We start from the raw sequence: 56710 nt of genomic DNA on the forward strand, positions 1-56710 counted from the left end.
ATGAAAAGTTGGTGCATCGCGCCAATCAGTATGCAAAACGCGCCATAATCACGGCATGATCACCCTCTCTGCCCATTTCCTGCACGGGATGCTGCACGCCATCCGCACCCGGCATGGCGACGGCGTCGCGGCGCAAGCGCTCGCCAGCGCCGCCATTCCGCCATCGCTGCTCGACCAGCCCGACGCGCGGCTCACGCGCCAGCAATACGTCGGGCTGTACCGGACGATCGCGGCGACGCTCGACGACGAGATGCTGGGCCTGTGGTCGCGGCCGATCCGGGGCGGCACGCTGAAATACCTGATGCTCAGCCTCCTGGATGCGCCGACGGTGCTGGTCGCGCTGAATCGCCTCGTGCGCTTCTGGAACCTGCTGCTGGACGATTACCGGCTGCAGATCTCGACGAAGAACGACCTGGTGCGCCTGGCGCTGGTGGAGCGGGCGCCGGGGACGCCCGTCACGCCGCTGGCCCACGAGTTGATGATGAAGCTGATCCACGGGATCGCATCGTGGCTGCTCGGCCGGGAGCTCGGCCTGCACCGCGTCGAATTCCGCTTCTCTCACCCGCGCCACGCGGAAGACCATGCGTTCCTGTTCCCCGGCGAGGTCCGCTTCGACGCGGACGTGACGGGCATTTATTTTTCATACGCCGATTGCGCCGAACAGTTCAGGCGCGAAAAGCACGAGCTGTGGGCGTTCCTGAAACGCGCGCCGGAAGACTGGACGTTCAGCGCGGGCCAGCGCGGCACCCTGATGGCCAGGACGCGCGCGTATCTCGAGGAGCACATCGCGCAGCCGGTGACGATCCAGGATCTGGCGCAGGCCCTGCACGTCTCCGTGCGCACGCTCAACCGGCGCTTCGCGGAAGAGGGCACGCGCTTCCAGCTGGTGAAGGACGGCCTGCGGCGCGACATCGCCGTCCACCGGCTGGCGAATTCGAACACGGGCGTGGCGGCGCTGGCGTTCGACCTGGGTTTCGCGGACGCCACCGGTTTTTGCCGCGCCTTCAAGCAGTGGACGGGCAGCAGTCCGACCGATTATCGCAAGGGAAGCCGTCAGGGCGAGTGAGGCGTCCAGCCGCCCAGCACCCATGCCGGATCGCGGTAGTGCGCGATCGTGTCCGCGTCGCGATCCTTGTCGAGCTGGCGCGATGCCGGATGCCGCTTGCCGACATCCACCGGCCTGCCGTCCGCAGCGCGGCTGTTGAATTCCCGGAACCGTACGTGCGCCGCATCGCCGTCGACGGGGCCCCAGCCTTCCGGCGCGATGCCGATCAGGGTCGCATCCAGCAGCACCGCTTCCGCATACGGATAGTTGCGGCCCTTGTTGTCGGGCAGGCGCGCCAGGACAGTCTCGCCGCCGGTCGCACGGAACGTGCAGCGGTCGAACACGTTGCCGTGATTCGCCTGCGTATTCCGGATCCACATGAACGCGCCGCGCGATGCGATCTCGCAGTGGCGGAAGTACGCCGGACCGCGGCCGAGGATCGTGTCGCCGGTGCCCGTCAGGCGGATGTTCTCGAAGTACGCGCTGCCGTTCGTCTGCAGCGCGTCGCCCGCACCTTCGATCGTGACGTTCTTCACGATCGTGCGCTCGCCGTTGAGCAGCAGACCTTCCGCCTGGCCGTTCGCCGTCGTCGCGATGGTCAGATTTTCCAGCACCATGCCGTGCACGTGGTCGAGCGCGAACGCCGCGCGCCGCGACGGGAAGCTGCCCGGCAACTCGTTCGTGCCGACGTTCGGCGGATGCGGATTGAACACCTCGTTGTTCGCGTAATGGATGCGCACGCCGTCGCGGCTCTCGCCTTGTATGGTGACGTCGTGCTTGTTGCGGGCGTAGACGATTTCCTCGTAGTCGCCGTTCCGCACGAAGATCGTGACGCGGCCGGCGTGCCGGTCCGGTACCCAGTCGAGCGCGCCCTGCACGGTGTCGAAATCGCCGCTGCCGTCCGCCGCCACGGTCACGCGGCGCGCATCCGCGGCCGGCGCATGGGCCTTCGTCGCGAAGCGCCAGTCGTTGACGCCCTTGAAGCTGCCGTCGGCGACCGTCAGCACGCCCGGGTCGATCCGCACGTAATACGATTTCCCGTAGCGGAGCAGGTCGTGGTGCGGGTAAATCGTGGCCGCGTTGCCGTGCACGATCACGGGGTGGAAATGAAAACCGTCCGTGAAGCCGCCGATGATCGTCAGCTGGTAGTGGCCGGCGGCAGGCTGGACGCCCGGTGCGGACGGCGTGCCCGGCGTCGTATCCGCATTGGTGCGGCGCGGCCCGCCGTGGTCGTACGGCGTGGCGAGGTAGGGCGGATACGGACCGGGCGCGCGTTCGGTGGGACCCGCGGGGATGCTCAGGTCCAGTTCGTCCACGAGCTTGTCGTCGGCCGCGTCGTAGATGCGGATCCTGCCGGCGTGGCCGATCGCCGGCGGGCTGGCGAAGCGAAGCACCAGGTGGGTGTCCGGATTGACGCCGGTGGCGCCGTTCGGTGGCAACGGGGTGGCGGCACCGGCCGGGGTGCAGAGGGCGAGGACGGCGAGGAACGCGAGCTTCATGGTCTCCGTGGTGGGCAGCCTGTCGTCGGTCCATTGTAGTGCGGCTGGACCAATGTTGCAATCGGTCCAGCCGCACTGTCCCCGTCAGGCGAAATCCGCATCCAGCACGATCCGGTAGCTCGCCTTGCCCGCGCGCAGATGATCCATCGCGTCGTTCACGCGGCTCATCGGGAAGTGCTCGACCTTCGGCGCCACATGGTGGTGGGTCGCGAAGCGCAGCATCGTGTCGATCTGGGCGCGGCTGCCCGTCGGCGAAGCGGAGATCGCGCGCTGGCCCATGATCAGGCTCATGACCTGCACCGGCACGGGCTGCAGCACGGCGCCGAGGAAGTGCAGGCGGCCGCCGGGCGCGAGCAGGGCGATGACGGCATCCCAGTCGAGCGGCGCATTGGCCGTGATGAAGACGAAATCGAAACTGCCGGCCAGCCGCCGCATGTCGGCGTCGGAGCGGCTCGATGCCGTGTGGTGGGCGCCGAAGCTCAGCGCTTCCTGCACCTTGCCGGGCGAGGACGTGAATGCCGTCACGTCGCAGCCCCAGGCCCTGGTGAACATCAGCGCCATGTGACCCAGGCCCCCGATGCCGAATACCGCCACGCGCGCTGTCGGCGGCACGTGCAGTTGCAGCAGCGGCGCGAACACGGTGATGCCGCCGCACAGCAGCGGGCCGGCGTTCTGCGCCGCCAGTGCGCCGGGAATCGGAATGCTCCAGATCCAGTGGGCGCGCACGCGGTCGGCAAAGGCGCCGTGGTGGCCGACGATGGTCGCCTGCACGCTGGCGCACAAATGAAAATCGCCGCGGATGCAGGCCGCGCAGTGCTGGCAGCTGCGCACGTTCCAGCCCACGCCCACGCGCTGGCCGATGGTGAGGCCCTTGGTCGCGGCGATGGCGCCGAGCGCGGCCACGCGGCCGATGGCTTCGTGGCCGGGCACGAACGGGTACGCCGTGATGCCCCATTCGTTGTCCAGCATGGAGAGGTCGGAATGGCAGACGCCGCAATGGTCGATCTCGACTTCCACGTCTTCCGGTCCCAGCGGGCCCGGGTCATACGCGAACGGTGCCAAAGGGCCGCCGGCGGACTGGGCGGCCCATGCGCGAATATTGCTCATGCCAGTTCTCCCGTCTTGTGGACGAAAAATACTAGCACCGGGCGCGCGCCGGGCGCGCGCCGTTCAATCTTCGACGAACACGACGGCCGTGCGCGGCGGGATCGAGAACGCGCCCGTCGCGCCGTCGAACGTCGCCTGCGTGGCGCGCTTGTCCGCCACGTGTTCGGACAGGAACACGGGATGCAGGTGCAGGCGCTTGCCGGCGGCCTCCGCGTCCGTGACCGTGTGCCCGACCTTGTCCACGTTGATGAAGTAGGCGATGCCGGCGAACCCCGCGCCGGCCAGGCCGCGGCCGTCCAGGTGCGCGGCGACCACCGTCGGCACCTGGCTGCTTCCCGTGTTGAAGAAGCGCAGGCGCTGGCGGATGGCGGCCGCCGTCGGCAGGCGGAACAGCGTGGAGCTGGCGCGGATGGCGAGCAGGTCGCGGAACGCGTCGCGCGCGAACGCGATGTCGGCGGGGGCGGGCTTGATGGCGGCATCTGCCAGCAGGGGCTGCAGCAGCGGCCAGTCGCGGCCGTTGTCGTCCGCGGGCGGCAGGCCCGTACCGAAGTGATTGTCGCGGTACGTCCAGTCGATGCGGTTGAACCAGTCTCCCGAATTGAAGCTGTTGCGGTCCAGCGACTTCGAACGCAGCACGTCGATGCCCGCGTGGTAGTACGCGACGCCCTGCGCGAACGCGTCCACGGCCATGCCCAGCACCTGCACGCGCGCCCGATCCTGGGCCGTGGTGGACGGCGGCAGCTTGAACACGTCGATGTCGAACAGCGTCTGGTTGTCGTGGTTCTCGACGTAGTTCACGACCTCGCCCGGCTCGCTCGCATAGCCGGCCGGCTGGCCGTTGTAGTCGATGGATTCGAGCGGCACGGTCTTGTCGTCGGACGTGTGCAACCGATACGAGCGGATCGAGCCCGCGAGCCCCGCGCGCACGAGGTCCGCGGCTTTCAACAGGTCGGCGGCGGGGCGCGCGCCCGCATGTGCGTTCGGATCGTAGACGAGGCCATTGATCCAGCCCTGGCGGCTGAACATCGCCTCGCCCGAATCGCCCGCGGAACCGCCGCGCACGGCGTCGCGCAGGCGGTCGTTGAAGGTGCCGATGCCGCTGCCGTTCAGCGACAGTTGCGACGCCTGCACGAAGCGGGCGCCGTCCGCCACTTCGCCGAAGTTCCAGCCTTCGCCGATCAGCTGGACGTTGCGGCCAGCCACCGCATTCACTTTTCTCTGCAGGTCTTCCATCACGGCGCGCGGCTGGTGGCCCATCAGGTCGAAGCGGAACGAATCGATCTTGTATTCCTTCGCCCACAGCGCGACGGAATCGATCATCAGCTTGCCCATCATGCGGTGTTCCGTCGCCGTATTGTCGCAGCACGTCGAACGCTCGATCGCGCCGCTCGCGTCCAGGCGGTGGTAGTAGCCCGGCACGACGCGGTCGAGGACGGACTTCTCGTTCTGTCCCGCGATGAACGTGTGGTTGTAGACGACGTCCATGCCGACGCGCAGGCCCGTCCTGTGCAGGCTTTGCACCATCTGGCGGAACTCGACGATGCGGCGCGCACCGTCGGCCGGATCGGTGGCGTAGCTGCCTTCCGGCGCGTTGTAGTGGAACGGGTCGTAGCCCCAGTTGAAGCAGTCCGTCTCCGCCGTGCGTCTTACCAAAGCCTGCTGCGTGTCGCCGTCCGGCGTGCCGGTGGGTTGCGGCACGGCGCATGCCGTCTCGGGCACGCTGCCGATGTCGTACACGGGCAGCAGGTGGATGTCCGTCAGGCCGCTGCGCGCCAGTGCCGCGAGATGCTTCATGCCGTCCGAACCGGTATCGGTGAAAGCGAGGTATTTGCCGCGCTGCGCGGCCGGCACGCTGGCGTCGTCGCGCGAAAAGTCGCGCACGTGCAGTTCGTAGACGACCATGTCGGTCTGGTGCTTGACCGTCTGCGGCGCGGGTGTCGTATCCCAGCCCGCCGGCTTCAGGCGCGGCGCGTCGAGGCGTGCGATGTAGCTGCGCTTCGAATCCGTCGTCAGGCCGATCGAATACGGATCGGTGACGAGGTTGCGCACGATGCCCGCATCGACCGGCACGTCGACCGCGTACTTGTAGTACTTGCCGGTCAAATCGCCCGGCAGTGCGGCGTGCCACGCGCCCGTGCGGCGGTCGAAGTCCATCTGGTAGACCGCGCGCACGCCGCCCGTGCCGCCGCCGTAGACGCAGACGGCCGCCTGCTGCGCGGTCGGTGCCCACACCGTGAAGCGCGTGCGGCCGCTGCCCACGTCCACGCCCAGCGGCGGCAGGTCGGCGGCGGCCGCGTACAAATCGTCCAGCGCGCCGGCGACCTGGACGCGCGTGGCGTCCAGCACACGGCCCGCCGCATCCTCGCGCACGAGCACGAGCTGGCCGCGGTGCAGGTCGGGCAGCCTGGCCGCATCGGCGTCGCCCACGCGCAGCACCGGGCCCGGGGCCAGGTAGGTAAAACCTGGCGGCACGGGGCCGGAGAACAGGTCGAGACGGATCGCGCCGTCCGCACCGGTCACCTGTTCGCCCTTCGGCGCCGCGATCGTGCCGCGCGCCGCGTGATACAGCTTGACGCTGCCGGCGGGCGCGCTGCCCGGCCACTGGATCGTCCTGCCGTCGAGCCAGACGGCGCGCGCGTCGTAGTGCGCGGCGGCCGGATGCAGGACGGTCGCGAAGGTTTTGCTGTCGCAGGCGTCCGGGCCGATGGCGGCGTGGGCGCCGGTGGCGGCCAGGCAGGAGAGCAGGGCGCCGGCGGCGCGGAGAGTCGTTCGGGTCATGGTCGGTGGTGTTCTGTTGACGCGACAGGTTAACACTTATTGATGTAGTTTGACTACCGATCGGAACGGCTCTGTTTTGTATGAAAAATCGTAAGTCAATGATTTAAATGGATATTTACGGTTTTATGCGATTTTCGCGCCGATTGTCATTGCGGATTTCATCCTGTATATTGCGTAAAAATCACTGGAGAGACACCGCATGACCACTTCCTCGCACGACAAGAATCCGTGGTGGCGCGAAGCCATCATCTACCAGGTCTACCCGCGCAGCTATCTCGACACGAATGGCGACGGGGTGGGCGACCTGCCGGGCATTACCGCCAAGCTGGATTACATCGCCAGCCTGGGCGTGGACATCGTCTGGCTGTCGCCGTTCTTCAAGTCGCCGATGAAGGATTTCGGCTACGACATCGCGGACTACTGCGACGTCGACCCGCTGTTCGGCACCCTGGCCGATTTCGACGCGCTCGTCGCGAAGGCGCACAGCCTGGGCCTGAAGATCATGATCGACCAGGTGATGGCGCACACGGCCGAGAACCATCCGTGGTTCGTGGAGAGCCGCTCGAGCCGCGACAATCCGAAGGCCGACTGGTACGTGTGGTCCGATCCTCTCCCGGACGGCAACCCGCCCAACAACTGGCTGTCCGTGTTCGGCGGCTCGGCGTGGCAGTGGGACAGCCGCCGCAAGCAGTACTACATGCACAACTTCCTCGTGAACCAGCCGCAGGTGAATTTTCATCATCCGGCCGTGCAGCAGGCGCACCTGGATTCGCTGCGTTTCTGGCTCGAGCGCGGCGTCGACGGCGTGCGCATGGACGCCTGCAACTTCCACTTCCACGACCGCTCGCTCCAGAGCAATCCGCCGGCCCTCGTGCGCGACACGTCGACCGTCACGGACGTGAACCCGTACGGCATGCAGGCCCACATCCACGACAAGACCCAGCCCGAGAACATCGCGTTCCTGCAAAGGCTGCGCAAGCTGCTGGACGAATACGGCGCCGTCGCGATCGGCGAAGTGGGCGCGGACGATTCGCTGGCCGTCATGGCCGACTACACGTCGGGCGGCGACAAGCTGCACATGGCCTACAGCTTCAACCTGCTCACGCCCCAGTTCTCCAGCCGCCACATCCGCCGCCAGGTCGAGGAATTCAATGCGCGCGTGAAGGACGGCTGGGCCTCGTGGTCGGTCGGTAACCACGACAGCATTCGCGTCGCCACGCGCTGGTCCGCCGGCGAATGGACGCCGGCCTTGTCCAAGCTCGTGCTGGCATTGCAGCTGTCGCTGAAAGGCACGCCGTGCCTGTACCAGGGCGACGAGCTGGCGCTGCCGGAAGCGGACGTTCCCTATGAGCTGCTGCAGGACCCGTACGGCATCACGTTCTGGCCGGAGTTCAAGGGCCGCGACGGCTGCCGCACGCCGATGCCCTGGACGCGCGCAACGCCGAACGCCGGCTTCACCACCGGCAAACCGTGGCTGCCGGTGCCGCCGGAGCACGTGTGCCTGGCCGAGGAAGGCCAGGACAAGGACCCGCAATCGACGCTGAACTTCGCGCGCAACATCATCCAATGGCGCCGCGGCCTGCCGCAACTGACGCGCGGCGACATCGCGTTCTTCGACGTGCCGGAACAGGCGCTGGCGCTGCGTCGCGACGAGGCAGGCTTCCCGTCGGTGCTGGCCGTATTCAACGTGACCAATGCGCCGCTGACGTTCGACTGGCCCGAAGCGGCGGGTGCGAAGAAGCTCGAAGGCCACGGCCTGTCCGGCGACGTGAACGGCACGACCGTCACGCTGCCCCCGTACGGCGGCTGGTTCGGTACAATCGCATAATGGAAGAGCAATCAGACAATACGCGCACCGCGTTCGCCGACGGCCCGCGCCTGTTGGCCGACATCGGCGCGACGCATGCGCGCTTCGCGCTGCAGACCGCGCCCGGCACCTATCGCTCGGTGCGCGTGCTGAAGTGCGACGACTACTCGGGCATCGTCCCGCTGCTGCGCTTTTACCTCGCCGAACACGCGGACACGCGCCTGCACCACGGCGCGCTCGCGCTCGCGAACCCCGTCGACGGCGACTATGTGCGCATGACGAACCGCCCGTGGGAATTCTCCACGGACGCCGTGCGCCGCGAGCTTGGGCTGGACACCCTATTGATCGTGAACGACTTCACGGCGCTGGCGATGGCGATCCCGGGCCTGAAGGCATCGGACCTGATGCAGGTGGGCCCCGGCAAACCCGTGCCGGGCGCCGTGCTGGGCGTGCTCGGACCGGGCACGGGCCTGGGCGTCTCCGGCGGCATCCCGACCGTCGACGGCTTCGTCACGCTCGGCAGCGAAGGCGGCCACGTCAACTTCGCACCGAGCGACGAGCGCGAGTTCGCGATCCTGCAGACCGCGTGGCGCGAATGGAGCCACGTGTCGAACGAGCGCCTGATCTCCGGCCCCGGCATGGAGATCATCCATCGCGCGCTCGCCGAGCGTAACCAAGTGGATGCGCCCGCGCGCACGTCCGCCGAGATCATCACCGGTGCGCTCGACGACCACGATGCGTTGTGCCTGGAAGTGCTCGAATGCTTCTGCGGCATGCTGGGCGGCGCGGCGGCGAACCTGGCGGTGACGCTGGGTGCGTTCGGCGGCATCTTCATCGGCGGCGGCATCGTGCCGCGCCTGGGCGAGTGGTTCAGGACGTCGCCGTTCCGCACGCGCTTCGAAGCGAAGGGCCGTTTTTCCAGCTACCTGTCCGACATCCCGACGTACGTGATCTCGACGCCGCACGTGGCGTTCGACGGTGTCGCGAACATCCTGTCGGAACACCTGCGCGGCCGCAGCGGCGGCAACACGCTGATGGACCGCATCCACAAGCTGCGCCCGGAACTGACGCCGGCCGAGCAGCGCGTGGCGGCCCTCGTGCTGGAACAGCCGCGCCTCGTGCTGAACGAACCGATCGCCGGCATCGCGAAGCTGGCGGACGTGAGCCAGCCGACGGTGATCCGCTTCTGCCGCTCGCTCGGCTTCCTCGGCCTCGCCGATTTCAAGCTGAAGTTCGCGAGCAGCCTGACGGGATCGATCCCCGTGCGCCACAGCCAGGTGCGCGGCAGCGACAGCACGCACGACCTGTCGGCGAAGGTCATCGACAACACGATCTCGGCGATCCTGCAGTTCCGCGACCAGCTGGACGTGCGCGCCATCGACCGCGCGATCGAACTGGTGAGCCGCGCGAAACGGGTGGAGTTCTACGCGATGGGGAATTCGCGCGTGGTGGCGCTGGACGGCCAGCACAAATTCTTCCGCTTCCGCATCCCGACGGCGCTGTACGGCGACTCGCATTTGTTCAAGCTGGCGGCCGAGCTGCTGGGACCGGGCGACGTCGTCGTCGCGATCTCGAACTCGGGCCGCCTGCCGGACCTGCTGTCGGCCGTGGATGCGGCGCGCGCGGCCGGTGCCGACGTCATCGCGATCTGCAACAGCCAGTCGCCGCTCGCGCGCCGCGCGGACGTGCTGCTGGCCGTGGATCACGCGGAGGACAGCACGCACTTCCTCGCGATGATTTCGCGGATCCTGCAGCTGCTCCTCATCGACATCATGGCCGTTGGCATCTCCGTCGACGTGCATCATGCGCGGGCGCTGCCGCCGGCGGCGGTGGAGGGGGAGGGCGAGGGCCGCAGGGCGCTCATTTCGCACCTCGACAGCTAGCTGTGAAACCGTCGTTCCCGCGCAGGCGGGAACCCAATTTGCACGCATCGCGATAACGCATGCAGAACTTGGGCCCCCGCCTGCGCGGGGGCGACGGTCTTAAGGCTATCTGCGCGCTTCGATCTTCGGCAAAAACGCCGCCAGAATCCCCAGCAACGGCAGGAACGACGCCAGCCGATACACCGTCTCGATCCCGGACACGTCCGCGAGATGCCCCATGGCCGCGGCACCGATGCCGCTGACGCCGAACATCAATCCGAAGAAGATCCCCGCGATCATGCCGACCTTGCCCGGCACGAGCTCCTGCGCGAACACGACGATCGCGGAGAACGCGGACGACATCACCAGCCCGATCACCACGGACAGCACGCCGGTCCAGAACAGGTCCGCATACGGCAGCGCCAGCGTGAACGGCGCGGCACCGAGGATCGACACCCAGATCACGCGCTTGCGGCCGATGCGGTCGCCGATCGGCCCGCCCGCGAACGTGCCTGCCGCCACGGCCGCGAGGAACACGAACAGGTACAGCTGCGCGGTGCCGACGGGGACGTGGAATTTCTCGATCAGGTAGAACGTGTAATAGCTCGACAGGCTCGCCATGTAGACGTATTTCGAGAACACGAGCATGGCCAGCACGGCCAGCGCGCGGATGACGGTCGCACGCGGCAGCGCCGGCCCTGCGTGCGCGGCGGCCTTGCGCGTGATCGTCTTCAGGTGGCTGCCATACCAGCGCGAGACGCCCACGAGAACGATCACCGCGACGAGGATGAACAGCATGAACCACGCGATGCGGCCCTGGCCGCGGCCCACGATGATGGCGGCCGCCAGCAGCGGGCCGAATGCGGAGCCGAGGTTGCCGCCGACCTGGAACAGCGACTGCGCGAAGCCGAAGCGTCCGCCGGACGCGAGCCGCGCCACGCGCGACGCTTCCGGGTGGAAGGTGGACGAGCCGATGCCGATCATGCCCGCGGCCAGCAGCAACATCGGAAACGTGCCGGCGACGGCCAGCAGTGCGACGCCGGCCAGCGTCACGCACATCCCGGCCGGCAGCAGGAACGGGATCGGGCGCTTGTCGGTGTACAGGCCGATCCACGGCTGCAGCAGCGACGCGGTGCACTGGAACGTCAGCGTGATCAGGCCGACCTGCGTGAAGCTGAGCGCGAACTGTTCTTTCAATAGCGGGTAGATCGACGGCAGCACGGCCTGCACGCAATCGTTCAGCAGGTGCACGAAGGCGACGGAAAACAGGATCTGGAGCACGGTCCCGGGCGCGGCGCTGGCCGGCCCGGTCGCCGTGACGGAAGGCGAAGTGGGCATGGTCATGGTGGTTTTTCCGATGAATGGCGGTCCAGTGTAATATCGGTAATTCAAGCGCATATTCCATTTTTCGTCGCGTAAGTGACATATGACGATCGCCCCGTCTCCCCGCTACCGCCAGAAATTCCGCAAGCTGCCGCGCAGCGTGACGGCCGTGCCGTCCGAAGTGCAGCACGGCGAACTGGTCGAAGCCCACAGCCACCCGTGGGTGCAGCTGCTGTACGCCAGCGAAGGCGTGATGCGGGTGCGCACGGCGCTGGGCGTGTGGATCATCCCGCCGCGCCGCGCACTCCTCATCGCGCCCGGCATCGTGCACGAGCTGACGATGCTCAGCCGCGTCAATATGCGGACGCTGTACATCGAGAAGGCGGCGGCGGGCCGTCTCGTTGACGGGTGCAAGGTGCTGGAAGTGAGTCCGCTGCTGCGCGAGCTGATCCTGGCGCTGTCGGCGGAGCCCGTCGACTATCCGCCCGGCGGGCGCGGCGAGGCGCTGGCGCGGCTGATCCTGTCGGAACTGGAGGCCATGGAGACGGTGCCGATCGCCGTCCCGTGGCCGCGCGACCGCCGGTTGCAGGCCCTGTGCACGGACATCATGGCGCATCCCGCCAGCCAGCGCCGGCTCGACGACTATGCGCTCGACGCGGGCGCCAGCGCGCGCACGCTGATCCGGCTGTTTCCCCGCGAGACGGGTCTGCACTACCGCCAGTGGGTGCAGCAGGTGCACCTGGCGCACGCATTCGAGATGCTGGCGCGCGGCGAGAGCGTGGGCCGGATCGCGGAGGCACTGGGCTATGCGAGCCCGAGCGCGTTCACGAGCATGTTCCGCAAGCTGCTCGGCAAGACGCCGCAGCATTACCTGGCGGAGTGGCGGGCGCGGGTGTGAAGCGATGAAGGGGAGGCGCCGCCGACCGGGGGAGGAGTGGCGCCACCGTCCGCGCGAACGGGCGGTGGCGCTGCACGGTCAGCGGCAGCGTCCACGATAGACGCGTCGAATGGGGGCTGGTTTGTGGCCGATCAACGCGACTTCAGTTCGACGTTGCGGATATTGCGCCGCCATTCGGCCAGCGATTGCACGGAATCATTGTCCAGGTCTTCGACGAGGATGTCGTCACCCTCGTACGACACGAGGAAGCTGGCGCGGCGGTGCACGTTCTGCTTGCGGTCTTCCACGAAGCTCAGCTGGTAATACTTTTTGCCTTCGATGACGCGCGGGTTCGGATCGTCCTCGATGACGGCACCGTGCGCCGCGCCGTGCGAACGCTTTTCGATCTGCTCCGACCACGTCTTGAGTTCCGGCAGCGCCATCAGCGCGGCGATCGCCTGGTCGCGCGTGCGCGTGGGCACGGCCGGCGCCTGGACGGTGGCCGGCTTCGGCGGCGGCGCCGGTTTTTCGCCCTTGCAGGCGGCCAGCGCGGCCAGGGCGAAGAGGGTGGCGCTCAGCAGGCGGACGGGGCGTGCGGACATGTTGGCAAGTTGGAAGGGAAAGAACCAGTCTAAACCAACTGGTGTTGCCCAGCAACTTAACGGCTGGAGGGAGCCAGCGCGACCCGCGTGAACCGGACGTTGCGCGCTCGCTCCGTACTGATCGTGAACCCGGTGCAGCCATCGGTGCCGCACTGGTATTTGAGCGTGCCGAACCCGGTTTCATAGTCGCGTTCGCCGTTGAAACCGAGCGTGACCGTGCCGCCCGGATAGGTCAGCACGAGGTCGCCGTCCTTGCCGGCGATCGAATACAGGACGTGCAGCTCGTCGCTGTAGAAATCGCCTTCGACTCGCTTCAATTCCGCTGCGGAAGGCATCGGACGTGTGGTGCAGGTGGCGGGAATATCCTGCTCGCCCCAGTGCAGGATGCCGCCCGCGACGATGCCGTCCGGGCCGGGTGGATCGAAGCTGAAGCGGGAGGCCGTCACCCTGGCGAAGAAATCGCGCTCGCCATAGGGAAACGCGGGCATTTTCGGGAATCCCATGCCGAGCGCCATCAGCCGGCCGTTCTCCTTGGTGAAGGTGATCCCCGATTGCGGCGACGTCGCGTAAAAGCCGACCAGCGCATCCAGCCGCGCAGGGTCGAGCCGGATTTCCTTGAACGTCTTCGCGGGTGCCATGGGCTCGGCCGGCGCCGCGCCGGGTACGCGGTCCAGGAACATGTCGGCGACCTTGCGCACGGTGTGATAAGTATCGATGTCGGCGGTATTGGCGAACACCATCACCGACAGATGCTGGTCGGGGAAACGCCACAGCTGGTTGCCATAGCCGCCGGCCCCGCCGCTGTGTTCGACCAGCCGCAAGCCACGGTAGGGATAGACAAGCAGACCCGATGCGTACGCGATCGGCTTGCCGTCATTGAGCACGCCGGTTGCCTGCATCTGCCTGACCACGTCCATGCCGCCGACGCGGCCGTCGTAGAAATTGCGGTCCCACAGGGCCAGGTCGCCCAGCGTCGTCAACACGCCGCCGTCGCCGGCCATCGAGATGTTGACCGGCGCGAGCCGGAAGCCGTCGCTGTCGGCGGGCACGTACGACAGGACACGGCCGGGCACGAGGGTGCGGTAGTCCTGCTGGAACAGCGTGTGCGTCATGCCGAGCGGGACGAAGATGCGTTCGCGTGCAAATTCGGGAAACGGCTTGCCGGCCACGTGCTCCACGATCCGCGCGAGCAGCACGTAGCCGGTGTTCGAGTAGTCCCATTCCTGGCCGGGTTCGAAGTTGAGCGTGCGCTGGCGCCTGATCAATGCCAGCGCCTTGTCCTCGTCGATGACGTCGCCCGGGCGCAGGCCCGCCATGGCCATCAGGTCGAAGTAGTCGCGCAATCCGCTCGTGTGGTGCAGCAGGTTGCGGATCGTGATCTTCCTGCCGAAGTCCGGCACGTCGGGCAGGTACATATGGACGTCGTCGTCGAGCGACAGCTTGCCGTCCTTTGCCAGCAGGTGGATGGCGAACGCGGTGAACTGCTTGGACATCGACCCGATGAAGAACTCGGCGGACGGCGACATCGGCACGCCGCGCTCGATGTCGGCCATCCCGTAGCGCTTCGTCAGCACCACCTTGCCGTCGCGGATCACCGCGACGAGGGCGCCCGGCATGCCCGGCCGGTTCCACGGGGCGAACAGCGCGTCGATCTGACGTTCCGGCGACGGTGCGGGGCCGGCGATGCCGGCCAGCGGCAGGGCGGCCAGGAAGGCCGCAAGCAGTGCAAATCGTTTCACGTGTCGTTCCTCCTTGCCAATGTGGTGAGGAAGTATGGCAGAAGCTGAACAAAAATAGACGAGAATGGCAATTATTTTTTCCTATTGTTGGAATTCATAATTGCTACTTATTGGAAGTAAAAATTGCGTATCATTGGAATTGGTTCGCGCGGCGACGACACCGCGGCCCGCATCGTCGTCCGCCACGACGCCCTCGTGAAATACGGCGACACCAACCTGCTCGATGCGCGCGGCGCTCGAGTGGGTGCGTTCGAGGGCGGCGGCATACTGGAGACGAAGTTCAATGCCTCCGGCGGCTACACGGACAACGGCAGCGACCGCGATGCGGGCGGCAATCCGGCCGTCGGTTTGCTCCGCCGCGACATCGCGTCGACGGGCCACGACCGCGACGTCGGCACGGCCGGCAAGGCGACCTTGCCGCTGTGGCAAGGCCACGCGCTGGCCGTCGGCCGGGACGCCGGCCGCGCGCACCGCGTCGACGGCGCCGGCTTCGGCAGCGCGCGGTCATCGATGCGGCGTATGAACGCGAATGGGCGGCGGGCGCGCGGTTCTCGGTGAGCGCAGCGCAGCGCCGCATCGACGACACCACGCGCAACCTGGTCCGCTTCGATGCGGCCGCAGGCCGTTGGGTGTCGCAGCCGGAAAACGTCGGCGGCGCGACGACGCCCACGCTGCAGTTCGAAACGCATTTCCCGGTGCGGACGCTGGAACTGCGCGGCGGCGTCGCGCGCAACTGGTCGCACGCGGATGCGGTGCCGGGCCCGGACAACCGGCTCGACCAGCAGGTGCCGCTGTCCGCCAACCTAGTCGCCGACTGGCGGCGCGACCGGTTCTCGGCCGGCGCCAACTTCGGGTTCCGCCAGGCGGCCTTGTCCGCGTGTCGACGATCCAGACGGTCTATCTGCATGCGCGGCGCGACCTCGACGTCGATGCGGCCTGGAAGCCGCGCGCGGGATCGGCACCGCGCGTGCCGGCCGTGAACGTGCCGGGTTCGGACTTCGTCGACGACAGCCGCTACGCGACCATAGCCGGCGTGCTGCGCAACCGTATCGTCAACGTACGCCGCCCGAGTGTACGGGCGGCGTTCGAGACCCCGTTCCGAGCCGTCAGCCGCCGACCCGCAGCCCGTGTTCGTCGCACCAGCGGCGCAGCGCGGTCTGCGTTTCCTCGGTGCGGAAGCGCTGCCACGACTCGGTGGCGCCGCGCTCGTCGAGCAGGCGCTCGAAGCCGTCGGTGTCCTCGGCGCGGACGAGGTCGCGGATCGTCGCCTGGTCGCCCGCGAGGTGCGTGGCGGCGAAGCGGAACACGAGCTGGTCGCCGATGCCGAGCGTGCTCGCGGGCGGCACGGCCACGTAGTCGCTAATTTCGGTGCTCCTGCCTGCGCCCGCGTCGGCCGGCATTGGCGCTTCCTCGTCCATGTAGTCGTCGTTGAGCAAATGGATCATGCCCGTCGCGCGCGCGACGAGGGCCGTGGCGCGGCCTTCGCCATCGTCGACGACGAGGGCCGCGTGTTCGAGTTCGTCCAGGTTGACTGCCGCCATGGTGCCTCCGCTTGAAGTCGATGCCGCCAGTATGCAGCGGCTGCGGTTCAAGGCTCGCACGGTTAGTCCGGACAAAAGAAAAGCCCGCAGGGCGCGAACCCTGCGGGCTTCCGGTGCGACGGAGTACGGCGCGGGTACGGCGAATTACATCATGCCGTCCATGCCCATGCCGCCCATGCCGCCCATGCCACCCATGCCGCCGGCGGCCGGCTTGTCTTCGGCGACTTCCGAGACCATGCAGTCGGTGGTCAGCATCAGGCCGGCGATCGACGCTGCGTTCTGCAGTGCCGAGCGGGTGACCTTGGCCGGGTCCAGCACGCCCATTTCGACCATGTCGCCATAGGTGCCGTTCGACGCGTTGTAGCCGTAGTTGCCCTGGCCGTTGATGACGGCGGCGACGACGACCGACGGCTCTTCACCGGCGTTCTGGACGATCATGCGCAGCGGCTCTTCCATCGCGCGCAGGACGATCTTGATACCGGCTTCCTGGTCCGGGTTGTCACCCTTGACGTTCAGCGCGGCGCGGGCACGCAGCAGGGCCACGCCGCCGCCCGGGACGATGCCTTCTTCGACGGCAGCGCGGGTGGCGTGCAGCGCGTCTTCCACGCGTGCTTTCTTCTCTTTCATTTCGACTTCGGTCGCGGCACCGACGCGGATCACGGCAACACCGCCGGCCAGCTTGGCCACGCGCTCCTGCAGCTTCTCACGGTCGTAGTCCGAGGTCGCTTCTTCGATCTGGATGCGGATCTGCTTGACGCGCGCTTCGATCGCTTCGGCGGCACCGGCGCCATCGATGATGATGGTGTTTTCCTTGCCGACTTCGATACGCTTGGCCTGGCCCAGTTCGTTCAGCGAGACCTTTTCCAGGGTCAGGCCGACTTCTTCGGCGATCACCTGGCCACCGGTCAGGATGGCGATGTCTTCCAGCATGGCCTTGCGACGGTCGCCGAAGCCCGGGGCTTTCACTGCGACGGTCTTCAGGATGCCGCGGATGTTGTTGACGACCAGGGTCGCCAGCGCTTCGCCTTCGATGTCTTCGGCGACGATGACCAGCGGACGGCCAGCCTTGGCGACTTGCTCCAGCACCGGCAGCAGATCACGGATGTTCGAGATCTTCTTGTCGCACAGCAGGACGAACGGGTTCTCGTGAACGGCAACCTGCTTGTCCGGGTTGTTGATGAAGTACGGCGACAGGTAGCCGCGGTCGAACTGCATGCCTTCGACGATGTCCAGCTCGTCGTTCAGCGACTTGCCGTCTTCGACGGTGATGACGCCTTCCTTGCCGACTTTTTCCATCGCCTCGGCGATGCGCTCGCCGACGGACGAATCCGAGTTGGCCGAGATGGTACCGACTTGCGCGATCTCTTTCGAGGTCGTGGTCGGCTTGGCGATCTTCTTCAGTTCTTCGACGGTAGCGGTGACGGCCTTGTCGATGCCGCGCTTCAGGTCCATCGGGTTCATGCCGGCGGCAACGAACTTCATGCCTTCGCGGACGATGGCTTGTGCCAGCACGGTCGCGGTGGTGGTGCCGTCACCGGCGTTGTCGCTGGTCTTCGAAGCGACTTCCTTGACCATCTGCGCGCCCATGTTCATGAGCTTGTCTTTCAGTTCGATCTCTTTGGCGACCGAGACACCGTCCTTGGTGACGGTCGGGGCGCCGAACGAACGTTCCAGCACGACGTTGCGGCCTTTCGGGCCCAGGGTGACTTTGACTGCGTTGGCCAGGATATTGACACCCTCGACCATCTTGGCGCGTGCTACGTCGCCGAACACTACATCTTTAGCTGCCATGTTTTATTTCTCCAGATTCAGGAAGTTATTGGACGAATTACTGGGCCACGACGGCCATGATGTCTTCTTCGCGCATGACCAGCAGCTCTTCGCCGTTGACCTTGACGGCCTGGCCCGAGTACTTGCCGAACAGGACGCGGTCGCCGACTTTCACTTCCAGCGGACGGACGTTGCCGTTCTCCTGCACTTTGCCGTTACCGACGGCCAGCACTTCACCTTGGTCCGGCTTCTCGGCCGCCGCATCGGGGATGATCAGGCCGGATGCAGTCTTGGTTTCCTGGTCGAGACGCTTCACGATCACGCGATCGTGCAATGGGCGAAGGTTCATGCAAAACTCCTTTTAGTTGGTTTGACGAGCTATCCAGGGACCGCAGCCAGCCATCCTCGGGATCGACTCACTGCGGCGTAGAAAGGTTTGTTAGCACTCTCTACTAACGAGTGCTAATTATAGGGACGATAATTTGGCATTTCAAGCCACTGTGTTCGAGTTTTAATCGACTTTTTTGCGGTTTCGCAACCGATTCGGACGCATCGGGACAATGCGGGAGGCGCGCCGCCGGATGCGCGACCTGGCGGCGGTTGATGAACGCATAAGCATATGAGGGTAACATCGAACGCCCGCGACAGGGCGCACGATCGCACGGGAGCGCGCGCCTGTTGACGAAAAATTCAAGACGATCCTATAGTTACGGATGATTTCCGAATTCCAAGACCTCTCCGATAAGATCGACCGGCTCGCCCAGTTGACCCAGGCGCTGCGCAGCGAGAACTACCTGCTGCGCCAGGCGAACGCCTTGCTCAGCGCAGAAAACGTCGACTTCAAGAACCGGCTGATCGCGGCCCAGCAGCGCGTCGAAGCGCTGCTGGCGCACCTCGAACCCGCTCCCGAAACGACGACCGACGACGCCGAGGCCCCGCAATGATCCAACTGGACGTGACCATCATGGGCTTGCCGTATCGCCTGGCGTGCCGCGACGGCGAGGAGAAGACGCTGCGCGAAGCCGTGGCCTATCTCGACGGCAAAATGTGCGCATTGCGCGACTCGGGCAAGGTCAAGGGCACGGACCGCATCGCCGTGATGGCGGCGCTGTCGGTGGCCGCCGAATTCCTGTCCGTGAAAGCGCCGCAGGGACCCTTGGCGGACCTGACGATCCTGGAAGTCAAGCAGAAACTCGAGGCGATGCACACGGTGTTGGATGCCGCACTCTCGGCCGACCAAAACCTGGCCTGAGCCTAAAAACGTTTGACATGCCCGGCCATCGTAGTAAACTGCCGTCTACCCTGCGGTGTTCGAGATTTGCCATATATTCCTTGAACCATTCTTTCGCATAGGTTGTGGAACATGTTTGGTGGGCGCGATCGTCGCTAGTTCGACGAACCCGAAATTGAACTGACTACGACCACCTTGAGCCATCAGGTTCGGGATGCCGGCAAAAACGGCACAGGCGGGGATATATTCCGAAGCGGTTGCGTACGATAAGTTCGCAGCCGCTTTTTCATTTGTGCTGACGAATGGGGACCCGCGCATGCGCTACTGGTTGATGAAATCCGAACCCGATGAAGTGAGTTTCGCCGACGTCCTCGCAGCGCCCGGCAAGACGGTCGCCTGGTTCGGCGTGCGCAACTACCAGGCCCGCAATTTCATGCGCGACCAGATGGAGGTCGGCGACGGTGTCCTGTTCTATCACTCCAGCTGCGCGGTGCCGGGCGTGGCGGGTATCGCGAAGGTGGCCGGCGGTGCGTATCCGGATGCGTCGCAGTTCGACCCTTCCAGCCACTATTTCGATCCGAAGGCGACGCGGGAGCAGCCACGCTGGATTTCCGTCGACGTGACCGCGGTGGCGGAAGGACGTTATCTGCCGCTGACCGAGATGCGTGGCGTGCCGGCGCTGGAAGACATGGTGCTGCTGCAGAAGGGCAGCAGGTTGTCCATTTCGCCGGTGACGAAAGCGCAGTGGGACAAGGTGCTGGCGTTGATGGGCGTGTCGATCCCGGCCACGTAATTCAAACCGTCGCCCCTGCGAAGGCAGGGGCCCAATTTGTACGCGTTATCGACATGCGTAAAACTTGGTCCCCGCCTGCGCGGGGACGACGTTCAGGCGTGCACGGCCCGTTTGTTTGAACCCGAATACGCCCACCCCAGCATGATCAGTCCCGCCACGATCATCGGCAGCGACAACACCTGCCCCGACGTGATCGGCAACCCCATCACATGCGTCTCCCAATCGGGCACGCGGAAATACTCGGTGAAGAAACGCGCGCAGCCATACAGCAGCGTGTACAGCGCACCGACGGCGAGGCGCGGCCGCGGCTTGCGTGCGAACAGCCACATGATCACGAAGACGAGGATGCCGTCGACGAGCATCTGGTACAGCGGCGACGGATGGCGCAGCCCTTCCACGCCCGGCCACAGCATCGCCCACGGCAGGTTCGGATCGGCCAGGCGGCCCGGCAGCTCCGCGTTGATGAAATTGCCGAGACGGCCGCACGCATAGCCGATGGGGACCATCGGCGCGATGAAGTCGTACACGTCGAGCAGGTTGCGGCCGCGCTTCCTGGCCCACAGCGCCATCGCGATCAGCACGCCGAGGAAGCCGCCGTGGTACGACATGCCGCCGTGCCACGTCATGAAGATCTCGGCCGGGTGCGAGAAATAATAGTCCGGGCGGTAGAACAGCACTTCGCCGAGGCGCCCGCCGATCACCACGCCCAGCATCCCGTAGAACAGCATGTCGTCGAGGTCGGTGTTGGTCCAGCCCTGCGCCTGCACGTGGGCCTGCGTCTTGATGCGGACGCGGCCGAGCAGGATGAACAGGGCGAAGGCGACCACATACATGATCCCGTACCAGTGGATGTCGACGGGGCCGATGCTGAAGGCGACCGGGTTCGGTTGCGGGTGAACGAGCATAATTAAATTGTCCTCAGTAGTTCCAGGAAGCCCTTGAGCACCGGCGAAGGATTATCGCGGCGCCATGCGATGCCGGTCTCGACCAGCGGGGTCGCGTCGGCGAGGGCACGGTATTCTACGCCTGGCCGCATCAGGTTCGACACGGATTGTGGCACAAGTGCCAACCCCATGCCGGCCGAGACGAGACTGACGATGGTCTGCATCTGGATCGCCTGCTGGCCGATGGCCGGCGTGATGCCGGCTTCACGGAAGCAGGACAGGATCGCGTCGTGCAGCGCGGGCGAGATCTCGCGCGGGAAAATAATCAATGGCAGCGCGGGCAGGTTGCGCAGCGCGACCGGCCCCTTCTTGCGCAGCAGGCCCGCGGGCGCGCACAGGATCAGCGGCTCGTCCAGCACCTTCATGTAATCGAGCCCGGCGCGCGCGCGGTCGGGCAGCGGGGGGATCAGGAGGCCGGCGTCGATGCGGCCGCGCAGCAGTTCGTCCACCTGCACGTCCGACGTCGCTTCCTGCAGCGACAGCTGCACGCCCGGATAGCGTTCGCTGTAGCGGCGCAGGAAAGGCGGCAGCACGCTGTAGTCGGCCGACGTGATGAACGCGAGCGCCAGCCGTCCCGCTTCGCCGCTGGCCGCGCGCCGCGCCAGTTCGGGCAGCAGGGCCGCCTCGAGCAGGATGCGGCGGGCTTCGGGCAGCAGGGCGCTGCCGGCCGGCGTCAGCGCGACCGTGCGGCGGTTGCGCAGGAACAGCGCCGTGCCGAGGCCGTCTTCCAGCGCGGCGATCGCCTGCGACAGCGGCGGCTGCGTCATGTGCAGGCGCGCGGCGGCGCGGCCGAAGTGCAGTTCCTCGGCCACGGTGACGAAGTAGCGCAGCTGGCGCGTTTCGATGTTCATCGTATGGGTGGCGTGTCTGTGATTCGCGCAGCATATCAGAAGCACGCGTGACCGCCCATTTGACGCGAACCGGTCCGCGCGGCATGCTGGGAAAATCGTCCCATCAGGAGCCGACCATGCCTTATAACCGCCGTTCCCGCCACGTCACCGAAGGCGTCGCCCGCAGCCCGAACCGTTCGATGTATTACGCGATGGGCTACCGCGAGGAGGATTTCGACAAGCCGATGATCGGCGTCGCCAACGGTCATTCCACGATCACGCCCTGCAATTCCGGCCTGCAGAAACTGGCCGACGTGGCCATCGCCACCATCCGCGACGCGGGCGCCAATCCGCAGGTGTTCGGCACGCCCACCATCTCCGACGGCATGTCGATGGGGACGGAAGGCATGAAGTTCTCGCTGATCTCGCGCGAGGTGATCGCCGACTGCATCGAGACGTGCGTCAACGGCCAGTGGATGGATGGCGTCGTCGTGATCGGCGGCTGCGACAAGAACATGCCGGGCGGGATGATCGCGCTGGCGCGCACGAACGTCCCCGGCATCTACGTCTACGGCGGGACGATCAGGCCGGGGCACTGGAAGGGCAAGGACCTGACGATCGTGTCGGCTTTCGAAGCCGTCGGCGAATTCACGGCGGGGCGCATGAGCCAGGAGGATTTCGACGGCATCGAGCGCAACGCCTGCCCGTCGTCCGGGTCGTGCGGCGGCATGTACACGGCGAACACGATGTCGTCGTCGTTCGAGGCGCTCGGGATGTCGCTGCTGTACTCGTCGACGATGGCCAATCCGGACGACGAGAAGGTGGGATCGGCGGCGGAGTCCGCGCGCGTGCTCGTGGAAGCCGTCAAGCGCGACCTGAAGCCGCGCGACATCATCACGCGGGAATCGATCGAGAACGCGGTGGCGGTGATCATGGCGACGGGCGGTTCGACGAACGCCGTGCTGCACTACCTCGCCATCGCCCACGCGGCCGAGGTGGAATGGACGATCGACGATTTCGAGAGAGTGCGCCGCCAGGTGCCCGTGATCTGCAACCTGAAGCCGTCGGGCGAATACGTCGCGACGGACCTGCACCGGGCGGGCGGTATACCGCAGGTGATGAAGCTGCTGCTGGACGCGGGCCTGCTGCACGGCGACTGCATCACCATCACGGGCCGCACGCTGGCGGAGGAACTGGCGAACGTGCCGTCCGTGCCGCCGCAAGGCCAGGACGTCATCCGTCCGCTGGACCGGGCGCTGTACAGCGAAGGCCACCTGGCGATCCTGAAGGGGAATTTGTCGCCGGAGGGCTGCGTGGCCAAGATCACGGGCCTGAAGAACCCCGTGATCACGGGGCCGGCGCGCGTGTTCGACGACGAGTACAGCGCGATGGACACGATCCTCGCGAACCGGATCAACCCGGGCGACGTGCTCGTGCTGCGCTACCTGGGCCCGCGCGGCGGCCCCGGCATGCCGGAGATGCTGGCGCCGACCGCGGCGCTGATCGGCAAGGGGCTCGGTGAATCCGTCGGGCTGATCACGGACGGTCGCTTTTCCGGCGGGACGTGGGGCATGGTCGTGGGCCACGTGACGCCGGAAGCGTTCGAGGGCGGCACGATCGCGCTCGTGCAGGAAGGAGATTCGATCACGATCGACGCGCACCGGCAGCTGATCCAGCTGAACGTGCCGGACGACGAGATCGCCCGCCGGCGCGCGGCGTGGGTGCGGCCGGCGCCGCGTTATACGCGTGGGGTGCTGGCCAAGTTCGCGGCGCTTGCGGAGCCGGCGAGCAAGGGGGCGGTGACCTGCTGAGCATCCGAAGTCGGACGCGTTGAGCCGTCGTCCCCGCGAAGGCGGGGATCCAATTTTTCATGAGCTGGCGATACGCGTGCAACTTGGGCCCCCGCCTTCGCGGGGCGACGTTGACATGTTCATACGCTCGGAGAACATGCCCTATACGCCACATGACATGTTCGCCAACAACCCCGCGTGCTAAGCTCCCGGGCGCACTACTTGCGTTTGTCGAAGCTCTGCTTCACGCGTTCCTTGCGCCGCTTTTCGTCGAGGTCGTGGGCCTTGCGCTTGTCGAGGCCCAGCATCTTTTCGATGAATTCGAACCAGATGAAGCCGGCGACCATCAGGCCGACGATCCACCACCAGGACAGTTCGGCGAAGCGCCAGACCTCGAAATAGCGCAGGACGACGAGGACGAGGATCAGCAGGATCAGGGGCATGACGGAATTCCTTTCGAGCGGCCATGTTACAACAGTGCTGCTGATCAGCAACAGAATACTGCCATCTGGTCAACGACAATCTGTATCATCCGTTACTAAACATGTCCCCGCCGCTATGCGCTGGGAAACACGATAGAATTCGAATTATAGAAATGCCCCCAACTGGAGAGAGTCGATGAAACGTACCATGATGTTGTTTGCTGCAGTCTCTGCCCTGGCTTCGACCGGCGCCTTCGCGCAAGACGCGGCCGCCCTGGCGAAGGCCAAGAATTGCATGGCTTGCCACTCCGTGCAAACCAAGCTGGTCGGCCCGGCCTACAAGGACGTCGCCGCCAAATACGCGGGCCAGAAAGATGCCGAAGGCAAACTGGTTGCGAAGGTCATGAAGGGTGGTTCGGGTGTCTGGGGTCCGGTCCCGATGCCGGCCAACCCGCAAGTCAGCGAAGCGGAAGCCCACACGCTGGTCAAGTGGGTCCTGGCGCAGAAATAATCCCGCGATCCGACGCTCAATAAAAAAAAGCGCGCCATGCATGTGCAGGCGCGCTTTTTTTATCGTGCTCAGCGGATCACGTCGAGTTTCGTGCGCTTGCCGCCCTTGTAGGTGAACAGGGTCAGCGCGCCATCCTTGATGTCGCCGTTCGCATCGAACTGGATCGTCCCGGTCACGCCTTCGTACTTGATGTTCTTGAGGACGGGCAGGTACTTGGCGGGATCGGCCGATTTCGCGTTCTGCATCGCCGTCGCCATCACCATCACGGAATCGTAGACGTATGGCGCGTACAGCTGCACGTCCATGTTGAACTTCTTCTTGTAACGGGCGCGGAAGTCTTCCATGACTTTTTCCTGCGGACCTTTCACGCCGCCCGCTTCCGCGCAATAGACCCTGCCTTCGCCGAGACCGTCGCCGGCCAGGCGGCCCAGCGCGTCCGTGCACATGCCGTCGCCGCCCATGAAGACGGCCGTGATGCCGAGCGCCTTCATCTGCTTGAGCATCGGGCCCGCGACGGAGTCCATGCCGCCGAAGAAGATCAGGTCCGGCTTCTTCGCCTTGATCGACGTGAGGATCGCCGTGTAGTCGGTGGCCGTGGCGCTCGTGAATTCGCGGCCGACAACCTTGATGCCCGGCTTTTTCAGGCCCTTCGCGAATTCGTCCGCGACGCCCTGGCCGTACGTCGTGCGGTCGTCGATGATCGCGATGTTCTTCGCGTGCAGCGTGTCGATCGCGTACTTGCTCAGCGTGCTGCCCAGCTTGGCGTCGCTGGCGACGACGCGGAATGCGCCGGGGAAATGCTGGCGCGTGTAGACGGGGGCCGTCGTGGCGGGCGAGATCTGCACGATGCCGGCGTCGTTGTAGATCTTCGACGCGGGCACGGTGGTGCCGGAATTCAGGTGGCCGATCACGCCGTTGACTTTCGCATCGACGAGCTTCTGCGCCACCGCCGTGCCCTGCTTGGGATCGGCGCCGTCGTCTTCGGAGATCAGTTGCAGCGTGACCTTCTGGCCGTTCAGCGTGACGCCCTTCGCGTTGAGCTCGTCGATCGCCATGCGCGCGGCGTTCTCGTTGTCCTTGCCGAGGTGGGCGCTGGGGCCGGAGATCGGCGCCACATGGCCGATCTTGACGACTTGCTGCGCGCTCGCCGTGCCCGCGAAGGCGAGGGCGATGGCTAAGGGGATGAGTTTCGTTGTGACCTGCATGTTCTCTCCAGGAAGGATGTTATGTCCGCAGGTCGAAGTTACCCTAATTTATGGTTTGCGCAAAGCGTTCCAATCGGGAGAGCGATGACGCTCAATCGCGCGAGCGCAGGTGCGTGAGTTCCTGCGCGACGGCGCGCGCGACGACCTGTTCGACCGTCACCTGCAGCCCGTCGCGCAATTCCGTCGCGAGCCGCGTCACCACGTGGTCCAGCACGGGCGCCATGCTGCTGCGGACCTGGTCTTCCAGTACCAGTTCGACGCGGTCCTGCAACCGGTCGAGCACGCGCGCGACGAGGCGTTCCTCGAGGGCGCGCCAGGCGTCGTCGTCGAGCTCGCGCGGCGCGGGCTGCCCGGGTTCGGGCTGGGCTTCGGCCGTGGGTGCCGGCGCGGTCTCGGCCACGACCTCGGTGAGGACGGGGATGCTTTCGTCGTTGAAGGGAATATCGCTCATGATTGTCCCGCCACGAAGTGGGTCAACGGATAGGACTGCTTCTTGTAGGCGACATAGCGCGCGCGGCCGGCGGCGGCGTCTTCCTCGTCCGTCGAGATGATCTCGAACACGCGCGCGAACTGCTCGAAGCCGGCCGGCGTGCGGCGCGTCAGGTTTACGAGCATGTCGCGATGCGGCAGCTCGACCCGTTCGTCGGCCGTGACGATGACCGGCGTCTCCGGCGCGAGGGGATCGCCCGCCATCACGTGCGGGATGAAGTCGGTGCCGGACAGCGTCCACAGCGCCTCGTTCAGGGCTTCCGCCTGCGCCGGGCTGTCGGCCAGCAGGACGAGCTTCGCGCGCGCCGCGTACGCCTTGCGCGCGAGGCGGCAGACGTAGCTGAGCTTGTCGGGGATGTTGGTGTGGAAGTCGATCCGGGTCATGTTAGCTCGGAGTATAAACCACCGTCGCCCCCGCGCAGGCGGGGGGCCAATTTTGCGCAGCCGGCGGCACGTGCAGACTTGGGTTCCCGCCTGCGCGGGAACGACGTGCTCGTGCTAACGATGAAATGAACAATGTCGGCATTGTGCTCAGAACTGGAAATCCGGTGGCGCTTTCTTCGGCTGCGGCTGCTGGCGCGGCTGCTGCCGCTCCGCCTGCGCGGCTGCTTCGTCCGGCGCCGGTGGCGCCGGCAAGCGCGGCGGCGGCACCGGGGCGGCGGCCTCGCTGGCGCCGGTCCGGTAGCCCGGCGGCAGCATTGTCTTGCGTGGATAAGACGCGGCATCGAGCGCTTCGTTCCACGTGCCGGCCGCGAAGCCCGTCAGCGGGCGGTTGCCCACGACGAGCAGCGGCAGCTCGTCCTTGCCGCCGGCGCGGTGCAGCTGCTCGCGGTCTTCCGCCGTGTTCACGGTCTTTTCCGCGAACGGGATGCCGCGCGCGCGCAGCAGGGCGCGGCCCTGGTCGCAGGCGTCGCAGCGGGCCGTCGTGTACAAGGTCACGGGGTGCAGCTTCGCGGCGCGCGCCAGTTCGTACGGCAGCGACGGCGTCGCTTCCGGCCGGTTGTCGGGGCGCAGCACCTGCGCCGTCCCCTTGGCCGGCGGCGTGTCGCTGTAATGCACGACGCCGGCCGCATCCTTCCACTTGTACGTCTGGCCGTGCGCGGCGGCAGCGGCAACGACGAGTGCGAATGCGGCGACGGCGCGCATATTGCTCAGGCCTGCATCCCGTTATGGCGCAGCAGCGCGTCGATCGTCGGTTCGCGGCCGCGGAAGGCCTTGAACGATTCGAGCGCCGGGCGCGAGCCGCCCACGGCCAGGATCTCGCGGTGGAAGCGCTTGCCCGTCTCGTCGAGCAGCGAACCGCCGCCCGCTTCGACGGCCTCCTCGAACGCGGCATACGCGTCCGCCGACAGCACCTCGGCCCACTTGTAGCTGTAATAGCCGGCCGCGTAACCGCCCGCGAAGATGTGGCCGAACGAATGCTGGAAGCGGTTGAACGACGGCGGGATCAGCACGGCGAACTTCGTGCGCACCTCGTCGACCAGTTCCTGCACCGTCTTCTGGCTGGTCGGGTCGAAGTCGTAGTGCAGGTGCATGTCGATCAGCGAGAACTCGACCTGGCGCAGCGTCTGCATGCCGGACTGGAAGTTCTTCGCCGCGAGCATCTTGTCGTACAGCGCGCGAGGCAGCGGCTCGCCCGTTTTCACGTGCGCCGTCATGCCTTGCAGGACGTCCCACTCCCAGCAGAAGTTTTCCATGAACTGCGACGGCAGCTCGACGGCATCCCATTCCACGCCCGAGATGCCGGACACCGACAGCTCGTCGACTTCCGTCAGCATGTGGTGCAGGCCGTGGCCGAATTCGTGGAACAGCGTGGTGACTTCGTCGTGCGTGAACAGCGACGGCTGGAGCTTGCCGTCGACTTCCGCCGGCGGCGTGAAGTTGCAGGTCAGGTAGGCGATCGGCGTCTGCACGATGCCGCCCGTCGTCAGGCGGCGGCCGCGCGCGTCGTCCATCCACGCGCCCTGGCCTTTGCCCGGACGCGCGTACAGGTCGAGGTAGAACTGGCCGATGAGTTGACCGTTCTTCTCGATGCGGAAGAAACGCACGTCCGGATGCCAGACCGGCGCGTCGTCCGGAGAAATCGTCACGTCGAACAGTGTCGAGATCAGGCCGAACAGGCCGGCGACGACCTTAGCCTCAGGGAAGTATTCCTTCACTTCCTGCGCGGAGAACGCGTAGCGCTTCTCGCGCAGCTTTTCCGACGCATACGCCACGTCCCACGCCTGCATGTCGGCAATGCCCAGTTCGTCCCTGGCGAACGCGCGCAGCTCGGCCAGGTCCTTCTCGGCGTACGGACGGGCGCGGCGGGCGAGGTCTTCCAGGAACTCGATCACGTGTTCCGGCGTCTCGGCCATCTTCGGTTCGAGCGAGACATGCGCGAAGCTCTGGAAGTCGAGCAGCTTCGCCTCCTCGTCGCGCAGTTTCAGCAGCTGGGCGATATTGCCCGTGTTGTCCCATTTTTCCAGCTCGGAGAACACGGCGCCCATCTCGGAGGCCTTGGTGGCGTTGGCGCGGTAGATCTGTTCGCGCAGCTCGCGCTTGTCGGCGAATTGCAGGATCGGGAAATAGGACGGGAAGTGCAGGCTGAATTGCCAGCCCGTCTTGCCGTCGCGCTCCGCCGCGGCGCGTGCGGCCGCCTTGACGTCGTCCGGCAGGCCGGACAGGTCCGCTTCGTCGGCGACGAGCAGTTTGTAGTCGTTGGTCGCGTCCAGCACGTTTTCCGAGAAGCGCGTGGACAGCTTCGCCTGCTCTTCCTGGATCTCGGCGAAGCGTTCCTTCTGCTTTTCGGGCAGCTCGGCGCCGCCCAGGCGGAAGTCGCGCAGGGCGTTCTCGACGATGCGCTTGCGGGCCGGCGCGAGGTTCGCGAAGTCCGCGCTCGCGCGCAGCTGCTTGTATTTGTCGAACAGCGCTTCGTTCTGGCCCAGCTCCGTCCAGAACTCGGTGATCTTCGGCTGGTTCTCGTTGTAGGTGGCACGCAGCTCGGGCGTGTCCATCACGTGGTTCAGGTGGTTGACCACGCCCCAGGCACGGCCCAGGCGTTCCGTCGCTTCCTCGAGGGGGACGACGAAGTTGTCCCAGGTGACGCTGTCGGCCGGCGCTTCGGCCTGGCTCACGGCGGTGCGCGCCTCGGCGATCAGCTGTTCGATCGCCGGCGTCACGTGCTCGGGACGGATCAGGTCGAACCGGGGCAGCCCGGAAAAGTCGAGGAGGGGATTGGTCGTTTCGGTCGTCATAGTCAGAGTCCTTTATTCAATCTCACCGCCATCTTACCCGGGCCGGCCATTGACAGGCGTTATGCGCGCTCGGCCACGCGCTCGGCCGACTCCAGCGTATTCATGAGCAGCATGGTGATGGTCATCGGACCCACGCCACCCGGCACCGGCGTGATGTGGCCGGCGACTTCCTTGACGCTGTCGAAGTCGACGTCGCCGCACAGCTTGCCTTCGTCGTTGCGGTTGATGCCCACGTCGATGACGATGGCGCCCGGCTTGACCATGTCGCCCGTCAGCGTGTTGCGGCGGCCGACGGCGGCCACGACGACGTCCGCCTGGCGGGTGTGGTAGCCCAGGTCCGGCGTACCGCTATGGCAGATGGTGACGGTGGCATTCTGTTGCAAGAGCAGCAGCGCCATCGGCTTGCCGACCGTGTTGCTGCGGCCGATCACGACGGCATGCTTGCCGCGCAGGTTCACGCCGGTCGTCTCGATCAGCTTCATGCAGCCGTACGGGGTGCACGGGCGGAAGCCTTCCAGGCCGGCCATCAGTTCGCCGGCGGACAGCACCGAGTAGCCGTCCACGTCCTTGCTGGTGGCGATGGCTTCGATGACTTTCGATGCGTCGATGTGCTTCGGCAGCGGCATCTGCACGAGGATGCCGTGGATGGCCGGATCCGCGTTCAGCGCGGCGATACGGTCGAGCAGGGCCTGCTCGGAGAAATCGGCCTCGTACTTTTCCAGCACGGAGTGGAAGCCCACGTCGCCGCAGGCCTTGACCTTGTTGCGCACGTAGACGTGGCTGGCCGGATCGTCGCCGACGATGATCACGGCCAGGCCGGGCTGGTGGCCGGCAGCGGTGAGGGCGGCGGTGCGGGCGGCGATGTCGGCGCGCAGTTGTTGGGAAAGTTTGACTCCATCGATCAATTGGGCGGTCATGGCGGGGGGCTCGTGTGCTGGACAAAAACGAAATTATAAGCGCCCAGGAGGGTATCGCGCGCCGCCCGGAGGCGTTCGTTGTCATATTTATCGACGTGCTTGTGCCGGCATGGGCACGTCATTCCCGCGAAAGCGGGAATCCATGCTGATGATCGGAACTCGAATACGTCGCAGGAATGAACCGTTGTCGACTTCGATGCCTCGGCATGGGTCCCCGCTTCCGCGGGGACGACGGTATGTTTATGCCAATCACATGGCATTCATCTCACATTATGAAATCGAATATCATATTTTGAAAATTGCGTGTTCCACTGGTAGAATCGACAGGCTTTATTCAAGGGATAGTCTTTTCGCCACCAAACGTCCGTGACGAAATCAGGATCGGGTGGGGCACCACACTCAAGGAGACGTAGCAATGTCAGCTCAACTCGACCAGTTGACGGCACAAGCCGCCAACGACCCGGATACGCTCGAGACCAAGGAATGGCTCGACGCGCTTGAAGCGGTCATCGAATTCGAAGGTACCGATCGCGCGCACTATCTGCTGGAGCGCCTGGTCGACCTGGCGCGCCGCCGCGGCGCCCACGTTCCGTTCTCGAGCAACACCGCCTACGTGAACACGATTCCGACCCACCTGGAAGCGCACTGCCCCGGCAACCTGGAATACGAAGAGCGCCTGCGCTCGTGGATGCGCTGGAACGCGATGGCGATGGTCGTCAAGGCCAACCGCTTCGACGGCGACCTCGGTGGCCACATCTCGTCGTTCGCCTCGCTGGCGAACATGCTGGGCATCGGCTTCAACCATTTCTGGCACGCCCCGACCGAAGACCACGGCGGCGACCTGCTGTACATCCAGGGCCACTCGTCGCCCGGCATCTATGCCCGCGCCTTCCTCGAAGGCCGCCTCTCCGAAGAGCAGCTGCTGAACTTCCGCCAGGAAGTCGACGGCAAGGGCCTGTCGTCCTACCCGCACCCGAAACTGATGCCGGACTTCTGGCAGTTCCCGACCGTGTCGATGGGCCTGGGCCCGATCATGGCGATCTACCAGGCGCGCTTCCTGAAGTACCTGGAAGCCCGCGGCATCGCCAAGACCGACAACCGCAAGGTCTGGGTCTTCTGCGGCGACGGCGAGATGGACGAGCCGGAATCGATGGGCGCGATCGGCATGGCCGCGCGCGAAAAGCTGGACAACCTGGTCATGGTCATCAACTGCAACCTGCAGCGCCTGGACGGCCCGGTGCGCGGCAACGGCAAGATCATCCAGGAAATGGAAGCCGATTTCCGCGGCGCCGGCTGGAACGTCGTCAAGGTCATCTGGGGCCCGGGCTGGGACGCCCTGCTGGCCAAGGACAAGGACGGCATCCTGCAGCGCGTGATGATGGAAACCGTCGACGGCGAATACCAGAACTACAAGTCAAAGGATGGCGCGTACGTGCGCAAGCACTTCTTCGGCAAGCACCCCGAGCTGCTGAAGATGGTCGCGAACATGACCGACGACGACATCTGGCGCCTGACCCGCGGCGGCCACGATCCGCACAAGATCTACGCGGCCTTCAAGAACGCCCAGGAAAACAAGGGCACCCCGACCGTGCTGCTCGTGAAGACCGTCAAGGGCTTCGGCATGGGCAAGTCGGGCGAGGCGCGCAACACCGCGCACCAGACCAAGAAACTGGACGACGAAGCCATCCGCGAAATGCGCGACCGCTTCGCCATCCCGATCCCGGACGACAAGCTGGCCGAGATTCCGTTCTTCAAGCCGTCCGACGACGCGCCTGAAATGAAATACCTGCACGAGCGCCGCAAGGCCCTCGGCGGCTACCTGCCGCAGCGCCGCCAGCAGGCCGACGAGAAGCTGCCGGTCCCGCCGCTGTCGACCTTCAAGGCCGTCACCGACCCGACCGCCGCCGGCCGCGAGATCTCGACGACGCAAGCCTATGTGCGTACGCTGACCACGCTGCTGAAGGACCAGAACCTGGGCCAGCGCATCGTCCCGATCCTGGTCGACGAATCGCGTACGTTCGGCATGGAAGGCCTGTTCCGCCAGATCGGTATCTTCAACCAGGAAGGCCAGCTGTACGAACCGGTCGACAAGGACCAGGTGATGTACTACCGCGAAGACAAGGCGGGCCAGATCCTGCAAGAGGGTATCAACGAAGCGGGCGGCATGTGCTCGTGGATCGCCGCGGCGACGTCGTACTCGACGAACAACCGCGTGATGATCCCGTTCTACACGTACTACTCGATGTTCGGCCTGCAGCGCGTCGGTGACCTGGCCTGGCTGGCCGGCGACATCCGCGCCCGCGGCTTCCTGATGGCGGGTACCGCCGGCCGCACGACGCTGAACGGCGAAGGCCTGCAGCACGAAGATGGCCACAGCCATATCTTCGCGGCGACCATCCCGACCTGCGTCCCGTACGACCCGACCTATGCGCACGAAGTGGCGGTGATCATCCAGAACGGCCTGCACCGCATGGTGGAGAAGCAGGAGGATGTGTTCTATTACATCACCATCATGAACGAGAACTACGAGCAGCCGGGCCTGAAGCCGGGTACGGAAGAGGGCATCATCAAGGGTATGTACCTGCTGCAGGAAGGCGATAAAAACGCCAAGCAGCGCGTGCAGCTGATGGGCTCCGGCACGATCCTGCGCGAGTCCGTGTTCGCCGCCGAGCTGCTGAAGAACGACTGGGGTGTCGCCGCCGACGTGTGGTCGTGCCCGTCGCTGACGCTGCTGGCCCGCGACGGCCAGGACGCCGACCGCTGGAACCTTACGCACCCGCTTGATGCGCCGCGCGTGCCGTACGTGACCCAGCTGCTGCAGGGTTCCGAAGGCCCGATCGTCGCGACGACCGACTACATGCGCCTGTTCGCCGAGCAGATCCGCGCCTACGTCCCGAGCGGCCGCACGTACAAGGTCCTGGGCACCGACGGCTTCGGCCGCTCGGACACCCGCGCCAAGCTGCGTGAGTTCTTCGAGGTGAACCGTTACTACATCACGGTCGCCGCGCTGAAGTCGCTGGCGGAAGAAGGCAAGATCGACGCGAAGGTGGTGGCGGACGCGATCGCCAAGTACGGCATCGATCCGAACAAGCCGAATCCTGTGACCCAGTAATGCTCGAATAGCCGTCGTTCCCGCGCAGGCGGGAACCCATACTGAGGTAGCGAAGTCGCTCGTGTATGCTTCTTCGTGCAACTCGGCATGGATCCCCGCGTGCGCGGGGATGACGGTTGTCTCGGCCAACGATAAGAATACGGAGCTAACACACTATGAGCATTGTGGAAGTCAAAGTCCCCGACATCGGTGACTTCAAGGAAGTCGAAATCATCGAGCTGATGGTCAAGCCGGGCGACACGATCAAGGTCGACCAGTCGCTGATCACGGTGGAATCGGACAAGGCCAGCATGGAGATCCCGTCGAGCCATGCGGGCGTCGTCAAGGAGATGAAGGTCAAGGTCGGCGACAAGGTCGGCGAAGGCTCGCTCGTGCTGCTGCTCGAGGAAGCTGCCGGCGGCGCCGAAGCCGCTCCGGCCCCGGCACCTGCTGCCGCCGCACCGGCACCGGCTCCGGCCGCAGCGCCAGCGCCGGCACCTGCTGCCGCACCTGCACCGGCTCCCGCCGCAGCGCCGGCACCTGCATCGACCGCCGCCGCCGCGCCGGCCGCGAGCTTCGCCTCGGCCCACGCCTCGCCGTCCGTGCGCAAGTTCGCGCGCGAACTGGGCGTCGACCTGAACAAGGTGAAGGGTTCCGGTCCGAAGGGCCGCATCACCCAGCAGGACGTGCAGGGCTTCGTCAAGTCGGCGCTGGCCGCCGGCCCGACCGCGGCACCGGCAGGTGCGGGCGGTGGCGCAGGCCTGAACCTGCTGCCGTGGCCGTCGCTGGACTTCTCCAAGTTCGGCGAGACCGAAGCGCAGCCGCTGTCGCGCATCAAGAAGATCTCCGGCCCGAACCTGCACCGCAACTGGGTCATGATCCCGCACGTGACGCAGTTCGAAGAAGCCGACGTCACCGACCTGGAAGACCTGCGCGTCGAATCGAATGCCGCGTATGCGAAAGCCAAGTCGCCGGTCAAGCTGACCATGCTGGCGTTCGTGATCAAGGCCTCCGTTGCCGCGCTGAAGAAGTTCCCGAACTTTAACGCGTCGCTGGACGAAGCAAACGGCCAGCTGATCCTCAAGAAGTACTACAACATCGGCTTCGCGGCCGACACGCCGAACGGCCTGGTCGTCCCGGTCATCAAGGACGCCGACAAGAAGTCCGTGTCGCAGATCGCCACCGAAATGGGCGAGCTGTCCGCACAGGCGCGCGAAGGCAAGCTGTCGCCTGCCAACATGCAGGGCGCGACCTTCACGATCTCGTCGCTGGGTGGCCTGGGCGGTACCGCGTTCACCCCGATCATCAACGCGCCGGAAGTCGCGATCCTGGGCCTGTCCAAGTCTTCGATGAAGCCGGTGTGGGACGGTAAAGCTTTCCAGCCGCGCCTGATGCTGCCGCTGTCGCTGTCGTTCGATCACCGCGTGATCGACGGTGCCGCCGGCGCCCGCTTCACGACCTACCTGGCCGATGTCCTGGCCGACCTGCGCAAGACGCTGCTGTAAGGAGAGCCCATGAGCACCGTTGAAGTCAAAGTCCCGAATATCGGCGATTTCAAGGAAGTCGAAATCATCGAACTGATGGTCAAGCCCGGCGACACCATCAAGGTTGACCAGTCGCTGGTCACTGTCGAATCGGACAAGGCCAGCATGGAGATCCCGTCGACCCACGCCGGCGTCGTGCAGGAACTGAAGGTCAAGGTCGGCGACAAGGTGAGCGAAGGCTCGCTGCTGCTGACCGTCGACGACGCAGGCGCGGGCGCTGCCGCTGCACCTGCGGCCGCCGCTGCACCGGCTGCAGCCGAGCAGGCACCGGCCAACAAGCCGGCCGATTCATACGCACCGGCCCACCCGACCCCGTCGGCACCGGCCGCACCCATCCCGAACGCGGCCAGCTACAGCGGCCCGGTCGACGTCGAATGCGAGATGATGGTGCTGGGCGCCGGCCCCGGCGGCTACTCGGCCGCCTTCCGCTCGGCCGACCTGGGCATGAACACCGTCCTCGTCGAGAAGTACGCGACGCTGGGCGGCGTGTGCCTGAACGTGGGCTGCATCCCGTCCAAGGCGCTGCTGCACGTGGCGCACATCATGGACGAGACGGCGCACATGGCCGATCTCGGCGTGTCGTTCGCCAAGCCGGACGTCGACATCGACAAGCTGCGCGCGTACAAGGACAAGGTCATCAAGACGATGACGGGCGGCCTGGCCGGCATGGCCAAGGCGCGCAAGGTCAACGTCGTGCAGGGCGTCGGACAATTCCTGAGCCCGAACCACATCGAAGTGACCGGACCCGATGGCGCCAAGAAGGTCGTCGCGTTCCAGAAGGCGATCATCGCGGCCGGTTCGGCCGTCGTGAAGCTGCCGTTCGTGCCGGAAGATCCGCGCATCGTCGACTCCACCGGCGCGCTGGAACTGCGCCAGGTGCCGAAGCGCATGCTCGTCATCGGCGGCGGCATCATCGGCCTCGAAATGGCGACCGTGTACTCGACGCTGGGTGCGCGCATCGACGTCGTCGAGATGATGGATGGCCTGATGCAGGGCGCGGACCGCGAGGCCGTCAAGGTCTGGCAGAAGTTCAACGCGTCGCGCTTCGACAACATCATGTTGAAGACCAAGACCGTCGGCGTGGAAGCGCTGCCGGAAGGGATCAAGGTCACGTTCGAAGCCGCCGAGGCAGGCCAGCCGGCACCGGAAGCGCAGGTCTACGACCTCGTGCTGGTGGCCGTGGGCCGCAGCCCGAACGGCAAGAAGATCGGCGCGGAAGCAGCGGGCGTGTCGGTCACCGACCGCGGCTTCATCCCGGTCGACGGCCAGATGCGCACGAATGTCCCGCACATCTTCGCCATCGGCGACCTGGTGGGCCAGCCGATGCTGGCGCACAAGGCCGTGCATGAAGCCCACGTCGCCGCGGAAGCCGCGCATGGCGAGAAGGCCTATTTCGATGCGAAGGTGATCCCGTCGGTCGCGTACACCGATCCGGAAGTGGCATGGGTCGGCCTGACCGAAGACGAAGCGAAAGCCAAGGGCATCAAGGTCGAGAAGGGCCACTTCCCGTGGGCCGCATCGGGCCGCGCCGTCGCCAACGGCCGCTCGGAAGGCTTCACGAAGCTGCTGTTCGACGCCGAGACCCACCGCATCATCGGCGGCACGATCGTCGGCACGAGCGCCGGCGACATGATCGGCGAAGTCGCGCTGGCCATCGAGATGGGCGCGGACGGCGTGGACATCGGCAAGACGATCCACCCGCACCCGACCCTCGGCGAGTCGATCGGCATGGCGGCGGAAGCCTACGAAGGCGTCTGCACCGACCTGCCGCCGCCGCGCAAGCGCTGATCCAGGCGCCGCACGTCGTAACAAGCCGGGACCATGTGTCCCGGTTTTTTTATTCCTGGAGCCGGCGTTGCAGCATGTCCTTCGCCACCGCAAGCGCGTTGTCCGGCGTCGCCGCGACATCCGGTGCGACGCCCACGCCTTCCCAGTTGGTATGGGTAATGGGACTGATGGTGCGTGCATTGGGTATCGCAGCAAAAAAATGGTCCGCAAGGCGGAAGGGACGTGTGGGGTGGGCACCGCCCCAGGTCCGCTCGCCGATCACGGTGGCGCGTTTCAGTGCCTGCATCGTGTACGCGAAGTCTTCGCCGGCCGACATCGTGCCGGGACCAGCCAGGATCAGGACCGGCTTCTTGCCGCCATAGCGCTTGCCGCCCAGCTGATCGACCGACCAATGCTGCGTGGCGACGCCGGTATCGCGCTCCCAGATGTCGTTGAGCCGCGTACGCCCATCGACGAAATAGCTGACCAGCAAAGCCACCCCGTCTGGCGTGCCGCCGTGGTTGTTGCGCAGGTCGACGATGAGGCCATCGGTGTCGGCGAGCTTGTCCATCGCTGCCGCATATTTTGCGGCCACCAGGAACGGCGGCGGGAAGCCGGAAATTTCCAGATAGCCGATCCTGGGGTTCAGGTGATCGACTTTTTCCACGCCAAGGCTGGACGCGAGGATACGCTGGCGCACCTCAGGGGGCGCGATGCGTTCCCACTCGGCCAGCGACGTGGGGCGCGGTCCGACTTCACGGTCGGGCGGCACCAGACCGGGGTCGAATCCCACGAACAAGTGCTTGTCATGAAGGACGTCGGCAAGGTCGGCCGTGAGCTGTTTTGCCAGTTGTTCGCCATCCGTGATCCCATCGTACTTGCCGTCGCGCTGGCGCTGGCGCAGGACCGTCCCGACTTGCCTGGCCTTGTCGGGAAAGACGTAGTGATCGTTCAGCTTTGCCACGAGCGCATCGATCGCTTGCACGCGCATCGCGCTGTCGACGGCAACCTTGGGCGGCGGCTCGGGCGTGGCGGCGCAGGCGCCGAACGTGGCGAGCAGCAGCAAGCACGGTACGACGATCCACTTCTTTTTCATTTTTGTCCTTTGGCAGTGAGTTGGAGTCGATGACTTCACGGCATGAGCAGTGAAGTGAAATCAGAGTAGCACAAAAATTGCTAGTTCATAGCAATGTATTTTGCTAATTGATTGATATGCATGTGGGGTGCCCGTGGGCCGCTCGTCGGCACGCAAGCGCTGATTGAGGCGTGACGAGGCTGTAGAGGAAACCGGGACCATGTGTCCCGGCTTTTTTATCGATGATTGCGGTACCTTCGATTTCTCAGGTAGCCGGCAGAAGCAGGAAAGAAGGGTTGACGGACAGTGCGACGGATCAGTGGCAGGAACCCATGCACGACGTCATCGTCTGCTGATACGCCTGATCGTATGCAGCCTGAATCTGTGGAACCTTGCCGTTCATGCAGTTGTTAACGTCCTGGCCGTAATAATGGGCAGTGCAGTATGCCAACGCATCCTTTTCCGCCAGCTTTGCCGCGTTATACCCTGCCTGGCCCGCAGCATTCTGGCAAACGGTGTTGCAGTCCGTGGCCTGGGCCGGGATTGCAATTGCCGCGAATGCCGTGACTGCAGCGGCGATATATTTTTTAGAGTGAGTCGACAAAAAATTCATTTAGAAAAGCCTCCAAGAATTTTCGAAATGGCGATGGCGGGTTTGCCATCGGTGAGTAAATCGCCGCAGGACATGCAATATGCATCGGGCCGCGACCCGGCTATGAAAAAAACCTGTTCGGCATTTGCATAGTCGAAAACAAATTGTATTTCGTAAGTTTTTTAAAAACGTCATACAATTTCACAATTGAGAATGAATTTTTAGTATGTTCGCCTTCGGATTTTGTCAAACGACGGAAGGAGAAAGTCCATAAAGGTGACGGCCCAATTTTTACGAATTTTTTGCAAGCGATCCATTAGACTGGCCCTGTTACCAGGTTTTGAAGAGGATATGCAATGCTTGTAACATTCAAATCGAAAGCGGCTGCCGATGTCTTGATGCTCGACCGTCACGCGCAAAAGGCGCTCGCACCGTTCGGCAAGTGCACGGCCATCGGCTATTTTTCTGTCGGCGAGCTGGACAACGTGATCGGCGTACTGGAAGCGACGACGGTGGAAGGCAAGCACCATGCGGCGACACTCGCCTTGGCGCAGGACATCGAATTGCATCACGCCGCCTAGGGCGTGAATCATTTTCCGCAAGTGCAGGAAGCGGTCGATTTCTCGGCGCATTTGTTTCCGCTGCTGGAAATGATGCGGGCAGCGCGGCGCACGGACAGCGTCGTCACCTGGAATAGTTGATGTATCGGTATTGCGTCCTGGCCCGGCGACGTCGCGTACTCCCGACGTCGACCGGGCACGGTGGCCTGCGTCTTACGGCCTTGCCGCGTACAGCCCGAATTCGCCAAGATCCGTAAAGCCGGTGTCGCCGTTATTGGACGTGATATTGAGCCGGTACCAGCGATACGCGCCCGGACTCGCGACCGTATAGCTGTTCTGCTGGAAGCGGTTGGCGAACGCCTGGCCGGCTTGCGTGTCGAGCGTCGTCCAGGTGACGCCGTCGTTCGAGCCCAGGAACTGCCAGTCCTTCGGATCGCGCCCGATCTTGTCGAAGGAGCTGACGACCGTGTAGCGCTGGACGGTCTCCGCGTGGCCGAGGTCGTACTGCAGCCAGCCCATCACGCCCGAGTAGAACCATTCCGTCCCCGAGTTCCGGTCGAAGGCGTTGCCGGCATTGGCCGCGTTGTTCCTGCTGTCGTTGGGCGTGCCGCCGGTGGCCACGTTTACCAGTGGATGTACCGGCGTGGCGCTGTCCTCGGGAGAATTCGCGCTCGTGCCGGCCGCGTTCGTCGCCGTGATGGCGTAGTAGTAGGTCGTGCCGTTGGCCACCGACGTGTCGATGTAGCTGCCACCCGCGACGTTGGCCGCGATGGTCGTGTAGGGGCCGCCGCTGGACGTGGCGCGCAGCACCGCGTAGCCGGTGGCGCCGAACGACTGCTGCCAGCGCAGCGGGACGGCGCCGTCGCCCGGCTCGGCCAGCAGCGTCGCGGGCGCGGCGGGGATGGCGGCCGGCGCGCCACCGTCGCCGCCCGTGATTTGCACGTTGCTGAAGGTGGAGGTATTCAGCGTGCCGTTGGCGACCGAGGCGACCACCAGGCCGGCATAGATCGTGTCGGGCAGCGGGCCGTCGATGCGGCCGACGTCGGTGGCGGCCCAGTTGGTACCGTCGGGCGACACGTAGCCGGTGATCATGTTGCCGATGCGCTCGAGCTTCACCCAGTATGAGGCGGTGGAGCTCGCAATGGGGAGCACCTTGTTTCCGTAGTTATTGCCGCCGTAGACAGCGAGATTCTGCATGTTCTGTTCGGCCTGGATCCGGTTGGTGACGGCCATCCAGGCGCGCGGGGCGCCCTGCGCAAGGCTCGTGCGCATCATGACGCCTGCTTTCGCGGACGGACTGGTGTTCTGGAGCGACTCCACTTTCGCGATGATGGCGCCGTCGCCGGTGAGAGCTCGGTAGGCGAAGTGACAGCTGTCGCTCGTGCCCCAGATCTCGGCACCTCCGCCTTTCACGGTCCATGTGCCGTCGGCGTACGTGGCCGAGCCGGCCGGGGCGGCACCCCCGATGTCCGCATCGGCAAAGCCCGAGGTGATCGAGCTGGTGGCGGCAATGGACAACGCCGGCGGGGGCGTCGCCGTCGACGTGTCGACATCCTTCAGGAACACGAAGCTGCCGCTGTCCACCGGCATCCACTGGCGCCGCTGCGCGATGAACGGTGCCTGCATGCCCTTGCGGTTGACGTAGGCGTTGTAAATCTGGTTGAGCACGATGTTCCCGCCTCCCCAGCCGTTCCACCCGCGGTTCGTGTTGTCGGCGGTGTAGTAGGCGTCGGTGGTGCCGAACGGGAGGAAGGGCGTGGGCTCGAGCTCGTTCACCCGCGCGAAATATTCGCCCGCCGCCAGCAGGCGGTTGTCGAAATCGGCATAGACATCGATGCCTTGCTTCCACAGCGCCTCGGCGAGCATGACCAGCGATTTCAGTTGACCATGAGCGTGCCCCTGGTCGCGCAGGGAGTCGCCGAGCATGCCGATGTCGTTGGAACTGCGCAGGCCGATGTGGGCGAGCGTGCGGGTCTGGGCGACGACCCGGTTCAGCAACGCGGTGTCGTCGTTGAAGATGGCCATCAGTCCGAGCGCGTTCAGGGCCAGCGCGCCCTTGTTGGCGGCGCCGAACATGTTCTCGCCATACGGGTTCGATGCCGGAATCAGGACATTGGCGAAATAGGCTTTCACGGTGGCCGTGTCGGCGTCCGTCCAGTCCGGCCAGGTGCCGCGCAGGATGTCCGCGCCGCCCACGAACATGTAGGCGTAGTCACCCAGGTCGAGCATCGATTCGCGGCCCGCGAACCCGGTCTGGACGGTGGCCCACTGCATCAGGATGTCGTGCGCCTTCTTCGCATAATCCTTGTTGCCGGTGAAATACCACATCCGCGACAGGTTCCAGATCGCGACCATGTCGTTGCGCCATGGCCAGAGATTCACGTCGGGGGCGCGGCTCACGGTCGCGTACGGACCCGCCATGACGTAGGTGAGCCTGGCCCTGCCGTCGTTCGCCAGCTGGTCGTAGGCGGACTTCCACGGCTGCCTGCCTTGATCGACGTAGGACTTGAGCGTCATGAGATCGGAAAGCGTCAGCGGGGTACCGGGATGCGTGAATCCGGCGCAGTGACCGGAGAGTACGACAGAGCTCAGCAAGGTTGTGGCGGCGAGGCGGTGCAATATTGGTAATGTCATGGTGGGTTCCTTTGGCGGCACGGCAATGTCACATTAACTTAATATTTCTGTGAAATTAATTTAACATTAATAGAGTCTATGGCACATTGTTTCTGTGCGTCAATAGTGCAATTGCCCAGACGGCTTTATGAAAATGCAGTGCGATGTCGATGCCCCGGATCGTCGTTCATGCCTCTGGATTCGTGGTTCATCCCGACATGCTGTCCGCCGCGGCCCGACTGCTCTAGACTGTCATCGTTGCATTTAATTAACGACCGGGAGGCAGGATGTTGCGCAGACTCGTGCAGTGGCATCGGGAGTGGGAGGAAGAGTTGCATGGTGTGCTCGTCAACCCGGCCCATGCGGCCGTGGCACAGTCGGGGATCCGGCGCCAGGTGGCCGCCAAGCTGGCCGCGCTGACGCCGATCGAGCGCCGCCAGCTGTGCGAATTCAGCGAAGCCCACCGCGGCCCGCGCGGCTACTGGTTGCTGGCGAAGCTGCTGATGCTGTTCAGCCTGGCCGGAGTCGCGTGGCATGTCCTCGCGCCCGACCTGGGCTGGGCCGCCTCGATCGTCATTGCCAACGTCGTCGGGGTCACGCTGCTGGTCGCCACGCTCGATGCCTGGTTCAACTACCGGAAGATCGTCCGGGACTGGCGCAAATTCCTGCGCCAGATGGTCTGGTTCTGGGGCGTCATGGTGGTCGTCGATGCCGCGTTCAAGGTGTTGGTGAATGGCGTGCCGGCGCGCGTCGTGTTGACCGCGTTGCCGAGCCACCTGGGACGGGTGCTGGCCGTCGCGCTGCTGATCTGGGTGCCGCAGCTGGCCGTCAGCCTGCTGCGCTACCGCCAGTACCAGATGCTCGCCGAGCAGCTGCAGCGCGAGGCTGAAAACGATCGCCTGGCGCGCGAACTGGCCGAATCGCAGCTGCGCCTGCTGCGCGCCCAGATCGAGCCGCACTTCCTGTTCAACACGTTGGGCGCCGTGCAGCAGCTGGCCCGGCACGGCGACCCGCGCGCGGCCGAGCTGACCGGCGACCTGATCGACTTCCTGCGCTCCAGCATGCGCGACATCCGCAGCGAACAGGTCGGCCTGGCCGCCGAATTCGGCCTGGTCGAGTCGTATCTGAAGGTGATGCAAGTACGGCTTGGCGCTCGCCTGCGTTTCGAGTTGTGCCTGCCGCGCGCGCTCGAGCAGGTGCGGATACCCAGCATGATCGTCCTCACACTGGTCGAGAACGCGATCAAGCATGGCATCGAGCCGGCGCTGCGCGGCGGCGGGATCGCCGTCTCGGCCGAGGTGCTCGGCGGCGTGGTGCGCATCCGCGTCCAGGATGGCGGCGTGGGCATGAGCAGCCTGTCCGCCGCCGGGGAGGGCGGCACCGGCCTGGACAACCTGCGCCATCGCCTGCGCCTGACTTACGGCGCCGGCGCCGGCCTGGCGCTGCGCGATGGCGATCCGGGCCTGATCGCCGACGTCACGATTCCCTATCCTCAGCCATGAGCGCAGCCATGACTACACGTCCCACGATACTCGTCGCCGAAGACGAGCCCCTGATGCGCGAACGCCTGCTGGAACTGCTGGCGCAATCGTGGCCCGAGGCGCACGTGGTACTGGTGGCCGAAAACGGCAACGACGCCTGGGACGGCTTCCTGGAGCACGAGCCGGACGCCGCCTTTCTCGACATCCGCATGCCCGGCCTGTCCGGTCTCGATGTCGCCGAGCGCATCGGCACCCTGGCGCACGTGGTATTCGTCACCGCCTACGACCAGTACGCCGTCGATGCGTTCGACGCCGGCGCGGTCGACTATCTGCTCAAGCCGGTGCAGCCCGACCGGCTTGACAAGGCGGTCGCGCGCCTGCGCGACAAACTGGGACAGCGTCCCGCCGCCGCGGGGGCGGACATGGGCGACCTGCTGCGCCATCTGAAGGCCGCGCTGCCCGGCGTGCGCCAGGAGCGTATCCGCTGGATCAAGGCCAGCGTCGGCCGCCAGGTGCGCCTGATCGACGTCGACGAGGTGCTGTTCTTCCAGTCCGACACCCGCTACACGCGCATCGTCCTGCGCGACTACGAAGCCCTGGTGCGCACGCCGCTGAAGGATCTCATCAGCGACCTCGATCCGGACCGCTTCTGGCAGATCCACCGCGCCACGGTGGTGAACGTGAGCGCGGTCGCCTCCGCGGAACGCCTCGACGCCGAACGCATGCAGGTGCTGATCAAGGGCTGCAGCGAGAAACTGCCGGTGAGCCGGACGTTCGTGCATCTGTTCAGGGAATGAGGTCTCAATCTAGCGGCCGCGCCGTCCGGCGTCATCCCACAGCCTCTCCATCGACAAATACGTGTACGACGCCGTCCACCCGATGAGCAGCATACCGTTCAGCGCCTGTATCCCCGCCAGCAGGCGCAGGTCACCGTGCGGCAGGACGTCGCCGTAACCCAGTGTCGTGTAGGTCTCGGCGGAGAAGTACAGGCAGCGCGTGAACGGCAGCGGGCCGGGGTCGCCCATGTGGCCGATGCCGAAGCGGGTCGCAAGCAGGTAGTAGGCGAGGCCGTACAGCAGGATTTCGATGAAGTGCGCGCCGAACGCGCCGACGATCACGAACACGAGCCGCATGCGGGGCGGGATGCGCAATGCGGGCAGCGCGGCCGTCATCAGGCGCAGCACCTCGTAGTGGATCACGGTCGTGGCGATCAGCAGGAACGCGCAGGCGGCGATGGCGATGCCCATGCTCGGACTTTCCGGGACGATGTTCGATGCAGGGGAGCATAGCAAAGCCCGGCGGTGCGCGCTCGCGGCGCGCTTTCGCGCTACGCGATGAAAAAACCGGGACTGCGCGTCCCGGCCTTTTTTACGCCCAGCCCCTGCCGCGTCTCAAGGCTTCGCGGCAAACAGCCCGAGCTCCGAGAGCGCCGTCGAGGCGGTATCGCCATTATTGGCCGTGATGTTGATGCGGTACCAGCGATACGCGCCTCCGCCCGCGACCGCGTAGCTTTTCGGCTGGAGACGGTTGGCGAACACCTGGTTGCTTTGCGCGTCGAGCGTCGTCCACGTGGTGCCGTCGTTGGAGCCCTGGAACTGCCAGTCCTTCGGATCGCGCGGGGCCACGTCGCTGGCGCTGATGACCGTGTAGCGCAGGACGGTCTCCGTGTGGCCCAGGTCGTATTTCAGCCACCCGGTCGGGGCCCCGTAGAGCCATTTCGTCGCCGAGTTCCTGTCGAAGGCCAGTCCGGCGTTGGCCGCGTTGCTGGCGCCGTCGGTGGCACTGCCGCCGGTGGCCACGTTCGTCAGCGGATGCACCGGCGTGACGCTGTCCTCGGGAGAATTCGCGCTCGTGCCGGCGGTGTTGGCCGCGGTGACGGTGTAGTAGTAGGTCATGCCGTTGCTCACCGAATTATCCGTGTAGCTGCCGTCCGTGACGCCCGATGCGATGGTCGTGTAGGGACCACCGCTGAACGTGGCGCGTTTGACCGTGTAGCTGGTGGCACCGAAGGACTGCTGCCAGCGCAGCGGAACGGCCCCGTCGCCCGGCTCGGCCAGCAGCGTGGCGGGCGCGGCCGGGATGACGCCCGGCGCGCCACCGTTGCCGCCCGTGACCTGGACGTTGCTGAAGGTGGAGGTGTTCAGCGTGCCGTTGGCATGCGAGACGACCGCCAGGCCGGCATAGATCGTGGCGGGCAGCGTGCCGTCGATACGGCCGACGTCGGTCGCGGCCCAGTTGGTCCCGTCGGGAGACACGTAGCCAGTGATCATGTTACCGATGCGCTCGAGCTTCACCCAGTAAGAGGGCACGGTGTTCGCGATGGGCAGGGCCTTGTTGCCATAGTTCGTGCCGCCGTAGACAGCAAGGTTCGGCATGTTCTGTTCGACCTTGACCTGGTTCGTCACGAGCATCGTGGCGCGCGCCGCTCCCTGGGCCAGGCCGGTGCGCATCATCACGCCCGCCTTGGCGTACGGGCTGGTGTTCTGGATCGTCTCGACTTTCGCGATGATCGCGCCGTCGCCGGTGAGGGCCTTGTAGGCGAAGTGACCGCCATCGGCCGTGCCCCAGCTGTCGGCGCCTGCGCCCTTCACGGTCCATGTGCCGTTGGCGTACGACGACGTGCCGGCCGGGGTGCTGTTTCCGATATCGATATCATTCAAGCCCGAAGTGATCGAGACGGTCGCGGGAATGGCGAGCGCCGGGGCGGGCGCGGCCGTCGAGGTGTCGACCTCCTTCATGAACATGAAGCTGGTGCTGTCCACCGGCATCCAGAGGCGCCGCTGCGCGATGTAGGGGGCCGGCCTGCCCTTGCGGACAGCGTAGGCGCCATGGATCACATTGAGCGCGATGTTCCCGCCGCCCCATCCGCGGTTGGTGTTGTCGGCGATGTAGTAGGCGTCGGTGGTGCCGAACGGGAGGAACGGCGTCGGCGCGAGTTCGTTCACCCGTGCAAAATATTCGCCTGCCGCCAGCAGGCGCTCGTCGAGATCGGCATAGACGTCGATGCCCTGTTTCCACAGCGCTTCGGCGAGCATGGACAGCGACAACAGCTGGCCATGGGCGTGGCCCTGGTCGCGCAGGGAATCGCCGAGCATGCCGATGTCGTTGGAACTGCGCAGGCCGATGTGGGCGAGGGTGCGCGTCTGGGCAACGACCTGGTCCAGCAACGCGGTGTCGTCATTGAAGATGGCCATCAATCCGAGCGCATTCAGCGCCAGCGCGCCCTTGTTGGCGGCGCCGAACATGTTTTCGCCGTAAGGGTTCGATGCCGGAATCAGGACATTGGCGAAATATGCCTTGACCGTGGCCGTGTCGCTGGCAGTCCAACCCGACCAGGTGCCGCGCAGGATGTCCGCGCCGCCCACGAACCGGTAAGCGTAGTCGCCCAGGTCGAGCATCGACTCGCTGCCCGAGAACGCCGTCTGGTTGGTCGCCCACGCGATCAGGATATCGTGCGCTTTCTTTGCGTAGGCGTCGTTGCCGGTGAAATACCACATCCGCGACAGATTCCAGACGGCGATCATGTCGTTACGCCATGGCCAGAGATTCATGTCGGGGCTGCGGCTCACGGTCGCGAATGGACCCGCCATGACGTAGGTGGACTGCGATTTGCCATCGGCCTTCAATTGGTCATAGCCGGACTTCCATGGCTGCCTGCCCTGGTCGACGTAGGACTTGAGCGTCGCGAGATCGGACACGGTGAGCGGCGTGCCCGGATGCGTGAATCCGGTGGCCTGTGCCGTGCCGTGACCCGGCAGCGTGGCGGTGCTTGCCAGGAACAGTGTCGCGAGGATGTGTCGGATGCGCATAGAACGATTTTTCATCGGTACCCCTCCAAGAGTGAACATCAATGACCAGCGACACCTCAGCCTCACGACATCGGGCGCCGGGACTGTCACGTTCAAGGGCGTACCGGGCGTCCCCGTCGCCTTGCCCGTGATCTCGCAAGATGCGAGATATGGCTTGTTATAGTTACTGTGTATATCAAGATATATAGGTTAACGATAACATAAGCAGGCTTGAAATTCGTCCTGTTGAACGCGCGCGGTACGACACCGTCAAGCTTTTCACTGTTTAATATCGGTTTGGCCCGCAGGCGGGCAGACACTCGAACAAAGGAACACGCATGAGCATCGCATTCATCGGCCTGGGCAGCATGGGCCACCACATGGCTGCCAACCTGTTGAAGTCCGGCCAGCCCGTCCACGTCTGGAACCGCAGCCCGGAGCCCGTGCAGGCGCTGGCGGCGCTCGGCGCGAAGCCGGCCGCGACGCTCGCCGAGTGCGGCATCGCCGACGTCGTCTTCACCATGCTCGCGGACGACGACGCGACGCGCGCCGTGCTGCTGGACGGCGGCGTGCTGGCCGCGATGGCGCCCGGCAGCATCCACGTCAACATGGCCACCGTCTCCGTCGCGTTCGCGCGCGAGATGGCGGCGCTGCACGTCGAGCGCGGCGTGGGCTATGTCGCCGCGCCCGTGCTGGGCCGCGTGGACGTCGCGGCAGCGGGCAAGCTGAACATCCTCGCCGGCGGCAGCAACGAATTGATCGCGCGCGTGCAGCCCCTGTTCGACCTGATGGGACAAAAGACGTGGCGCTTCGGCAGCGAGCCGGAACAGGCGAATGCGATCAAGCTCGCGTGCAACCTGATGCTCGCCTGCGCGATCGAAGCGACGGGCGAGGGCGCCGCGCTGGCGCGTACCCACGGCGTGCCGGCCGCGAATTTCATCGACCTCGTCACAAGCACGCTGTTCGCCGGCTCGCCCGTCTACAAAGGCTATGGCGGGATGATCGCCGAGGAGCGCTATTCTCCGGCCGGCTTCAAACTGTCGCTGGGCCTGAAGGACGTGCGCCTCGCGGTGGAGGCGGGGCAGGGCAAGGGCTTGCCGCTGGCATTCGGCGAGACGTTGAAGTCGACCTTGCAGGATGCCGTCGCGCAGGGCGATGCCGATCTCGATCTGGCGGCGCTGGGCAAGCACGCGGCGCGGCGCGGCGGATTGAACTGATCACGGAACGACAAACGGCAGCACCAGCACCAGGATGACGATGACGGGCAGGACCAGTGCCCGGCGCGTGCGCCGCTCCGGGTAAGCCCGCGCCAGCAGCCACGACCACACGATGCCCAGCCCGGCGACGATGAACGAGCCGAGGTACACGACCATGCCGAGGCCCACCATGCCGATCGGATCGATGATCGGGACGCGGGGCGGCTGGCCGGGCACGGTCGTGATCAGGAAGGCGGCGACCCAGGCGATGTACAGGGCCAGCGGCAGGATGCCTCCACCCATCAGGAAGTTCGCGGAAACCGATTGGCGGCGTGGCGTCATGGCTGGCCGGTCGTGTTGCGTCGTATTGACGTTAAGTAATAAATAAACAACAAAGATTACTTTTTGTAATGACAAAATTCTTTTTGGAATGATATATTGATCTAAGTTAAACAAATTAAGGAAACCTGCGATGAACGCGCGCTACCGACTCGCCCTTGCCCTGCTTGCCAGCTTCGCCCTCGATGCCAACGCCAGCGTCATTACCGTACAGGTGGCGACCACATCGCCCGCGTCACAGGCAAACGCGGCTGCATACAAGCTGGCCGTGGATGCCGCCATCGCCGATCCTGCCGCGTACAAGGGCAGCAAGTCCGTCGCAGTGTACGACAACCTGGCGGTCAAGGATTACTTCGGCGGGATCAGCAATTACGCCTTCGAGTCCACGATCGATTTCGGCGTCACCGCGGCGCAGGCCGGCACGTGGAACTTCCGCACCGGCGTCGATTTCGGCTTCGGCGGCGCCCTGTTCGTCGACGGCGTTGCCCTCGGCTACAACACGCACGACATGTGGTGGGCCAACAGCTACGGCGCGGCGAACGGCAGCCTGCAGGGCGCGCTCGATCTTGCGGCCGGCAACCACGTCCTGAAGATCTACGGCATCGAAGGCTGCTGCGACGGCGCCATGCAGGCCCAGTTCAAGGCCGCGAATGCCGCCGCCTACGCCACGTTCGCCAGCACCGACCAGCTGAACGCCGTGCCGGAACCGGTCAGTATCGCGACGTTCGGCCTGGGTGCCGGCGCGCTGGCCCTCATCCGCCGCCGCCGCAAGTCCGCGTAACCGCAGCGCAGCATGCGATCACGTTGTTAATAAGAATATCCGGGCGTAACATCGGCGCTTTCCTACCGACCTGTCCGGCCAGGGCAGCGACAACTGGTACGGCGACTTCTTCGACAACATGATGCGATTCCCGGCGGAGCAGGCGCTGTACGGCGCCTATTACGCGCGCATCACGCTGGAAGCGGGCTTCACGTCCGTGCGCGAACGCGGGCAAGGTGCCGGGGCCGCGCATGCTCGTGTCGAACCATGCGGTCGGCTCCATCGGCGGCCATGCGGACCAGGACCCGGTCCCGCCGCATAAACTGCCGCTGGCCGAGCCGCTGCAGGGCGTGTGCAACGGGCCGGAAGAGTGCCGCGCCGCGGTGCGCTACCAGATCAAGTACGGCGCCAACGTCATCAAGTTCATGCCGTCGGGCGGCGTGCTGTCGCTGTCGGATCCCGTCGATGCGCCGGAGCTGTCGCAGGAGGAAATGAATGCCGTGATCGGCGAGTCGCACGCGTGGGGCCGCGCCGCCGCGGCGCACCTGCGCCAGACGTTCCGCCACGCCGTGCAGATCGGCGTGCCGATCGCGCACGGCACGAATGCGCGCGAGTTCCGCTACATGGTCGAGAACGGCCTGACGCCCGCGCAGTCGCTGCTGGCCGGCACCGCCAACGCGGCGCGCCTGCTGGGCACGTTCGAGCGCGTCGGCACGCTGATCAGCGGTGGGCCGGCCGCAGTCCCACGTCTGGCTGGCCTTCCACCGCAGGCTCGGACACCTCGCGTTCCAGCACGGCGCGGTACAACATGCCGGCCAATGCACCGCCCAGCAGCGGCGCGAGCCAGAACAGCCACAACTGCGCGAGCGCCCAGGTGCCGGCGAACAGCGCGGGCCCCGTGCTGCGGGCCGGATTGACGGACGTGTTGGTCACGGGGATGCTGATCAGGTGGATCAGCGTCAGCGCCAACCCGATCGCGAGGCCGGCAAACCCGACCGGCGCCCGCGTGTGCGTCGCGCCGAGGATGATCAGTACGAACATGAACGTCATGACCACTTCGGTGACCAGCGCCGACCCCAGCGAGTAGTTGCCGGGCGAGTGCGCGCCATAGCCGTTGGCGGCGAAGCCGGCCGCCGCATCGAAGCCCGGCTTGCCGCTCGCGATGGCGTACAGGACGGCCGCCGCCGCGATGGCCCCGGCCACCTGCACGAGGATGTACGGGCCGATCTGGCGGGCGGGAAAGCGGCCGCCCGCCCAGAGACCGACGGTCACGGCCGGATTGAAGTGGCCGCCGGAGACCGGACCGAGCGCGTAGGCGCCCGTCAGCACGGTGAGCCCGAAGGCCAGTGCGACGCCGGTGAAGCCGATGCCGACGTCGGGGAATGTCGCGGCCAGCACGGCGCTGCCGCAGCCGCCCAGCACGAGCCAGAACGTGCCGATGAATTCGGCGAGACATTTACGATACATGGCAACCTCCCGAGATGAGGGCGCCACGTCACCGCGCCCGCGGGCGTGACGCTTTCACCATTCTAGGTGCCGCGCGGCGGGCCGCCAGCAAAATCGTGCAGCAGCCCGCCTATGCGCCGTGTGCGGCCGGCGTTCAGGTGCGGACCGGACGTCCTTCCATCGCCGGCTCGGTCTCGTCGCGTTCGAGCAGGATGCGGTACACGGCGCCGCCCAGCACGCCGCCCACCAGCGGCGCGAGCCAGAACAGCCACAGTTGCGCGACCGCCCAGCCGCCGACGAACAGCGCCTGGCCCGTGCTGCGGGCCGGGTTGACGGACGTGTTGGTGACGGGGATGCTGATCAGGTGGATCAGCGTCAGCGCGAGCCCGATCGCGAGACCGGCAAAGCCCACCGGTGCGCGGGTATGCGTCGCGCCGAGGATGATCAGCACGAACATGAACGTCATCACGAATTCGGTGACGAGGGCCGCGCCGAGCGAGTAGCCGCCCGGCGAGTGTTCGCCGTAGCCGTTCGAGGCAAAGCCGCCCGCGAGGTCGAAGCCCGGCTTGCCGCTCGCGATCGCATACAGGACGCCTGCCGCGGCGATCGCCCCGCATACCTGCACGACGACGTACGGCACGATATTGCGAGCGGGGAAGCGGCCGCCCGCCCACAGGCCGACCGTGACGGCCGGATTGAAATGGCCGCCCGATACGGGGCCGAACGCATAGGCGCCGGTCAGCACGGTCAGGCCGAACGCGAGCGAGACGCCCGCGAGGCCGATGCCGACGTCGGCGAATTTGGCGGCCAGCACGGCGCTGCCGCAGCCGCCCAGCACGAGCCAGAACGTGCCGAGGAACTCGGCGAAGCATTTACGAAACATGGTGTGATCTCCCGGAGAGTGAGGTGTGCGACTTGTCGCAAAAGAAATTGTACAACAACAACGTTGTCATAAGATGATGGTTGACATCGTTACATTTCGCGGCTTTTTCGACAGCGCCATTTGCTAAGCTCGACGGGTTCAATCCCGAAGGAGAATCATGGAATTCAAGCAGGCATGGCCAATCGGACTGGCATTCGTGGTGACGGCCGCCGCGGTGGCGACCGCCGCCGCAACCGAAGCCCCCATCCAGAGCGTCACCCTGTATCCCGGCAGCGCCACGGTGGAGCGCGTCGCGCAGGTGACGGCCGGCGCGACGCAGGTCGAGATCACGGGCCTGCCCGCCAACTTCGACAAGGACACCGTCCGGCTGCAGGCCGATGCCGGTATCCAGGTCGGGCAGGTCGTCACGCGCGACCAGGCGCGGGCCGACAGCCCGAGCGCGCGCGAGGCCGATCTCGAGGCGAAGGTGCAGGCGCTGCAGGACCAGGTCGCCGCGATCGATGCGGACATCAAGTCGGCCCAGATCGTGCAAGGCTATCTCGAGAAGCTGGGCACGGGCGGCGACAAGCCCGCGCCGGTCGATGCGAAGAACCTGGCCGGCACGCTCGACGCGATCCGCAAGGGCGCCTTCGATGCGCTCGAGCGCGTGCGCAACGACGAGACGAAGAAGCGCGCGTTGACGAAGCAGCTCGACGCCGCGCAGCGCGAGCTCGCGCAGGCGCGCGCCGGCGCGCGTGCCGGCCGGACGATCACGGTGCAGGTGGCGGCCCGGCAGGGCGGCAAGCTGGTGCTGACTTACCAGGTCGAGCGCGCGGGCTGGAAGCCGGCGTACCGCGCCGCGCTGGATTCCAGCGCATCCACCATCGACCTCGAACGGATGGCGACCATTTCGCAAAAGACGGGCGAGGACTGGACCAATGTGAAGCTGCGCCTGTCGACCGGGCAGCCGAGCCTCGTCGTGGTCGCGCCCGATCCGATGCCGTGGCTGCTGGATTACCAGCCGCCCACCGGGAATATCGTCGCCCCCACCACTGCCATGTTCCGCGCCATGCCCGCACCGGCGCCCGCGGCGCCACCGCCACCGCCCGCCGCCGACGCGGACGATTACATCGCCCCCATCCTGGAATCGCAGGGGAATTTCACGACCGAATTCGAGGTGCCGGCCCGCGTCACGCTGGCGTCGGACGGCCGCGAGATCGCCGTCAGCCTGGCGCGCCAGACCTTGAAGGCGGAGCAGCGCGTTGTCGTCGCGCCGAGGAGCGGCAATGATGCGGCGGTCCTGACGGCGCAGGCGGCGCGTCCCGACGGCGTCTGGCTGCCCGGCCAGGTACAGCTGCAGCGCGACGGCACCTATGTCGGCGCGCTGCGCTGGGACCCGCAGGCGGGCGAGCGCTTCCGCCTGGCGTTCGGACGCGACCCGCTCGTGCGCGTGAAGGTCGAGGAGCGCGACCGCAAGTCGGGCCAGGCGGGCTTCTTCAACGGCGCCAACCAGCGCCGCATCGCGCAGACGTATGTCGTGACGAGCACCCATCGCCAGCCGATCGACGTGCTCGTGCTCGAACCCACGCCCGTCAGCGAATCGGACAAGGTGACCGTCAAGACGGCCCTGCGTCCGGAGCCGGACGTCCGCGACTGGGAGCAGCGGCGTGGACTGGTCGGCTGGATGCGCACGCTGAAGCCCAACGAGACGGCCCGTTTCGACGTCGACTACGTCATCGATTATCCGAAAGAGGGCTACGTGCAGGGCTTGCCCTGATCACGGCTGCGGATCCCACCCCGCGCCGCCGCCGTAGGCCGCAAAGACCCTGGCGCGCGTCGCGAAACGGTTCGCCACGTCGGCATCGGACAGCACGTAGCCGCCCACGCGCGTGCGCAGGTCGAGCGGCGTGCCGGCCAGCGTCGTGCTGCCGTACTCGCGCCAGCCCGCGTCCGCGCTCGCCACGGCCGGATTCGGCGCCGGCTGGTTATTGACACCCTGGCCCGCCCAGCCGGCCGGCGCCACGTGGACATCCATCCGGCAGTTCACGAAGGCGACGTTGTCCCACGTGCCCGTCGACCCCGGGCTGCGCGCCAGATACGTCGCGCCGGCCGGCACGTCGCCGTGGTTCGGACCGGGGCCGGGGCCGTGCGTCAGCGCGCTGTTCAGGAAGACGTAGCCGATGTCCGTCGCCACCGGCACGCGCGCCTGCAGCACGTAGCCGCCGCTCGATGCGTTGGCGCTGTCGCCCACGCTGCGGATCTCGCTGTTCTCGAACAGGGCCGCGTGGCTGCTGCCCCAGATGAAGTCGACGTTGCCCGCGACGAGCGTGTCGTAGAACCACGCCCAGCCCTTCAGGTTCAGCGTGTCCTGTTCGCTCGTGAAGTTCGCGTGCTTCGCGACGAGGCGCGTGTCGCTGTTGAAGTACAGCGTCTCCGCCTGGCCCGAGATCGAGGCTGAACGGATCGTCGTGTTGTCGATCGTGAGCGTGTCGAGCACGAGCATGTCCGCGTTCTCGACCAGCATCACGGCCCGTCCGCCCGCGGGCGAACCGGCCACCGTCGGCGACTGGCTCGACCCGGTGCCCGGGTTCAGCGTCTCGTTGTTCGTGTAGCGGATCACGGCGCCGTCGCGGCTCTCGCCCTTGATCGTGACGTTGTCCTTGCCGTTCAGGTACAGCAGCTCGTCGTAGGTGCCGTTCTTCACGGCGATCGTCACGGGCGCCGTCTTCGCGAAATTCTGCATCGCGTAGTTCAGCGCGCCCTGCACGGTGCGGAAGTCGGCCGTGCCGTCGTCGTCGACGGTGATCGTGCCCGCGGCCGGCGGAGCCACCTTCGTCGTGAACGACCAGCCACCGAGCCTGCCGATGCCGACGAACGGCAGGCCGCCCAGCGTCGTGTTGGTGAACACCCCGTCGGCGATCGCGACATAGTATTCGGTGCCGTAGGCGAGCTTGCCCGAGTGCGGCGCGATGCGCACCGTGTTGCCGTCGATGCGGATCGGCGCCGTGTTCACGCGCCGCACGAGCGCCTGGCCCGGGTAGCCGAGGGCATCCGTCTCGCCGCTGGTGCGGATCACGTCGACCAGGGCATCGTCGGCCTTGCGGAAGATGCGGATGCTGCCGTTGGCGCCCAGCGTGGGCGGACTGTCGAACGTCAGTTTCAACACCGTGTCGACGTTCACCGCGCCCGCCTGCGCGGCCGGGCTGCTGGCGCCCGCAAGCGCGTACGTCTGCGTGGGCTGGACGAATTGCGCGCCGATGGTCGCCGCGATCGTGCGCGTGAGGCTTGGGTCGGAGCCGCTCGTGAACATGATGCTGGCGGTGCCGGCGGACAGCGGCGTCAGGGTGACGGTGTTGCCGTTCGCGCTCGCGCCGACGACGGCCGGATTGCTGGACGCGACGGTGAAACTGTCGGCGGTGCCGTCCGCCGTGACGGCGGTGACGGCGATCGTGAGCGGCGCATCGCCCGCTTCGGCCGTGTAGGCCGTCGCGGCCGGATCGAGCGTCAGCTGCACGGGTTTCTGGCGCGGGTCGCCCACGCGCACGTCGTCGACCTGGAACGATTTATTGGCCGTGTACAGGCCGATCAGGCCGCGCTGCGCGAACGACGCATCGGTCACGCTGCCGAGGTTCTTCCCGTCCAGGTAGACGGTGAGCGTGGTGCCGATCATTTCGAAGCGGACCGTGTAGAACTGGGCATCCATCGCGATCGGCATCTTGACCTGTTTCGGGCGGCTGAGCGTCCCGTTCAGCATGCGCGCGATCTCGACCTGCGTGCTCGTCGTGCTGTTCTGGACGTTCAGGCCCGCGCCATACCAGTTGGCCGCATCGACGTAGCGCGCGACGAGGTACAGCTGCTTGTTGCCCGTCGTGCCGTTGGCCATCGGGCGGATGCGCGCTTCCACGTAATAGTCGGCTGAAGGGACGCCGGTAAAGGCGTCCGGCTTCACGAGCGCAAGCACGCCGCCCGTCGTCGCGGCCGTGTACTGCAGCACCTTGCTGGCGCTGCCCGCCGCTTCATCCGTCACGCCGAAACTGCCGTTCGGGCCGGCCACGGGCAGCAAATTCCACTTGGCCGCGCTGCCGGACTGGAAATCGTCGCAGAAGTACAGGCCGGTGACGGGGCAGTTCAGCGTGGGGCCCGTGTCGATGGTGGTCTTGCCCGTTCCGGTGATTGCGGTCGCCAGCTTGCCGCCGCCGGCCTGCGCCAGCGCGTTCGCCTTCACGAGGGCGGCCGGGCGCGGCGTGTAGGCGTAAGGCGGGGTCCACGTCGTCGCGCCGGATACGGCGCATGCCCCCAGCGCCGCGCCGTTCAGCAGCGAGCCGGTGTCCTTGAAGGTGCCGGCCGTGGCGTCGCCCGGATTCCTGACCACGCTGTCGCAGCCGCTCGCGCCCGCGATCTCGAACACGTTCGCGTTCGATAGGATCTTCGCATTCGCGCCGGGGCCCACGCTGTAGCTGTTCTTGTATACGTCGGCCGTCTTGCTGCCCGTGTAGTAGTTGTTGAAGAGGTGGACCTGGCCGAAGCGCACGCGCGGCGCGCGCGACTGGATCGCGCGGAACACGTTGTTGCTGAAGGTGACGCGCAGCTTGCCCTCGTCCGCCGTGGCCGAAGCGCTCGAGCCGATCAGGTTGTTCTTGTCGTGTTCACCGAACACGTTGTACGACACCGTCACGTAGTCGGACGCGTTGGTGATGTCGACGGCGCCGTCGTGGCACTGCTTCACGTGGCCGTTCTCGATGGGCAGGAAGTTGTCCGTGACCGGCGCGTCGGTGAACGAGTTGTGGTCGATCCACACGTGGTCCGAGCCCGAGATGCCGATGGCGTCATAGGCCGCGTTCCAGTTGCCGGTCGAGCCGTCGGTCGGGTCCCACACGGGGGCGACGTCGCACGGGTTCTGGATCTTGAGGTTGCGGATGATGATCTGGCTGACGTTCGACAGGATGATGTGGCCGTTGACCAGGCCGGAATTGGCGCCGTCGCCGATCAGGGTCGTGTTGTTCTTGAGGCGGATCGCGCCGCGCGCGGACTGGTCGGCGGTACTCGTGTACGGCCGGCCTTCCGTCATGTCGACGAGGCCGGACAGCTTGATGATCTTGGGCGTCGTGCCGCCGTTGGCGATGGCCGCGAGCAGCTGCGCGCGGTTCGTCACGGTGTAGATCTGGTCGGTGGCGGCATTGGCGCCGGCGACGGTGCCGCCGCCCTGGCTCGCCCAGCCGTCGAGCGGCGCGGTGGCGCGGGCCGGATCCGTGGCGGCGGTGGCGCCATTGACGGTAAG

The 56710-nt window shown here is 65.9% G+C and carries 47 protein-coding genes and 1 other RNA gene (1 of these 48 only partly in view); 21 read left to right on the forward strand and 27 right to left on the reverse strand.

Features of this window, described 5'->3' with window-relative positions; all coding sequences use genetic code 11:
• Nucleotides 1-55: 55 nt before the first annotated feature.
• Nucleotides 56-1066 carry an AraC family transcriptional regulator gene (locus QPK29_RS13225; protein WP_371769093.1) on the forward strand — a complete coding sequence of 337 codons (1011 nt, stop codon included), beginning with the start codon at nt 56-58 and terminating at the stop codon, nt 1064-1066.
• Here the strand turns inward: QPK29_RS13225 and QPK29_RS13230 are convergent.
• From QPK29_RS13230 to QPK29_RS13240, 3 genes are all read right to left on the reverse strand, one after another.
• A complete protein-coding gene (locus QPK29_RS13230; RefSeq protein WP_371769094.1) occupies nt 1054-2544 on the reverse strand; it encodes a pectinesterase family protein in 1491 nt (496 codons plus the stop codon). The two genes, QPK29_RS13225 and QPK29_RS13230, sit on opposite strands and share 13 nt — an antisense overlap.
• 84 nt (nt 2545-2628) lie before the next feature.
• Complete coding sequence (gene ahr / locus QPK29_RS13235) at nt 2629-3651, reverse strand: NADPH-dependent aldehyde reductase Ahr (protein ID WP_160409209.1); 1023 nt, start codon at nt 3649-3651, stop codon at nt 2629-2631.
• 63 nt (nt 3652-3714) lie between these two features.
• Nucleotides 3715-6429: an alpha-1,6-glucosidase domain-containing protein gene (locus tag QPK29_RS13240; protein ID WP_371769095.1), complete on the reverse strand. Its 2715-nt coding sequence runs from the start codon at nt 6427-6429 to the stop codon at nt 3715-3717.
• Between the two features lie 199 nt (nt 6430-6628).
• Between QPK29_RS13240 and QPK29_RS13245 the strand changes: the two genes are divergently transcribed.
• Complete coding sequence (locus QPK29_RS13245) at nt 6629-8257, forward strand: alpha-amylase family glycosyl hydrolase (RefSeq protein ID WP_371769096.1); 1629 nt, start codon at nt 6629-6631, stop codon at nt 8255-8257.
• Nucleotides 8257-10119 carry a glucokinase gene (glk, locus tag QPK29_RS13250; protein WP_371769097.1) on the forward strand — a complete coding sequence of 621 codons (1863 nt, stop codon included), beginning with the start codon at nt 8257-8259 and terminating at the stop codon, nt 10117-10119. Before QPK29_RS13245 ends, glk begins: the two co-directional genes overlap by 1 nt.
• Nucleotides 10120-10224: 105 nt before the next feature.
• Here the strand turns inward: glk and QPK29_RS13255 are convergent, their stop codons facing one another.
• Nucleotides 10225-11436: an MFS transporter gene (locus QPK29_RS13255; protein WP_229412083.1), complete on the reverse strand. Its 1212-nt coding sequence runs from the start codon at nt 11434-11436 to the stop codon at nt 10225-10227.
• Between the two features lie 88 nt (nt 11437-11524).
• Between QPK29_RS13255 and QPK29_RS13260 the strand changes: the two genes are divergently transcribed.
• On the forward strand, nt 11525-12319 hold the full coding sequence (locus QPK29_RS13260) for an AraC family transcriptional regulator (protein WP_056130593.1): 795 nt from the start codon (nt 11525-11527) through the stop codon (nt 12317-12319).
• A 131-nt stretch (nt 12320-12450) separates the two neighbouring features.
• On the opposite strand, the gene QPK29_RS13265 is transcribed toward QPK29_RS13260, so the two are convergent.
• Entirely contained in the window at nt 12451-12900 is a 450-nt protein-coding gene (locus tag QPK29_RS13265) for a hypothetical protein (protein WP_371769098.1), read from the reverse strand.
• Between the two features lie 56 nt (nt 12901-12956).
• Nucleotides 12957-14639 carry a serine hydrolase domain-containing protein gene (locus tag QPK29_RS13270; protein WP_371769099.1) on the reverse strand — a complete coding sequence of 561 codons (1683 nt, stop codon included), beginning with the start codon at nt 14637-14639 and terminating at the stop codon, nt 12957-12959.
• A 123-nt stretch (nt 14640-14762) separates the two neighbouring features.
• Between QPK29_RS13270 and QPK29_RS13275 the strand changes: the two genes are divergently transcribed.
• On the forward strand, nt 14763-15197 hold the full coding sequence (locus QPK29_RS13275) for a hypothetical protein (RefSeq protein WP_371769100.1): 435 nt from the start codon (nt 14763-14765) through the stop codon (nt 15195-15197).
• Entirely contained in the window at nt 15194-15619 is a 426-nt protein-coding gene (locus QPK29_RS13280; RefSeq protein ID WP_371769101.1) for a hypothetical protein, read from the forward strand. Before QPK29_RS13275 ends, QPK29_RS13280 begins: the two co-directional genes overlap by 4 nt.
• 126 nt (nt 15620-15745) lie before the next feature.
• On the opposite strand, the gene QPK29_RS13285 is transcribed toward QPK29_RS13280, so the two are convergent.
• The 3 genes from QPK29_RS13285 to groES form a co-directional block, all read right to left on the reverse strand.
• A complete protein-coding gene (locus QPK29_RS13285) occupies nt 15746-16180 on the reverse strand; it encodes a hypothetical protein (RefSeq protein ID WP_371769102.1) in 435 nt (144 codons plus the stop codon).
• A 144-nt stretch (nt 16181-16324) separates the two neighbouring features.
• A complete protein-coding gene (gene groL / locus QPK29_RS13290; protein ID WP_056130608.1) occupies nt 16325-17971 on the reverse strand; it encodes a chaperonin GroEL in 1647 nt (548 codons plus the stop codon).
• 37 nt (nt 17972-18008) lie between these two features.
• A complete protein-coding gene (groES, locus tag QPK29_RS13295) occupies nt 18009-18299 on the reverse strand; it encodes a co-chaperone GroES (RefSeq protein WP_056130611.1) in 291 nt (96 codons plus the stop codon).
• Between the two features lie 364 nt (nt 18300-18663).
• Between groES and QPK29_RS13300 the strand changes: the two genes are divergently transcribed.
• From QPK29_RS13300 to QPK29_RS13315, 4 genes are all read left to right on the forward strand, one after another.
• Nucleotides 18664-18894 carry a hypothetical protein gene (locus QPK29_RS13300; RefSeq protein WP_056130612.1) on the forward strand — a complete coding sequence of 77 codons (231 nt, stop codon included), beginning with the start codon at nt 18664-18666 and terminating at the stop codon, nt 18892-18894.
• Entirely contained in the window at nt 18891-19202 is a 312-nt protein-coding gene (locus QPK29_RS13305) for a cell division protein ZapA (protein WP_056130616.1), read from the forward strand. Before QPK29_RS13300 ends, QPK29_RS13305 begins: the two co-directional genes overlap by 4 nt.
• 44 nt (nt 19203-19246) lie before the next feature.
• Nucleotides 19247-19427: non-coding RNA, 6S RNA (gene ssrS, locus QPK29_RS13310), on the forward strand.
• A 70-nt stretch (nt 19428-19497) separates the two neighbouring features.
• Entirely contained in the window at nt 19498-19974 is a 477-nt protein-coding gene (locus tag QPK29_RS13315; RefSeq protein WP_056130618.1) for an EVE domain-containing protein, read from the forward strand.
• A gap of 92 nt (nt 19975-20066) precedes the next feature.
• On the opposite strand, the gene lgt is transcribed toward QPK29_RS13315, so the two are convergent.
• Both lgt and QPK29_RS13325 read right to left on the reverse strand, forming a co-directional pair.
• On the reverse strand, nt 20067-20879 hold the full coding sequence (gene lgt / locus QPK29_RS13320) for a prolipoprotein diacylglyceryl transferase (protein WP_056130620.1): 813 nt from the start codon (nt 20877-20879) through the stop codon (nt 20067-20069).
• Between the two features lie 2 nt (nt 20880-20881).
• Nucleotides 20882-21769 (reverse strand): LysR family transcriptional regulator, encoded by an 888-nt coding sequence (locus tag QPK29_RS13325; protein ID WP_056130623.1) that lies wholly within the window; start codon nt 21767-21769, stop codon nt 20882-20884.
• Between the two features lie 116 nt (nt 21770-21885).
• Between QPK29_RS13325 and ilvD the strand changes: the two genes are divergently transcribed.
• Nucleotides 21886-23559, forward strand: coding sequence for a dihydroxy-acid dehydratase (gene ilvD, locus QPK29_RS13330; RefSeq protein ID WP_371769103.1), 1674 nt, complete (start codon nt 21886-21888; stop codon nt 23557-23559).
• A gap of 197 nt (nt 23560-23756) precedes the next feature.
• Here the strand turns inward: ilvD and QPK29_RS13335 are convergent, their stop codons facing one another.
• Nucleotides 23757-23981: a TIGR04438 family Trp-rich protein gene (locus QPK29_RS13335; protein ID WP_056130629.1), complete on the reverse strand. Its 225-nt coding sequence runs from the start codon at nt 23979-23981 to the stop codon at nt 23757-23759.
• 175 nt (nt 23982-24156) lie between these two features.
• Between QPK29_RS13335 and QPK29_RS13340 the strand changes: the two genes are divergently transcribed.
• On the forward strand, nt 24157-24471 hold the full coding sequence (locus tag QPK29_RS13340) for a c-type cytochrome (protein ID WP_056130632.1): 315 nt from the start codon (nt 24157-24159) through the stop codon (nt 24469-24471).
• A gap of 68 nt (nt 24472-24539) precedes the next feature.
• Here QPK29_RS13340 and QPK29_RS13345 read toward each other — a convergent pair whose 3' ends face one another.
• The 6 genes from QPK29_RS13345 to folD all read right to left on the reverse strand — a co-directional run bounded on the left by QPK29_RS13345 (nt 24540) and on the right by folD (nt 30318).
• A complete protein-coding gene (locus tag QPK29_RS13345) occupies nt 24540-25676 on the reverse strand; it encodes a branched-chain amino acid ABC transporter substrate-binding protein (RefSeq protein WP_056130637.1) in 1137 nt (378 codons plus the stop codon).
• Nucleotides 25677-25767: 91 nt separating this feature from the next.
• Entirely contained in the window at nt 25768-26127 is a 360-nt protein-coding gene (locus QPK29_RS13350; protein WP_371769104.1) for a hypothetical protein, read from the reverse strand.
• Nucleotides 26124-26549 (reverse strand): DNA polymerase III subunit chi, encoded by a 426-nt coding sequence (locus tag QPK29_RS13355; RefSeq protein ID WP_371763964.1) that lies wholly within the window; start codon nt 26547-26549, stop codon nt 26124-26126. Before QPK29_RS13355 ends, QPK29_RS13350 begins: the two co-directional genes overlap by 4 nt.
• A 147-nt stretch (nt 26550-26696) precedes the next feature.
• A complete protein-coding gene (locus QPK29_RS13360) occupies nt 26697-27311 on the reverse strand; it encodes a DUF4124 domain-containing protein (RefSeq protein ID WP_371769105.1) in 615 nt (204 codons plus the stop codon).
• Between the two features lie 5 nt (nt 27312-27316).
• Nucleotides 27317-29401 carry a M3 family metallopeptidase gene (locus QPK29_RS13365; RefSeq protein WP_371769106.1) on the reverse strand — a complete coding sequence of 695 codons (2085 nt, stop codon included), beginning with the start codon at nt 29399-29401 and terminating at the stop codon, nt 27317-27319.
• Nucleotides 29402-29460: 59 nt separating this feature from the next.
• The gene (gene folD, locus QPK29_RS13370; RefSeq protein WP_371769107.1) at nt 29461-30318 is read right to left on the reverse strand and encodes a bifunctional methylenetetrahydrofolate dehydrogenase/methenyltetrahydrofolate cyclohydrolase FolD; all 858 of its coding nucleotides are present in this window, start codon (nt 30316-30318) and stop codon (nt 29461-29463) included.
• A 415-nt stretch (nt 30319-30733) separates the two neighbouring features.
• On the opposite strand from folD, the gene aceE reads away from it, so the two are divergent.
• The 3 genes from aceE (at nt 30734) to lpdA (ending at nt 36741) form a co-directional block, all read left to right on the forward strand.
• Complete coding sequence (aceE, locus tag QPK29_RS13375) at nt 30734-33430, forward strand: pyruvate dehydrogenase (acetyl-transferring), homodimeric type (protein ID WP_371769108.1); 2697 nt, start codon at nt 30734-30736, stop codon at nt 33428-33430.
• 155 nt (nt 33431-33585) lie between these two features.
• Nucleotides 33586-34914, forward strand: a complete 1329-nt coding sequence (gene aceF, locus QPK29_RS13380; protein ID WP_371769109.1) for a dihydrolipoyllysine-residue acetyltransferase — start codon at nt 33586-33588, stop codon at nt 34912-34914.
• 9 nt (nt 34915-34923) lie between these two features.
• Entirely contained in the window at nt 34924-36741 is a 1818-nt protein-coding gene (gene lpdA, locus QPK29_RS13385) for a dihydrolipoyl dehydrogenase (RefSeq protein WP_056130661.1), read from the forward strand.
• A gap of 49 nt (nt 36742-36790) precedes the next feature.
• On the opposite strand, the gene QPK29_RS13390 is transcribed toward lpdA, so the two are convergent.
• Both QPK29_RS13390 and QPK29_RS13395 read right to left on the reverse strand, forming a co-directional pair.
• Complete coding sequence (locus tag QPK29_RS13390; protein ID WP_371769110.1) at nt 36791-37816, reverse strand: S41 family peptidase; 1026 nt, start codon at nt 37814-37816, stop codon at nt 36791-36793.
• A 295-nt stretch (nt 37817-38111) separates the two neighbouring features.
• Nucleotides 38112-38408: a hypothetical protein gene (locus QPK29_RS13395; RefSeq protein WP_371763971.1), complete on the reverse strand. Its 297-nt coding sequence runs from the start codon at nt 38406-38408 to the stop codon at nt 38112-38114.
• Between the two features lie 335 nt (nt 38409-38743).
• On the opposite strand from QPK29_RS13395, the gene QPK29_RS13400 reads away from it, so the two are divergent.
• Nucleotides 38744-38968, forward strand: coding sequence for a DUF1840 family protein (locus tag QPK29_RS13400; RefSeq protein WP_371769111.1), 225 nt, complete (start codon nt 38744-38746; stop codon nt 38966-38968).
• A 192-nt stretch (nt 38969-39160) separates the two neighbouring features.
• Here the strand turns inward: QPK29_RS13400 and QPK29_RS13405 are convergent, their stop codons facing one another.
• On the reverse strand, nt 39161-41581 hold the full coding sequence (locus tag QPK29_RS13405; RefSeq protein WP_371769112.1) for an alginate lyase family protein: 2421 nt from the start codon (nt 41579-41581) through the stop codon (nt 39161-39163).
• A 266-nt stretch (nt 41582-41847) separates the two neighbouring features.
• Here QPK29_RS13405 and QPK29_RS13410 point away from each other — a divergent pair, with 266 nt between their 5' ends.
• Both QPK29_RS13410 and QPK29_RS13415 read left to right on the forward strand, forming a co-directional pair.
• Complete coding sequence (locus QPK29_RS13410) at nt 41848-43062, forward strand: sensor histidine kinase (RefSeq protein ID WP_371769113.1); 1215 nt, start codon at nt 41848-41850, stop codon at nt 43060-43062.
• Between the two features lie 8 nt (nt 43063-43070).
• Nucleotides 43071-43838 carry a LytR/AlgR family response regulator transcription factor gene (locus QPK29_RS13415; RefSeq protein ID WP_371769114.1) on the forward strand — a complete coding sequence of 256 codons (768 nt, stop codon included), beginning with the start codon at nt 43071-43073 and terminating at the stop codon, nt 43836-43838.
• A gap of 9 nt (nt 43839-43847) precedes the next feature.
• Here QPK29_RS13415 and QPK29_RS13420 read toward each other — a convergent pair whose 3' ends face one another.
• Both QPK29_RS13420 and QPK29_RS13425 read right to left on the reverse strand, forming a co-directional pair.
• Nucleotides 43848-44288: a potassium channel family protein gene (locus tag QPK29_RS13420; protein ID WP_371769115.1), complete on the reverse strand. Its 441-nt coding sequence runs from the start codon at nt 44286-44288 to the stop codon at nt 43848-43850.
• Nucleotides 44289-44432: 144 nt separating this feature from the next.
• Nucleotides 44433-46865 carry an alginate lyase family protein gene (locus tag QPK29_RS13425; RefSeq protein ID WP_371769116.1) on the reverse strand — a complete coding sequence of 811 codons (2433 nt, stop codon included), beginning with the start codon at nt 46863-46865 and terminating at the stop codon, nt 44433-44435.
• A 302-nt stretch (nt 46866-47167) separates the two neighbouring features.
• Here QPK29_RS13425 and QPK29_RS13430 point away from each other — a divergent pair, with 302 nt between their 5' ends.
• Nucleotides 47168-48046: an NAD(P)-dependent oxidoreductase gene (locus tag QPK29_RS13430; RefSeq protein ID WP_371769117.1), complete on the forward strand. Its 879-nt coding sequence runs from the start codon at nt 47168-47170 to the stop codon at nt 48044-48046.
• Here the strand turns inward: QPK29_RS13430 and QPK29_RS13435 are convergent, their stop codons facing one another.
• Nucleotides 48047-48367 carry a hypothetical protein gene (locus tag QPK29_RS13435; protein ID WP_371769118.1) on the reverse strand — a complete coding sequence of 107 codons (321 nt, stop codon included), beginning with the start codon at nt 48365-48367 and terminating at the stop codon, nt 48047-48049.
• A 130-nt stretch (nt 48368-48497) separates the two neighbouring features.
• Between QPK29_RS13435 and QPK29_RS13440 the strand changes: the two genes are divergently transcribed.
• Nucleotides 48498-49145, forward strand: a complete 648-nt coding sequence (locus tag QPK29_RS13440) for a CCXG family PEP-CTERM protein (protein WP_371769119.1) — start codon at nt 48498-48500, stop codon at nt 49143-49145.
• Between the two features lie 699 nt (nt 49146-49844).
• On the opposite strand, the gene aqpZ (QPK29_RS13445) is transcribed toward QPK29_RS13440, so the two are convergent.
• On the reverse strand, nt 49845-50591 hold the full coding sequence (gene aqpZ, locus QPK29_RS13445; protein WP_371769120.1) for an aquaporin Z: 747 nt from the start codon (nt 50589-50591) through the stop codon (nt 49845-49847).
• Nucleotides 50592-50724: 133 nt separating this feature from the next.
• Entirely contained in the window at nt 50725-51453 is a 729-nt protein-coding gene (gene aqpZ / locus QPK29_RS13450; protein ID WP_371769121.1) for an aquaporin Z, read from the reverse strand.
• Between the two features lie 157 nt (nt 51454-51610).
• On the opposite strand from aqpZ (QPK29_RS13450), the gene QPK29_RS13455 reads away from it, so the two are divergent.
• A complete protein-coding gene (locus QPK29_RS13455) occupies nt 51611-53209 on the forward strand; it encodes a DUF4139 domain-containing protein (protein ID WP_371769122.1) in 1599 nt (532 codons plus the stop codon).
• On the opposite strand, the gene QPK29_RS13460 is transcribed toward QPK29_RS13455, so the two are convergent.
• Nucleotides 53210-56710, reverse strand: the 3' portion of a protein-coding gene (locus QPK29_RS13460; RefSeq protein ID WP_371769123.1) for a pectinesterase family protein. 48 nt of this gene lie beyond the right edge of the window; 3501 of the gene's 3549 nt are visible here — the last part of the coding sequence; its start codon lies beyond the right edge, outside the window; its stop codon occupies nt 53210-53212. It abuts the gene before it with no gap.

The organism is Massilia orientalis (assembly GCF_030411975.2).
Lineage (GTDB): Bacteria > Pseudomonadota > Gammaproteobacteria > Burkholderiales > Burkholderiaceae_D > Telluria > Telluria orientalis.

What these genes read in the sequence shown, in the direction of transcription:
- QPK29_RS13225 (WP_371769093.1), top strand. Translation starts at nt 56, where the DNA reads ATGATCACCCTCTCTGCCCATTTCCTGCACGGGATGCTGCACGCCATC.
- QPK29_RS13230 (WP_371769094.1), bottom strand. Translation starts at nt 2,544, where the DNA reads ATGAAGCTCGCGTTCCTCGCCGTCCTCGCCCTCTGCACCCCGGCCGGT.
- ahr (WP_160409209.1), bottom strand. Translation starts at nt 3,651, where the DNA reads ATGAGCAATATTCGCGCATGGGCCGCCCAGTCCGCCGGCGGCCCTTTG.
- QPK29_RS13240 (WP_371769095.1), bottom strand. Translation starts at nt 6,429, where the DNA reads ATGACCCGAACGACTCTCCGCGCCGCCGGCGCCCTGCTCTCCTGCCTG.
- QPK29_RS13245 (WP_371769096.1), top strand. Translation starts at nt 6,629, where the DNA reads ATGACCACTTCCTCGCACGACAAGAATCCGTGGTGGCGCGAAGCCATC.
- glk (WP_371769097.1), top strand. Translation starts at nt 8,257, where the DNA reads ATGGAAGAGCAATCAGACAATACGCGCACCGCGTTCGCCGACGGCCCG.
- QPK29_RS13255 (WP_229412083.1), bottom strand. Translation starts at nt 11,436, where the DNA reads ATGCCCACTTCGCCTTCCGTCACGGCGACCGGGCCGGCCAGCGCCGCG.
- QPK29_RS13260 (WP_056130593.1), top strand. Translation starts at nt 11,525, where the DNA reads ATGACGATCGCCCCGTCTCCCCGCTACCGCCAGAAATTCCGCAAGCTG.
- QPK29_RS13265 (WP_371769098.1), bottom strand. Translation starts at nt 12,900, where the DNA reads ATGTCCGCACGCCCCGTCCGCCTGCTGAGCGCCACCCTCTTCGCCCTG.
- QPK29_RS13285 (WP_371769102.1), bottom strand. Translation starts at nt 16,180, where the DNA reads ATGGCGGCAGTCAACCTGGACGAACTCGAACACGCGGCCCTCGTCGTC.
- groL (WP_056130608.1), bottom strand. Translation starts at nt 17,971, where the DNA reads ATGGCAGCTAAAGATGTAGTGTTCGGCGACGTAGCACGCGCCAAGATG.
- groES (WP_056130611.1), bottom strand. Translation starts at nt 18,299, where the DNA reads ATGAACCTTCGCCCATTGCACGATCGCGTGATCGTGAAGCGTCTCGAC.
- QPK29_RS13300 (WP_056130612.1), top strand. Translation starts at nt 18,664, where the DNA reads ATGATTTCCGAATTCCAAGACCTCTCCGATAAGATCGACCGGCTCGCC.
- QPK29_RS13305 (WP_056130616.1), top strand. Translation starts at nt 18,891, where the DNA reads ATGATCCAACTGGACGTGACCATCATGGGCTTGCCGTATCGCCTGGCG.
- QPK29_RS13315 (WP_056130618.1), top strand. Translation starts at nt 19,498, where the DNA reads ATGCGCTACTGGTTGATGAAATCCGAACCCGATGAAGTGAGTTTCGCC.
- lgt (WP_056130620.1), bottom strand. Translation starts at nt 20,879, where the DNA reads ATGCTCGTTCACCCGCAACCGAACCCGGTCGCCTTCAGCATCGGCCCC.
- QPK29_RS13325 (WP_056130623.1), bottom strand. Translation starts at nt 21,769, where the DNA reads ATGAACATCGAAACGCGCCAGCTGCGCTACTTCGTCACCGTGGCCGAG.
- ilvD (WP_371769103.1), top strand. Translation starts at nt 21,886, where the DNA reads ATGCCTTATAACCGCCGTTCCCGCCACGTCACCGAAGGCGTCGCCCGC.
- QPK29_RS13335 (WP_056130629.1), bottom strand. Translation starts at nt 23,981, where the DNA reads ATGCCCCTGATCCTGCTGATCCTCGTCCTCGTCGTCCTGCGCTATTTC.
- QPK29_RS13340 (WP_056130632.1), top strand. Translation starts at nt 24,157, where the DNA reads ATGAAACGTACCATGATGTTGTTTGCTGCAGTCTCTGCCCTGGCTTCG.
- QPK29_RS13345 (WP_056130637.1), bottom strand. Translation starts at nt 25,676, where the DNA reads ATGCAGGTCACAACGAAACTCATCCCCTTAGCCATCGCCCTCGCCTTC.
- QPK29_RS13350 (WP_371769104.1), bottom strand. Translation starts at nt 26,127, where the DNA reads ATGAGCGATATTCCCTTCAACGACGAAAGCATCCCCGTCCTCACCGAG.
- QPK29_RS13355 (WP_371763964.1), bottom strand. Translation starts at nt 26,549, where the DNA reads ATGACCCGGATCGACTTCCACACCAACATCCCCGACAAGCTCAGCTAC.
- QPK29_RS13360 (WP_371769105.1), bottom strand. Translation starts at nt 27,311, where the DNA reads ATGCGCGCCGTCGCCGCATTCGCACTCGTCGTTGCCGCTGCCGCCGCG.
- QPK29_RS13365 (WP_371769106.1), bottom strand. Translation starts at nt 29,401, where the DNA reads ATGACGACCGAAACGACCAATCCCCTCCTCGACTTTTCCGGGCTGCCC.
- folD (WP_371769107.1), bottom strand. Translation starts at nt 30,318, where the DNA reads ATGACCGCCCAATTGATCGATGGAGTCAAACTTTCCCAACAACTGCGC.
- aceE (WP_371769108.1), top strand. Translation starts at nt 30,734, where the DNA reads ATGTCAGCTCAACTCGACCAGTTGACGGCACAAGCCGCCAACGACCCG.
- aceF (WP_371769109.1), top strand. Translation starts at nt 33,586, where the DNA reads ATGAGCATTGTGGAAGTCAAAGTCCCCGACATCGGTGACTTCAAGGAA.
- lpdA (WP_056130661.1), top strand. Translation starts at nt 34,924, where the DNA reads ATGAGCACCGTTGAAGTCAAAGTCCCGAATATCGGCGATTTCAAGGAA.
- QPK29_RS13390 (WP_371769110.1), bottom strand. Translation starts at nt 37,816, where the DNA reads ATGAAAAAGAAGTGGATCGTCGTACCGTGCTTGCTGCTGCTCGCCACG.
- QPK29_RS13395 (WP_371763971.1), bottom strand. Translation starts at nt 38,408, where the DNA reads ATGAATTTTTTGTCGACTCACTCTAAAAAATATATCGCCGCTGCAGTC.
- QPK29_RS13400 (WP_371769111.1), top strand. Translation starts at nt 38,744, where the DNA reads ATGCTTGTAACATTCAAATCGAAAGCGGCTGCCGATGTCTTGATGCTC.
- QPK29_RS13405 (WP_371769112.1), bottom strand. Translation starts at nt 41,581, where the DNA reads ATGACATTACCAATATTGCACCGCCTCGCCGCCACAACCTTGCTGAGC.
- QPK29_RS13410 (WP_371769113.1), top strand. Translation starts at nt 41,848, where the DNA reads ATGTTGCGCAGACTCGTGCAGTGGCATCGGGAGTGGGAGGAAGAGTTG.
- QPK29_RS13415 (WP_371769114.1), top strand. Translation starts at nt 43,071, where the DNA reads ATGACTACACGTCCCACGATACTCGTCGCCGAAGACGAGCCCCTGATG.
- QPK29_RS13420 (WP_371769115.1), bottom strand. Translation starts at nt 44,288, where the DNA reads ATGGGCATCGCCATCGCCGCCTGCGCGTTCCTGCTGATCGCCACGACC.
- QPK29_RS13425 (WP_371769116.1), bottom strand. Translation starts at nt 46,865, where the DNA reads ATGAAAAATCGTTCTATGCGCATCCGACACATCCTCGCGACACTGTTC.
- QPK29_RS13430 (WP_371769117.1), top strand. Translation starts at nt 47,168, where the DNA reads ATGAGCATCGCATTCATCGGCCTGGGCAGCATGGGCCACCACATGGCT.
- QPK29_RS13435 (WP_371769118.1), bottom strand. Translation starts at nt 48,367, where the DNA reads ATGACGCCACGCCGCCAATCGGTTTCCGCGAACTTCCTGATGGGTGGA.
- QPK29_RS13440 (WP_371769119.1), top strand. Translation starts at nt 48,498, where the DNA reads ATGAACGCGCGCTACCGACTCGCCCTTGCCCTGCTTGCCAGCTTCGCC.
- aqpZ (WP_371769120.1), bottom strand. Translation starts at nt 50,591, where the DNA reads ATGTATCGTAAATGTCTCGCCGAATTCATCGGCACGTTCTGGCTCGTG.
- aqpZ (WP_371769121.1), bottom strand. Translation starts at nt 51,453, where the DNA reads ATGTTTCGTAAATGCTTCGCCGAGTTCCTCGGCACGTTCTGGCTCGTG.
- QPK29_RS13455 (WP_371769122.1), top strand. Translation starts at nt 51,611, where the DNA reads ATGGAATTCAAGCAGGCATGGCCAATCGGACTGGCATTCGTGGTGACG.